Source organism: Streptomyces sp. CA-135486 (assembly GCF_050936555.1).
Taxonomy (GTDB): Bacteria; Actinomycetota; Actinomycetes; order Streptomycetales; family Streptomycetaceae; genus Streptomyces.
In genome coordinates, this window is the sequence record NZ_JBNJMM010000002.1 from 3,173,292 (window position 1) to 3,230,792 (window position 57,501).

Here is a 57,501-nt window from a genome sequence, read left to right on the forward strand (position 1 = left end):
GTCGGCGGTGTATCGCGGCCAGATGGGGGCGCCGGGCCCGTTGGGGTTGCCGGCGGCGACGAAGCGGGCCCAGTATCCGGTCATCGTGACGGACAGCCGGCGCTGTGCCGCAGTAGTGAGTGGCAGGGCGTCCATCGGGAACAGATAGGCCAGTTCCGAGGCGTGGAAGGCGCCCTGCGGGGTGTGCGGCGCCGGGATGAACGGTGGTGCCTGTGGATCGTTGAACTCATAGGCGTAGACGGGGACCCGGCCGCTGTACAGGCGGCCGTCGGCACGCGCCGGGCAGGCGAACCGCTGGTCGGTGCCGACGGCGGAATAGGCCAGGTTCGGGGACGGGTAGGCGGACGCCGGATACGTGTCGAGAATGGCGGCAGCCCGGTCAGGTTGCTGCAGCCTGATCAAGGCGGCATAGGTCTGGGGCGTGAGTGGCCCGCCGCCGAGCAGATCCACGTTGAGCGCCGTGAAGTACCGGTACTCGTCATGGGTGCTGCCGTTCAGCGTCGGGACCGCGTTCACCCGGTCTTCGGCCCACGCCTTGTGCGGCGGGATCGGAAGGATGGGCGGTGCGATGTTCGGTGTCCACAGGGACGTCGCCCCCGGGGCGCCGCGGATGAGCGCCCCGGTGGGTAGGGCGCGCAGGCAGGCCGGTACGCGGGACGGGTCGGTGCAGCCGACCGAGGCCGCGAAGCTCTTTCCCCTGCTCTCGGCGGCGGCCAGGGGGAGCGGGTTGAGAGCGTCGGCGGACGCGCAGTTGCCGCTCTGCTGGATGGCCTGGTGGAACAGGCCCCGCGCGGTCGGCGAGGCGATGTGGAGGCAGCTGTCCAAGGACCCGGCGGACTGGCCGCCGAGCGTGACCCTGGTCCGGTCACCGCCGAACGCACCGATGTTGCGCTGTACCCAGCGCAGCGCGGCCTGCTGGTCCATCAGCCCGTAGTCGCCGGACGCTTGGTGGGTGCTCTCGGCCGACAGGGCGGGGTGTGCGAGGAAACCCAGTGCTCCGAGACGGTAGTTGACGGTTACGACGACCAGACCCCGCGCGGCAAGCGCCGATCCGTTGTAGTCGCTCCCGGCGCCGTAGGAGTTGCCGCCGCCGTGCAGCCACACCAGCACCGGCAGTGTCCTGCCGCCGGTACGGGGCGGGGTCCATACATTCAAGTACAGGCAGTCCTCCGACGTACTGCCGGTGCGGTTGGAGTCACCCGGAAGGACCGGCCCCCCGTCCGGGAGCAGTGTCAGCGGCAACTGGGGGCAGGGACTGGCCGGTGCGGTGGCGTCCCGCACGCCGGACCATGGCTCGGGCGGCCGGGGCGAGCGCCAGCGTAAGTCCCCCGTGGGGGAGGCGGCGAAGGGGATGCCCTGGAAGACGCGGCCGCCGTCGGGCCGGACCGTGCCGCGGACCATGCCATGCGCGGTACGTACGACCAGCGGGTCGTGGCCGGAGTCGGAGGAGGCCGCCGGAGGCGCGCCGACCGACAGCAGCAGTGCGGCGACGGTCGTCGCGACGGCGGTCACGGCTCGGGTAACGGGACGACGTACGCTGCGGAATCTCATCGGTCTCCTCTGTTGGGTTCCGTCCGCCTCGGCGAAGGAAGCCACAGCGGTGGACGTCTGGCAGCCGGCGCCGTCGCGGACCTGCGGGGAGCCGGGGGAGAGGGAAGGGCGGACGAACGCGACCACCAGTCCGCTCGTGTCAGGCCGACGTGCCTGTCGACGCCGGCCGGCCGAGAACGACCGCGCTCTATCGGCGCCAACCACGTTGCTCTGTAGTGAGCGTTCCATTCAGGGACGATGCTGTCCATACAACTGACGAGGAAACGACGGGACGAAGCTTGAAAAGCCCCCACGCCGACCGCTGCACGGTGCGGCTGCCTCGAGGGGGTCCACGGCCTGATGCTGGTGAGCGCCCCCGGCCCGGCCCAGCACGCCGTGCGGCAGGTGTTGAGTCCGGCCCTCGAACTCCCGTCCCATGAACGGAGGGTGGCGACAATGACGGGGTGCCCGGGACACGCCCGGGCACCCCGTGGTCGCAGTGGAGCCCGCCCCTCCTGGGCTCAGGCGCCTCTCAGCCGGAGCCCCATCGGCGTGCCGGCTCCGGCCGGTCGGGCGGCGTTGCAGAAGTGGGCTGGTTCTCCGGGACGGCGCCGGCTCCCACGAGGATGCGGACCTCAGCCTCGGTGAAGTCCGCCCCGTCCGCCTCCCTAGGGTCGAGGAGCGATCCCAGCAAGCCCAGCAGGAAGCCGAGCGGGATCGAGACCACTGCGGGGTTGCTGAGTGGGAAGAACGCGAAGTCCGCCTCCGGCAACAGCGCGGTCGGACCTCCCGACACGGCGGGGGAGAGCAGCACCAGCCCCACTGAAGCGAAGAGCCCCCCGTAGATGCTCCAGAGCGCCCCTCTCGTCGTGAAGCCCTTCCAGTACATGCTGTAGAGAAGGGTGGGCAGGATCGCGGACCCCGCGACGGCGAAGGCGAGACCCACCATGAACGAGATGTTCAGGGCCTGGGCGTACATGGACAGCACTGTCCCAACGAGACCGATGAGCAGCACCGAGCCCTTGGCGACCAGGAGTTCACTCTTCTCCGACGCCTTGCCGTTCCTGAACCCGACTTGGTAGAGGTCGTGCGCCAGGGCGGTTGAGGCAGCCAGGACAAGCCCGGCCACCACGGCCAGGACCGTGGTGAAAGCGACACAGGAGATGAGTGTGACGAGGAACGCGCCCCCCAGGAACTCTGCCAGCAGCAGAGTGGCCGAATTGCCCGAGGCGCTGTCTGCCGTGATGGTGCCCCTGCCCAGCAGCGCCACGGCACCGAATCCCATCACCCCGGCAAGGAGACAGAACGCGAGCGTCAGGTAGGTCGCCCACTGGACCGATCCGCGTGCCGCGCGAGCGGTGGGCACCGCGCCGAGCCGCATGAGGAGATGCGGTAGTCCCGCTGCTCCCAGCAGAACCGCCAACTGCAGGCTCAGTGAGTCGAGTTTGCTTACGCTGTCGTCGCCGTAGCGCACACCGGGCTGGAGGAAGGCATCCCCCAGGCCGCTGTTGTCCGCCGCCCGGTTCAGCAGGCCCGCGGGATTCCAGCTGAACTCCGACATGACCTGGAGAGCCAGAAAGGCGCCCCCGCCCAGCAGGATGACGGCCTTCACCAACTGGACCACGGTGGCTGCCCGCATCCCGCCGATCACCACGTAGATGATCATCAGCAGGCCGAGCGATGCGACCAGCGCCTGTCGCGCTCCCTCTCCGTCCAGGCCCAGGATGGGCGCGGCCAACGCCCCGGCGCCGACCAGCTGAGCGATGAGGTACACCAGGCAGATGACGAGCGTGGCGACCCCCGCCGCCCGGTGGACGGGCCGAGAGCGCAGGCGTCGTGCGAGGCTGTCGCCGACGGTGAACCGCCCAGTGCTGTGATACGGCTCGGCGACCAGCAGGAGCATCACGATCCAGGCGACGATCGGTCCCAGCAGGTAGGGGATGCCGTCGTACCCCGTCAGTGCGATCACGCCCGGGGAGCCGAGCAGGGTCGCGGCGGACATGTAGTCACCGAACAGGGCGACTCCGTTCCGAGCCGGGGTCAGCCGACCGTCGCTTATGTAGAAGTCTCCCGGCGTGACCCGGTCCGTCGTGACCAAGATGGCCAGCAACAACGTGCCGGCGACAAAGACTGCGAAGACCACGAACACGGGGAACGCCTCGGGGTCGGCGAGCTTCAGAGCTGTGGTCACCGCGCGTTCTCTCTCTTCTCGAAGCGGGCCCTCAGACGCCTGCCGTCAGGATCGAGGACGGTCCTGGCGTGACGCGTGTACCACCGGACGGCCAGGACGGTGGTGAGGCACTGGATCAGGCTGAGGATGAGACCGATGTTCAGCGGTCCGGCTACTCGTACGGCCATGAAGCCCCGCGCTTCGCCGGCAAGCAGCGCGTTGAGCAGGTACAGCGCGACGACAGCGCCCGCGACGGCGAAGACCGGGCGCCGGCGTGCCGCCCGCAGTCGCTGCAGGCCCTCGTCGGTCTGGAGCTGCTCGAAGACGGACAGCGCCGGCTCCCGTGGCGTTCCCGGTTCCCACAGCGAAACAGGCTCCCGGGGCGTACCCGGATCCCACGGCGGGGGCGGGGGGACCGAAGGGCTCACGACGCCCCTCCCAGCGACGGGGCGCGGCGGTCGGCGGCAGCGGGCCGGCCCGTGGTCCGGTGTGCCTCGCCGGTCCGGTCGCGAGCCAGGTCTTCCGCCATGCGAAGGGCCCACCTCCGCCGCACCTCGTTCATGCCGCCACCTCGCGCTCCCGCCTGGCGCAGGGCTTCGGCGTACCGGCGACCGAGCGCGCCCGGTTCGTCGAGTTCCGAGACGGTCTGGGCGATGGCTTGGCGTAGCTCGGTGTTGGAGTAGAGGGACTCATGGTCGAGTCGGCTCAGATACAGCGCCGATACCGGAGATGGATCCTGTTCGGGATGCAGGGGAATGCGGCTCATTGCCTGTCCTGGATTGATCAGGGAACGGATGGTCCGTGACTGCGGGAGAAGGGGGCTATTCGATGACGTCCACCTGCAGCTCCCCATCCGCGTACTGCTTGCGCACCGTCTTCTTGTCGAACTTGCCGACAGATGTCTTGGGCACCTCCTCGACCAGCGCCCAGCGCTCCGGAAGCTGCCATGGGGCAACCTTCCCGGCGAGAAAGCCCCGCAACTCCCCGCAGGCGGCCGTGCTGCCGGGCCGGAGCACCACCGTGGCCAGGGGGCGCTCACCCCACTTGTCGTCCGGGACGCCGACGACGCACGCCTCGGCCACACCCGGGTGCGCCATGAGGTGGTTCTCCAGTTCGACGGACGAGATCCACTCTCCGCCGGACTTGATCACGTCCTTGACCCGGTCGGTGAGCGTGAGGAATCCGTCGGCGGTGATCGTGCCCACGTCACCGGTCCGCAGCCAGCCGTCGTGGAACTTCTCAGGGTCGTCGTCGAGGTGGTACGAGCCGGTGATCCACGGGCCTCGCACCTCCAGCTCGCCGACGCTACGGCCGTCCCAGGGCAGTACCGTCCCGTCCTGGCCGATGAGCCGGGCCTCCACCGGCGCCGGGAAGCGGCCCTGGCTGATCCGGTAGCGCCAGGCTTCCTCGCCCTCCGCGCCTTCGGGCACACGGGCCAGGGCGCCCAGCGGCGACACCTCGGTCATCCCCCAGGCGTGCAGCAGCTGGATGCCGAGATCGTCCTCGTATGTCCGCATCAGCGACGGCGGGCAGGAGGAGCCGCCCACGACGGCCTCCTGGAGGGAGGAGATGTCGGCTTCCGGGTGTTGCTCGACATGATTGGCCAGGCCCTGCCACACCGTGGGCACGCCGACTCCCTTGTTGGGGCGGGAGGCGGCGATGAACTCCGCGAGGCGCGCGGGGGCCAGGAACCTGTCCGGCATGGCGAGCGAGGCACCGGTCAGGAACGCCGCGTACGGCAGGCCCCAGGCCTGGGCGTGGAACTGCGGGACGATGGCGAGCAGGCGGTCGCGGGCGGAGATGGCCATGAGGTCCGGCAGGCTGATGCCCAGCGAGTGCAGGTACAGCGAACGGTGGCTGTACACCACGCCCTTGGGATTGCCCGTGGTGCCGGAGGTGTAGCACATGCCTGCCGCCTGGTTCTCGTCCAGGTGCGGCCAGTCGTACGCCTCGGGTTGCTTCACCAGCAGCCGGCGGTAGTCGTGGACGGCAGCCGGACCGTCGGGCAGAACCGAGGACTTCGCCTCGCCGTTGATGACGACGTGCCGCACGGTGCGCATGTCGGGCAGCAGCTTGGCGAAGACCGGCAGGAGAGAGTCATCGACGATGACCACCGTGTCCTCGGCGTGGTTGACGATGTAGGCGAGCTGTTCCGGGAAGAGGCGGATGTTCAGGGGGTGGATCACAGCGCCCATGGCGGGAACGGCGAGGTATGCCTCCAGGTGCTCCTGGTTGTTCCACATGAACGTGGCCACCCGGTCGCCCGGCTGTACGCCGAGGCCGGCCAGCGCGTGGGCCAGCCTGGCGGCGTTGCGGCCGACCTGGGCGTAGGTGGCAGTCCTGGTGCCGGTCTCGGTGGCCGTGATCACTTCGCTGCCTCCGTGCAGGTTCATGCCGTTCTCCAGCAGCCTGCGGATGAGCAACGGGACGTTCTGCATGGTGCTGGTGACGGGGGGACGGCGAGACATTTCCATGGTCATCTTCGGTTCCGGTGTCGGTTTCGAGGAGCAGTGGCTGGGTCGGCAAGCGGTGCCGAGCGGGACGGCCCCGCCGCAGCGCACTTTCACGTACCTGGAGCATCAAGCCTCCGTCGCTTCCATCGCCTGCCGTGGCGATGGGCGAGAGCTTGGGTTTCGCCGGGTGGTGCGGGTAGCTCCAGGGGGAGGTGTAACTTCAGAGGTCTCCATTCGGAGATGGACTCAGACGCAGCCGCAGGTCACCATGTGTGCAGCGGAGCACGAGCGCGTTCGACACGGTCCCGCAGGGCGTGAGGCGACTTACCATGACAGACGAGGCAGGCAAGGGGCGGCCACGGCCCTTGTCGAACGCGCTGTTCGAGCTCACCGAGGGATACGGCGAGATCCTCGGCCTGCTCGACCAGTCCATCGCCATGCACCGGGTCGTGGACGATGTGCCCGAGCTCAGCGGGGTCGATGTGGCCTGGGTCGGCGAACCGGACGGCGAGGACCGGATCGTGCTCGGACACACGGTGAACACACGGACTCCCGCCGTGAACGGCTTGGTCGTACCCTCCGGATGCGGGCTCGGCGGGCAGGTCATGCTCCGGCGCCGGCCCCTGTGGGTCAGTGACTACCGCAGCTCCGACACCATCACCCATCACTTCAAGGCCCAGGCCGAGACGGAGGGCCTGGGCGCGATGATCGCTGTGCCCGTGATGCACGAAGGCCGGCTGTTCGGTGTCCTCTACGGCGCCAACCGGGAGACCACCCCGTTCAGCGACCGGACGACCCAGGCCCTGGAGCGGGCGGCGAGCCAGGCCGCGGCCGCGGCCGTCGTCGCGGAGCGGGCCCGCCATGCGGCCGAGGTCGCCGTGCACGAGGAACGACGCCGGCTCGCGTTGGAACTCCACGACACCATGGGGGCCATGCTGTTCTCCCTGGGGGCGGGCATCCGCACCCTGGCCGACGAGCTGTCGGCCGAGCACACGGTGCAGGCACGGCTCAGTGACCTGGAGGAGCAGGCCGTTCAAGCCGCCGCCGCGCTGCGCGTATCCCTCTATGCGCTGAACGCGCCGCCGGAACAGGTCGCCCTGGGGGTCGCGCTGCGCGGCGACTGCCGGGCTTTCCAGGAGCGCACCGGGGTCATCGCCCGCCTCGTCATCGTCACCGAGGTGCCGGTTCTTGCGGCCGCTCCGATCAAGGCACTGACCAACGCGATACGGGAGGCGCTGCTGAATGTCGAGAAGCATGCGCGGGCCCGTTCCGTGGTGGTCAGCGTCTTCACTCTGTCCGGGGGAGTCTGCGTGACCATCGCGGATGACGGCGTCGGTCTGCCGCCGACGGGCAGGCACTCCCATGGCCTCGGCCTGTCCGCCATGTCCGATCGCCTGGGACGGGTGGGCGGCAAGGTCCACGTCTTCCGCAACGAGGACGGCGGCGTCACCGTCCAGGCATGGGTGCCGGCGTGAACGAAACGACCGTACATGTGCTTGTGGTGGATGATCACCCCATCGTCCGCGACGGCGTTGCGCTGGCGCTGGGCAATGCCTCCTGGATCACCGTGGCGGGATACGCGAGCTCCGGCCGGGCAGCGGTCACTGAGGCGGAACGCCTGAAGCCGGATGTCGTGCTGCTCGATCTGCGCCTGCCCGACATGCTCGCCCCCGAGGTGATCCGGGCGCTGCGGACCCATGTCCCCGGTGTCAAGGTGGTGATCTTCACGGCTTACCCGGAGCACGCGGCTCTGGAGGAGGCGCTCGGCGCCGGAGCGCACGCCGTGGTCGTCAAGGACGCCGAGCGATCGGATCTGGTGGACATCGTCCGCCGGGTCAACGCCGGGGAACGGGTTGTCCGAACCAGCCCGGACCATCTCCTCAATGTGCTGCTGGCCAGAAGGCTCAAGGAGAGCGGGCTGACCCGACGCGAGTACGAGATCCTGCGCAGGGTGGCGATGGGCGAGACGAACCCGGAGATCGCAGGCGTTCTGGGGCTGACGAGGAACACGGTCAAGACCTACCTCCAGCGAACGCTGGAGAAGCTGGGCGCGCGCAACCGCGTGGAGGCGCTGGCCCGCGCCAGCGAGCGAGGGATTCTCTAGGCCGCGCGAACTGCCCCATGGTTTCGACGTGGCTCTGTTGACTCCCGAGCTGCCCGATCGGGTTGCGCTCTGATGTGATGCGGCGTCAGCAACACTGAGATTCACGGCACTTGAGGATGAAGTGACTACTGCAGGGAGCAACAGCACCGTCATTCATCGGTGAGCCGGAGACGGTCCCGTAACGGTCGCATGGCGGCGATGCGAAGCCGTCGTTGCAGATGTGGGTCTGCCAACTACCACCTGTTGACTGGCGATCGGCTGCGTGGATAGCTTCGCCGGCATGTGGATCTCCCCGCGGTTCACTCGGCGGCGAGCCGTCGAGCTCGGCGCGGACCGCATCCGGCTGAGCCAGGACGTGCTCGACCGCATCGACAAGATCGTGCCTCCGGGTACGAACCTTTCCGCCCAGGACGCCGGATATGCGCCGCCCGCCCTCGCCGAGCCGGCGCTGAGGCGCCGAACCCGCCCCTGAACACCGGCTCCTCGGCATTCGGGGTGCCACGCCCTGCACGAACGGACCGCCGTCTCGCTCTGTGAGACGGCGGTCGCGGAGTTATGGGACGGTGTAGCCAGGCGACGGCGAGCAGGGCGCCGCGGCGCCGCTCGGGCCTCGCGAGGCAGCACCGCGCGGCGCTGCCGTTCGCCCATTATGTGAGACACCCGGTGAGATGTGGGTAGGCCCTCTTGACGGTGCCCGAAGGCCGCTCGACACTCCGTACCAGGATCCCTAGTGAATGGGTGGGAAATCATGGGGCGTCTGGAGTCGGCCACCGACCGTGCGCTTCGCATGCGTCGGCTGACTCCCCTTCTGACCTCCCGCCGCCACATCGATCTGCTGCGTGTCTGCAGCGCGGCGAGTCCTCTGCGCTGAGCCGTCGGCACCGCATACACGCCGCCGCGTACGAGTGCGCGCCCAATGTCGCGCGCCCATCACCCGACGCCAGACGCCCGACGCCCGCCGTGTGTCCGCGCATCAAGTCAGAACCAGAACCCGGGGAGACGCATGTCCGCCACACCCCTGACAGCCGTGCCGTCCGCGCTGCCCCTGCCGCCGTTCCGGGGCAGGATCGGCTGTGACGCGCGCAGCGGTCACTACGCCGCACCGCGCCGCTATCGCCTCCACCTCTCGCTGTCCTGCCCGTACTGTCTGCGGATCGCCGTGACACACAGCTTGCTCGGCCTCGACGACATCCTCCCCGTGACGCTGCTGTCGTCGGTGCCCGACGGGCCCGACGGTGGACACTCCACGCTGCGCCGGCTGTACGAGGCCAGTTCGCACCGGTACCCCGGACCGGCCGCGGCCCCGGTGCTCAGTGACGACTGGACGGGACGGATCGTCAGCACATACACCCCGGACATTCTGCGCGACCTGGCCCGGCGTTTCGGCGACGGCCCCGACTGCCCCGTGCTGTACCCGCACGGTGCGGAAGCGGAGCTCGCGGCCGTCGGACGTCTGTGTGAGCAGGGCATCAACGAAGCCGCACAGTACGCCGGGCAGGCCGGCACCGACCGAACGGCGCGCGACACCGCCCTCGCCACCCTGTTCCGCGCACTGGATTCACTGGAGCGGCGGCTCACCCGCCAGGACCACATCCTGGGCGACGAACTGACCGCCGCCGATGTGCAGTTGTGGGTGGCCCTGGTGCAGCTCGACACCGTGCACCGCTGGCACCTGGACGCCACCGCGGTGCGCCGCATCGCCGACCATCCGCACCTGTGGTCCTACGCACGGCGACTGGCCGCCCACCCCGCCTACGGCTCCCACCTCGACCTCGACGGCATCGCCCGCAGGCACCACGCACACTGCCAGGGGCTGGAGGCCGCCGGGGCGGCAGTACAGATCCTGGACTGGGCGGCACACGCACCGGACAGGGTGACGGCCCGCCTCGGCTGAGCATGTGGGAGCCGCTCGCCCGAACGACCCATCGGGCGAGCGGGCCCAACTCCACAGCACGGCCCGTTCGAAGACGATCAGCAGCCGTTCCTTCGACGGGGCCAGGAACTCGCCAGGTCTCGCGGTTGTCGGCCGAGTCGGGCCGGCGAGCAGCACCCGTCCAGCGCGCAGCTCCGTCCGGCCGCCCGGGTGAGCCGTGTCTCACCCGGGCACCGCCACTTGTCTATGCAACGAGTTGCATAGAAGGATCGGGGCATGGCGCTCGAACACGCGATCCTCGTCTCTCTGCTGGAGAAGCCGGGCTCCGGCTATGAGCTGTCCCGGCGGTTCGAGCGGTCCATCGGATACTTCTGGACCGCCACCCACCAGCAGATCTACCGCGTCCTCAAGCGCATGGAGAGCGACGGCTGGATCGACGTCCGCGAGGTGCCGCAGCAGGCCCGGCCGGACAAGAAGGAGTACTCCGTCGCCGCCCTCGGCCGGGCCGCGCTCTCCCAGTGGCTGCACGAGCCGATCGAACCCGAGAGCGTGCGGCACGACCTCGCCGTGAAGATCCGCGGTGCGGCCTTCGACGACCCGGCCGCGCTGATCCGCGAGGTCGAGCGGCACCACCAGGCGCACGCCGACCGGCTTGCGCGCTATCTCGCCGGGGAACGGCGTGACTTCACCGGACCCGAGGCCCCTGGATCGCCCGACGCCGGGCGGGAGCTCCAGCACGTCGTGCTGCGCGGCGGCATCGCATACGAGCGGATGACGATCGCCTGGCTCGACGACGTACTCGCCACCCTCCACCGGCTCGGTCCCGAGCGCTGAACCGGCGCCGACGCGCCACCCGCCCCGACGAACCCGTTCACCGTCACAGAGCTCAAGCTCTCCAGCCCACCGTCCCTCAACTCCCGAGCCGGAAAGGCGAACCCCCATGGCCGACCCGCTGCTGTTCAACCCGCGCACCTACGACCCGGCGCACTGCGACCCCGAGACCCGCAGGCTGCTGCGCGCCACCGTCGACTGGTTCGAGGGCCGCGGCAAGCGCAAGCTGATCGAGGACTATCGCTCCCGTGCCTGGCTGGCGGACTTCCTCGCGTTCTCCGCCAAGGAAGGGCTGTTCGCCACCTTCCTCACCCCTGCCTCCGCCGCCGACGGGCAGCAGGACAAGCGCTGGGACACCGCCCGGATCGCCGCCCTCAACGAGATCTTCGGCTTCTACGGGCTCGACTACTGGTACGCGTGGCAGGTCACCATCCTCGGACTCGGCCCGGTCTGGCAGAGCGACAACGCCGCTGCCCGCACCCGCGCAGCCGAACTCCTCGCCCAGGGCGAGGTGTTCGCCTTCGGTCTGTCCGAGAAGGCCCACGGCGCCGACATCTACTCCACCGACATGCTGCTGGAGCCCGACGGTGACGGCGGCTTCCGGGCCAGCGGCTCCAAGTACTACATCGGCAACGGCAACGCCGCCGGGCTCGTCTCCGTCTTCGGCCGTCGCACTGACGTCGAGGGCCCGGACGGCTACGTCTTCTTCGCTGCCGAAAGCCGTCACCCGGCGTACCACCTTGTGAAGAACGTCGTCGACTCATCGAAGTACGTCAGCGAGTTCCGCCTCGACAACTACCCGGTCGGCCCCGACGACGTACTGCACACCGGCCGTGCCGCCTTCGACGCCGCCCTCAACACCGTCAACGTCGGCAAGTTCAACCTCTGCACCGCCTCGATAGGCATCTGCGAGCATGCGATGTACGAGGCCGTCACCCACGCGCAGAACCGCATCCTCTACGGCCGTCCCGTCACCGCCTTCCCGCATGTGCGCCGGGAGCTGACCGACGCGTATGTCCGCCTCGTCGGGATGAAGCTGTTCAGCGACCGCGCCGTCGACTACTTCCGCTCCGCCGGCCCCGACGACCGCCGCTATCTCCTCTTCAACCCCATGACGAAGATGAAGGTGACCACCGAGGGCGAGAAGGTCATCGACCTGATGTGGGACGTCATCGCCGCCAAGGGCTTCGAGAAGGACACCTACTTCGCCCAGGCCGCCACCGAGATCCGGGGGCTGCCGAAGCTGGAGGGCACGGTCCATGTCAACCTTGCGCTGATCCTCAAGTTCATGCGCAACCACCTGCTGGCCCCGGCCGAGTACGCGCCCGTGCCGACCCGGCTCGACGCGGCCGACGACGCGTTCCTGTTCCGGCAGGGACCGGCCCGCGGCCTGGGCTCCATACGCTTCCACGACTGGCGCACCGCCTACGACGCGTATGCCGATGTGCCCAATGTCGGCCGCTTCCGGGAACAGGCGGACGCCCTGTGCGCGTTCGTCACCACCGCGGCCCCCGACGAGGAGCAGAGTCGCGATCTGGATCTTCTTCTCGCCGTCGGCCAGCTGTTCGCGCTGGTCGTGCACGGCCAGCTGATCCTGGAACAGGCGCGGCTGACCGGTTGCGGGGAGGACGTCCTCGACGAACTGTTCTCCGTCCTCGTACGCGACTTCTCCGCGCACGCCGTCGAGCTGCACGGAAAGGACTCCGCCACCGTGGAACAGCAGCGCTGGGCGCTGGCCGCCGTCCGTCGTCCCGTCGTCGACGACGCCCGCTCGGCACGTGTCTGGGAGCGTGTCGAGGCGCTGTCCGGGGCGTACGAGATGGCGCCGTAGCAACGGAGCAGACCAGGCTGTCCGCCCGCCGGCGCCCGTGCGGAAATCCGTGGGTGTGTTCGACAAACCCCCTCTACGATCGGCGAGAGTCCATCGGCCGGCTGCCATTGATGAGCAGTCCGGCCGTTGGCCAGGAGGAGCCGGGGGGCAGCCGTTGAATTGGCGATGGGGCAAGAAGAAAAGCCACGCGGAAACCGACACACCGCAGGTAACAACCGATCCACCGCAGGTTGAAGCGACCGATGCACCGCAGGTCGAAGCGACCGCGGAGGAGGTGGTCCCGCACAGGTGGGAGCGCGACGTGTGGCAGGAATGGCTGCGGCGTTCGCAGGTGGGGGTCGACCTGCTCGTCTGGTGGACGGTCGTGAGGGGCGATCTCCGCGATCTGATCGGGGACAGCAGATACCGGGAACACCTCGTGGACCTGCTGTCCCGGGCGTCGCCGCGGGACTGCGCGGTGCTGGGGCTCGGCTGCACTCGTCGCATCGACCGGCCGTGCCGGGATCCGCTGATCTGCAGACTCGACCCTGCCGACCCGTCGGCCACCGGGGGCCTTCGGCACCGCACGGGACCGGTACCGGGCGCCTGCCACTCGTTCGTTGACTGCTGGACCGAGTTCGGGCTGAACGTCGATTTCACTTCCGATGACCGGCATCGGGCCGTGCACGTGCGCGACAGGGCGCAATCGGACAAGACGAGCCTGTGGGTGGACGGCGTTCCGGTGGCCGAGGACACCTGGCTGGATCAGTCCGGCTACTGGGTGGACGACCGGTTCTACGTGGTGGAGGCCGAGGGCCCGGAGGACCATCCGGAGCAGTATCCCGCCATGGGGCACCTGGGCTGCACCATCTTCTCGCTGGTCATCCACGACGTCGAACGTGCCACCACGCAGATACTCGTTCCCGATGCCGCGGAGAAGTGGACCTATCCGCACATACGACGGGACGGCGACATGTGGCGCGTGTTCGCGGACAAGGCCGCCGTCGAGGCCGGCCAGCCCGACCGGGTGTTTCCCGCCGTGCCGCCTTCGCCCTGACCACCGCGGTGCTGCGCCCGTCCGCCTCTCACCGCGGCAGGTTGAACGCACGATGAGCAACTGCGCCTGAACCGGCGTACTGAAGGTGGAGGGTGACCAACCCACGCAGCCCTGCCATGCCGGAGGTACCTCACCCGTGACCACCACCAAGGCGGCCCCGACCCGCGTCGGCCGCCGCGACGCGGACGAACCGCAGGGCTGGCAGTTCAACTCACCCCTCGTGCTGACCATGGTGCTGCTCCTGGTGGTTGCGCTGCAGGGGCCGATTCGCCGGGCGTTGTCCGCGCCGGTGATACAGAGCTGGATGACCGTGTTCGTCGCGGTGGTCGTTCAGGCCCTGCCGTTCCTCGTTCTCGGTGTGCTGCTGTCGGCGATCATCGCGGTGTTCGTCCCACCGTCGTTCTTCGCCCGCGCGCTGCCGAGACGGCCCGCCCTCGCGGTGCCGGTCGCCGGGATGGCCGGGGCGGTCCTACCCGGCTGCGAGTGCGCCTCCGTGCCGGTGGCCGGGGCGCTTGTGCGCCGGGGTGTCACCCCCGCGGCGGCGTTGGCGTTCCTGCTGTCCGCCCCGGCGATCAACCCGATCGTGCTGACCGCCACCGCTGTCGCGTTTCCCCGTAACCCGGAGATGGTCCTCGCCCGGTTCGTGGCGAGTCTGCTCGTGGCATGCGCGATGGGCTGGTTGTGGCAGCGGCTGGGCCGCACCGACTGGCTGCGCCCACCGGACCATCCGTCGTTCGACGGCCTCAGCAAGGGGGCGGCTTTCTGGGGATCCGTACGGCACGACATCATGCACGCCGGCGGTTTCCTCGTCGTCGGGGCGATGGCCGCGGCCACCCTCAAAGCGGTGGTACCGGCAAGCTGGGTGCACACCGCGGCGGGCAACCCCCTGGTGTCGGTCCTCACCCTTGCGATCCTCGCGGTGCTGCTGTCGATCTGCTCCGAGGCCGACGCGTTCGTGGCCGCGTCCCTGTCCCAGTTCTCGCTCACCGCCCGGCTGGCATTCCTCGTCGTCGGACCGATGATCGACCTGAAACTGTTCGCCATGCAGGCCGCCACGTTCGGCCGCGGGTTCGCGCTGCGGTTCGCCCCCGCCACGTTCATCCTCGCCGTCCTCATGTCGGCCGTGGTCGGGGCGGTCCTGCTGTGAACAGGCAGGCGCAAGCAGCCGTGTTGTTCCTCGTGGGTGGGGCAGTGCTGCGCGCCAGCTTCACCGACCTCTATCTGCGCTACGTCAGGGCCGGGTTGCGCCCGTTGCTGATCGTGGCCGGCATCGTCCTGATCGTCGCCGCCCTCGCCACCGTCTGGTACGAACTGCGACGGCCGCCCGCGACCCAGGGGAACCAGCCCGAGCGTGAGCACCACGCCGAACACGGCCACGCCCACCGCGAACCACGAATATCCTGGCTCCTCGTCCTGCCCCTGTTCGCTCTTATCCTGGTCGCCCCGCCCGCACTGGGCTCCTACAGCGCCATGCGTGCCGGCACGGCCCTCCAGCAACCCTGGGGCTTCCCCAACCTCCCTGCCGGCGACCCCCTCCAGCTCGGCGTCGTCGATTACGCAGGCCGCGCGGTCTACGACCACGGACGCTCCCTCGGCGGCAGGCAGATCAGAGTTACCGGCTTCATCACCCTCGACCGTGGCGGCGCGCCCTACCTCACGCGTATGGTCCTCAACTGCTGCGCTGCCGACGCCCAACCCGTGAAGATCGGCCTGTCCGGACGGATTCCGCCCGTCCTGCAACCCGACACCTGGCTCGAAGTCACCGGCACCTACACCAACAAGCGGACCAGAGACCCCGTCAACGACGGGGTCATCCCGTTCATCAGCATCAGTGAGGCCAAACCGATCCCGGCCCCGCACAACCAGTACGAAGACTGAAGGCAGTTGACTGCCGCGTAGGGCTCCCTGATGCCGATGACGTCGAGCCGGGAGGCGTCGTCGGCGCGTTCGTGTTCGCGTTTGCGTGCTCGGGGCTCGGGCTCGCATCGGCGTCCCTGTAGGGCCTCACTCCCCGGAGCTCGGCACATCACTGCGGGCTTCTGCCCCGACTCGCCCCCATTTCCTGATGCGCTTCTGCAGCGGCGTGATCAGCTCGGCGCTGTTCGTTTTTTCTTCTGGTCGGGCGGTTGACATCCCCTGACCCTTGACTCATGCTCTCTCTCAACTGGTCATGACCAGACACTACCAGCCGTGCAAATGTCGGCCGGGCCATACCGCTCGGGACGGCGCGGCGGGGCCCTGTCGCAACGGGCTCGCCGCTCAATGCCGCTGGGCAGTCATCGAGGATCTGAGAAAGGCACGAGTGTTGGAAATGCGAATAGGTCTCATCGGCGCGGGCGCTCTGGGCGCCCTCCACGCCGTGAACCTCGCGGCGGTGCCGGACTGCCGGTTGCTGGTTGTCGCTTCGGAGCAGGTGGCGCCCGCCGCTCTGGAAGCCATCCGCTCCACAGGTGCCGACACGGTGGGCGTTGAGGAAGTCCTCGACCCCGAGCGTGTCGACGCGGTCATCATCGCGACCCCGACGGACACGCACGCCTACTACGCGCTCCGTGCGATCGAAGCCGGGCTTTCGGTGTTCGTGGAGAAGCCGCTCGCGAGGACACCTGCCGAGGCGCGCCTGGTCCGCGACCGTGCCGCCGCCCAGGGGGTGAAGCTGGCTGTGGGCCACGTCGTGCGGTACTTCCCCGAGTACGCCGCGGTTCGCGACCTGGTCCGGGACGGCGGGCTGGGCACCCCGTCCGTGGCCCGCCTGGCCCGGTTGAACACAGCTCCGGCAGGTGTCGGCAACTGGTACGGCGACGTGGCCAGGAGCGGCGGTGTCCTGCTCGACATGGCGGTCCACGACGTCGACTGGTGTCTGTGGACCTTCGGTCCGGCCGCCCGTGTGTACGCGGTGTCGGCAGGCGGCCCGGACGGCCCCGTCGTGGCTCTGACCATCCGCCATGCCGCCGGCACCATCTCGTACATCGATGTGAGCTGGCGGGAGGAATCCTTCACCACCCGCCTCGAGGTGGCCGGCACACAAGGCCTCTACCGCACGGACGGTTCCTCAAGCGCGGGATTCGCGTCCGCACGCGGCGACGCCCGGACGTATCTCCCCCCGGCGTCGGCGAGCGACGACCCCTATGTGAGGGAGCTGCGGGCGGCCATCGACTGGTTCCGCGGTGGGCCGCCGCCGCGCGCCACCGTCGCAGACGCCTGCGACGCCGTCGAGGTCATCGAGGCTGCCCAGCGCAGCATCGACACCGGTCGCCCCATCGCCCTGGAAGGAGCCCTGGCGTGATCAAGATCGGATTCCTCGGCTGTGCGCATGTGCATGCTGCGACCTACCGCGAAGAGCTCAGCCGCTCTCAACAGGGACGCTCCGTCGCTGTCTTCGACCATGACCGTGCCCGCGCGGATGCCTTCGCCGCCGACCACGATCTGACCGTCGCCCCGACCCCCGAGAGCCTGTGCGCCATGGTCGACGCGGTCATCATCACCGGCGAGCACGTGACCTACCCCGAATACGTGGCCGTGGCCGCCACCGCCGGTGTCCCCGTGCTCTGTGAGAAGCCCCTCGGCGCTTCGGCCGAGGCCGCCAAGGCCATCCTGAATTCGGGCGCCTGGCTCTCGGTGGCCTTCCCGGTGCGCTACGCCCAGCCCGTACGGCAGGCGAAGGCGGCGATCGAGAACGGATCGCTCGGTGCCCTCGTCGCCATGAGCGGCACCAATCACGCCGCCTTCCCCGGTGGATTCTTCGGCACCCGCAGCGCGTCGGGCGGCGGCGCCCTCATCGACCACGTGGTGCATCTGGCCGACACTCTGCGCTGGCTGACCGGGTGTGAGTACCGGACCGTCTATGCGGAGGCCGGCAGATTCAGCCGGGTCGGTGACGTGGAGGACGCCGGGCAGGTGGTCGTCACGACCACCGACGGCGCCTGGGCGAGCATCGACCCGAGCTGGTCACGTCCGGTCGGCATGCCCGGGGCCAACGACCTGGTGATGACCCTGTGGTTCGAGAACGGCCGGCTCTCGATCGACGCCTTCGCGCGCCATGGCTCGCTCGTCGATGCGGACGGCGCCGTCACCCACCTGCCGTACGGCCGAAGCATGGACGCAGAGCTTCTTGACGACTGGCTCACCGCGATCCGGCTCGGCTCGGCACCACCCGTCCCGATGGACGACGGCTGGAAGGCCACCCAGGTCGCGCTCGCCGCCCTGACATCGGCCCAGTACGGAACAGTCGTCGACATTACGGACCAGGAGGACGGGTCGGCATGAAGAGCAGCGCAAACAGAAGCGGTCTCCTGAGGCGCTTCGGTCTCTGGTTGGTGTTCGCCCTCGTCACCAGCGTCCTGATGGTCGTATCACCGACGTTCCGCTCCTCGGTCAACCTGGAGAACATCCTGGAGCAGAACGCCATCATCGGCATCGTCGCCTGCGGCATGGCTGTCATGATGATCTCCGGCGGCTTTGACCTGTCCGTCGGAGCCGTCGGAGCCACCACATCGGTCGTAGGGGCAGTCGTCGCGGGCCGCGGCCACGGCGCCATCGTGACCATCGGCGCCGGCCTCGCCGCGGGCCTCGCGGTCGGTGTCGCCAACGGCATCCTGATCGCGAAGGTCCGTATCAACGCCTTCGTCGCCACCTTCGCCATGGCGAGTATCGTCTCCGGCCTGCTGTTCGTGGCCACCGGCGCCGAGTCCAAGCAGGGTGTGACGCCTCTGCTGGAGAGCGCTGCCAACGCGCGGGTCGCCGGCATCCCGGTGATCTTCGCCGTCTTCATATGTTGCCTGCTTGCGGTGTGGTTCCTGCTGACCCGCGCCAAGTACGGGCACTACATCTACAGCGTCGGCGGCAACGCCGAGGCCAGCCACCTGTCGGGCGTCCCCGTACAGCGCGTGCAGATCTTCGCCTTCGCCATGGGCGGCCTGCTGGCCGCGGGCGCGGGCCTGCTGCTCCTCGGCCAGACGCTCGTCGGGCAGCCGTCGGCCGCGGCCGACTGGCCCCTGGAGGCCATCGCCATCTGCGTGGTCGGCGGCATCGCCCTGACCGGCGGCGTCGGGCGCATCGAGGACGTCCTCGCCGCAACGCTCCTCCTCGGCGTCATCTCCAACGGCCTCAACCAGCTCAACGTCTCGCCCTACTGGAAGCCCGCCGTCACCGGACTGGTGATCCTCATGGCGGTCGTCATCGACCGCTACAGCCGGCTCCACAACGGCGCCGGGCGCGGCAGCAGGAACTCCTCCGCCGCTGCCGCGCCCAACGCGCCCACCACCCCACTGGCCCCGTCGGCCTCGACCTGACCGCCGACTGGTACGTCCCGTGCGCGGCGCACGCGCCCAGGACACGCACACATCCGCACCCGGCCAAGTCCTCCGCGGACTTCCGCACGACACGCACCAAGGGAGCACCATGTCCGCATCCATCCCCGCCCGCCGCACATTGAGACGTGGCCTGGCCGCCGCGACCGCCATCGTGTCGCTGACCGTGCTCACGGCCGCCTGTGGCAACAGCAGCACCGCCGCCGGCGACAAGGACAAGACCTTCACCATCGGTCTCGCCAACGCCGACACCACGATCCCCTTCCTCGCCTCCATGAACTCCGCCTTCGAGGCGGAGGCGAAGCGGCTCGGCATGAAGACCGTCACCCTCAACGGCGGCCTCGACAACGCCAAGCAGGCTGCCAACGTGCAGACCCTGGTGGCCCGCCGTGTGGACCTGATCCTGGTGTGTTCCTCCAGCCCGACCGCCGTCCTGCCCGCGATCAAGCAGGCCAACCGTGCCGGCATCCCGGTGATGGCACTCAACGCCCAGCTCAGCCCCGGCGCCGACCTGGTGACGTACATCGGTGCCTCGGACTTCCAGTACGGACAGGGCGAGGGCAAGCTCATCGTCCAGGCCCTCCCGCACGGCGGGAAGATCGCGATCCAGCTCGGACCGCTCGGCTCCACCCCGCAGGTCGAGCGGCTCAAGGGCATCAAGGACGTCCTGAAGAGCCACCCCGACATCAAGATCGTCGCTACGCCGGTCGACAACTTCAAGAACAGCGAAAACCTGTCCGTGACGCAGGACCTGCTCTCGAAGTACCCCAAGGGGAAGCTGGACGCGATCGTCGCCGAGGGCCCCGAGATGTACGTCGGCGCTCAGTACGCACGGAAGATCGGGCGCGACGAGATCCGCTTCATCGCCGGCGACTACTCCAAGCAGGTCGAGGCCGCCATCAAGTCCGGCGCCCTCTACGGCACCGTCAACCAGAGCCCCGTCCTGGAGGGCAAGCTCGGCGCCCAGTACGCCAATTACTGGCTGACCGGCCAGAAGGACAAGGTCAAGCAGCCCAACTACTACATCCCGCTGCCGCTGATCACCAAAGAAAACGTCGACGCCAACCCCGCCGAGTGGAGCGGCTGACCTGATTGCCCTGCGCGCCTGCCACCTCGCACCGCAGGCGCGCAGGGCGGGCCTCCCTGCCCACCGGCCGACCGGGCCGATCTCCCACCGCGGAATCTCCGCCCACTTCAGACACGCCAACGCATACAGAGGAATGAGTGTCCATGCCCAGCGACATCAGGCTCCAGCTCTCGGGCGTAACCAAACGGTTCGGTCCTGTCATGGTGCTCGATCACGTCGACTTCCAGGTGCGCGCCGGACAGGTCCACGGACTCATCGGACAGAACGGTGCCGGAAAGTCGACCCTGGTGAAGACGCTGGCCGGTCTGTACCCCGACCACGGTGGCGTGATCACCGTTGACGGCAGGCGCGCGACGCTCGGCAGCCCACGCCGGTCCAGGGCGGAGGGAATCGCTGTCATCCACCAGGAGTTCAGCCTGGTGTCCGAGATGACCATCGCCGACAACCTCCTCCTCGGGCAGGAGCCGGGACGGTGGCGCTACAGCCGGCGGGCGGTCCACAACCGGGCCGAGGCCCTGGTCGAGCGGGTCGGCATCGAGATCGGCGAAAGCCTCGACGCGAGCGTGGGCACGCTCAGCCCGGCCATCCGGCAGCGCATCGAGATCGTGAAAGCCCTCGCGGACGATGTGAAGGTGCTCGTCATGGACGAGCCGACGGCCCGCCTGTCCGAGGCCGAACGGCAGTCCCTGTTCCGCGTCGTACGCGAACTGGCCGACCGCGGCGTGGGGCTGGTGTTCATCTCCCACTTCCTCGAGGAGGTCCGGGAGGCGACCGACTGGCTCACGGTGATGCGCAACGGCAAGGCCATCGCGTCGGAGCCGACAAAGTCGCTGTCGGTCGTCCAGATGGCCGAGCTGATGCTGGGGGAGAAGTTCAAACAGACCTTGGAAGAGGAGGTCGCCTCCCACCACGCCGACGACCGGCAGCCCGTCGTGCTGGAAGCGGACTCGGTCAGCTGCGGACCCCGCCTGCGCGACGTCACCATCAGCCTGCGCGCGGGCGAGATCATGGGCGTGGCCGGTCTCGTCGGCTCCGGCCGGACCAGGCTCTGCAGAGTGCTCAGCGGTGCCGAGAAGCCCACGAGCGGACGCCTTCGCCTCCGTGGCAGCCAGGTGACGTTCAGCACCCCGCGCCAGGCCATCGCCCATGGCGTGGCACTGATACCGGAGGACCGCAAACACCAGGGACTGAGCCTGTCCGCACCACTGACGTGGAACCTGTGCCTCATGGCCATGCACCGCCGACTGGGCCGCTGGGGCGTCGTACCACGGGGCACGGTCCGGCGCCTGAGCACCCGCCTCGTCGAGGACCTGGAAATCTCCCCGGGCGACATCGACGCCGGCGCCGCGACACTCAGCGGCGGCAACCAGCAGAAGGTGGTACTCGGCAAGACGTTCGCCGCCGATCCCGACGTGCTCGTCATCGACCAGCCCACCGCAGGCGTCGACATCGGCACAAAGGCACAGATCCACCGTCTGCTGCGCGAGCGTGCCGACGGCGGCGCCGCCGTTCTCGTCGTCTCGGACGACCTGGAAGAGCTGTACGCGCTCGGTGACCGCTTTCACGTCCTACGGCAGGGACGAACCGTCTGGCAGGGCACTTCGGCCGATGTCACCCTCGAGCAACTTGTCCAGCTCATCTCCTCCGGAGCGATCGAGCCCAAGGCCACAAACGCGGCGAACGTCCATGTCACCCCGGACATGTAGGCGAGGTCCCGTGCCGGGGCCAGGCGGCAGCGGACGTGACCACGGGCTGTCGGGTGCGTAGGGATTCGTAGGCGGCCAGGACGGTTTGGAGGGTACGCAGCCCGGTGTGGCCGTCGGGGTGGGCTCGCTGGCCGGTGCGGGCGGCGGCGAGGAAGCAGTCGAGCATGGCGGCGTCGAGGTTGATGGTGCCGTGTTCCCAACGGGGGGCGGCCCGGGCGGTGTCGTAACCGTCGAGGAGCGGCGGGAAGGCGTCGAACTCGACGAGGGCGCGGTCCCCTACGCAGGTGAGCGTCAGGCCGCCCCAGGTCGGGTGGGAGGAGGGGTGGCTCCAGCTGCAGTCGATGGTGGCGACGAGCCCGCGGGCGTAGGTGAGGGTGAGGAGTCCGGCGGACTCCACCTTCGGTTCGTCCGCGCCACCTCGTGTCAGGAGTGTGTTGGCGACGGCGTAGACCTGTGTGGGCTGCTCACCGTCGAGAAGGACGTCCAGTAGGTCCGCGATATGCACGGTGTGGTCCATGATGGCGCCGCCTCCTGCACGGGCGGGATCGGCGAACCAGGGACGATCCGGGCCAGGAGCCGAGGAGTTGTTGACGCCGTGCACGCTGAGCAGGGATCCGAGCGAGCCATCGGCGAGAGTGTGGCGCAGTGCCGCGAATGCCGGGTGGAAGCGAACGGGGTAGGCGGTCATGAGGCTGACCCCGGCCCGCTCACAGGCTTCGATCATGGCGCGCGCGTCATCCTCCGTGGTGGCCAGCGGCTTCTCGCACAGGACGTGTGCGCCTGCGGCGGCGGCTTGTTCGACGAGCTGCCGGTGCCGGGTGTTCTCGCTGGTGACGACGACCGCACGGGGGCGCTCTGCGAGGACCTCCTCGTAGCCGGCCCGGTAGGTGACGCCGAGTTCATCGGCCAGGGTCTTGCCGCGCGTCGGGTCGCCGGGCGGGGCGTCGGGGTCGGTGGTGATGAGCTCGACGTCGCCACGATCGCGCAGCAGCTCCATGTACGTTGCGGCGTGAACATGGGCGAAGGACAGTACGGCGACCTTCATCGGTGGCTTCCTTCCATGAGCTGCTGCTCAGACGTGTCTTCGACCGCGACGGCCCGGCCGGTCGCTGCGGACTGGCGCGCAGCAGCGGCGATACGAACGGCTGCCACACCGTCCAATGCGCTGACGCGGGGGGCGGGGCCGCCCTGGAACGCGGCCGCGAACTCGCGGAGCTGAGTGGCGAACGGGTCCTCACCGAAGTCGCCGCCGGGCACGCCGTCGGCTTCCCCGCCGGTCTTGCCGATCAGGCGCAGCGACGGGTGGGCGAGGGAGTCGTGGGTGAGGGTGCCGTTGGAACCGGCGACATGGAAGGTGTACCGGAACGGCGTGGCCGGTGGTGCCCAGACGCCCAGGACCTGGGAGATGACGCCGGAAGCGTGGGTGAGGGTTGCGCTGCCGGTGGCCACGGCCCCCTCGGGTGCGGGGGCGGTGAGATGGCCGCGCTGGGTGGCGTGGATGGTGACGACTTCCCCGAAGAGCCACCGGGCGATGTCCATGTCGTGGAGCATCTGGTCGGTCACGATGCCTCCGGAGAGCGCGGGGTCCGCGAACCAAGAACTCCATGTCGGATAGCGGCCGGTGCGGGTGAAGCGAGCCACGGCAACGCGGCCGAGCGCACCGGAGTCGACGGCCTCGCGGAGCCGGACGTAGGCGGGGAAGAACCGGACGACATGTCCGGGGTACAGCTGACGACCCGCCTTCTCTGCGGCGTACGTCATCTCCAGGGCGTCCGCCGGGGTGAGCGCGAGCGGTTTCTCGCACAGTACGTCCGCCCCTACCGCGAAGGCGGCCAGAGCGATGTCGCGATGGGTGGCCGTGGGCGTGCAGATGTCAACGACCGTGGCCCAATCCAGCGCCTCTTCGAGGGTGGCGGCCTCGGTGATTCCGAACTCTTCGGCAAGACGGGCGGCCTGGCCGTCGATCGAAAAGACGCGCACTCGAGCCCCGAGGGCGATCCAGGCCGGCAAGTGGGTCCGCGCGATGAAACCGGCACCGATCATCGCCACGTCCAGTCCTTTCATCCGTCGCCCTCCTGGTCGTTGCTTCCCCGAGCCGCTGTCTTCGCGCTGAGAGAGCTGCGTATGTGCTGTAGGCGTCCGGGGGTGAGGTCGGGAACTGTCCAGCGTGCTCCGGCACGGGTGAGATCGGCTGCGGTGGCGGTCGTTGTGACACCGACGATGTCCCGCACACCAGCGGCGACAAGCGCGTGGATCCCCGAGGGCGAATCCTCGAAGGCGAGGCACTGCTCAGGCCGTGCCCGCAGGGCTGCGCAAGCCCTCAGGTAGCCCTCGGGCGACGGCTTGCCGCACGTGATTTCCTCGGCGGTGATGATCACGTCGACCAGGTCGCGCACATCGAGGACGTTTGCGAGGAGGTGCTGGGCCCACTGGGCTCCGGCGCTGGTGACGACGGATATGCGGTACTTCACTCGTAGCTGCCGGATGAGAGCGGCGGCGCCCGGTACGACCTTCACGCTGCCGACATGCTCCAGTGTGAACGCCGTCATGGTGGCGAGAGCGGTGTCCGCGTCTGTTCCTGTCCAGGGTCCCGGCACGCCCGCGATGACGTCGCCGGGGCGTCGTCCCATGTAGTGCTGCTCGTAGTCGGCGTCGGTGACGGCCACGCCCCACCTATCGAAGAACGCCTGCCAGGCACGCCGGTGCACGTCCTCGCTGAAGACCAGGGTGCCGTCCAGGTCCATGAGGACCGCCTCGTAGGCCGAGTTGGTGCCGAATGTCCTGGGGAGGCCAACGTCGGTGGGCGTCATGACGCGGCCCGCCTGATCATGAGTGCCACCGCGACCTGCTCTCCTTCCGCTACATGTGTACGGAAGACTTCTCCGTTCAGTCGCACGGTGTCGATGCCCACGTGCACCGGAACGCCGGACAACGGGGCGTGTACGGCGAGGCTCACAGCATCTCCTTGATGTCCTCGGCCAGGGAGTCCGCCTCGGGGCCTACGACCACTTGCACCACGCCGGCCGCGACGAGAACCCCGTGAGCTCCTGCCTTCTTGAGGGCGCTGACGTCGACGGCGTCCGTGTCGTGCACCTCGGTGCGGAGCCTGGTGATGCAGGCCTCGATGTCAGCGATGTTGTCGGCCCCGCCGAGACCCTCGACGATCAGGCGCGCTTTGGACATGAGCCCCTCCATATGGATCACCGTGCGGTGTGGATGCAGCGCTGCACAGCGCTCAGCAGACTGGTAATAACCAGTCAGTGCCAGACGGTACCTCTCTGCTCGCCCCCGCGCAATGCCGGAGGGGGAGCGGCAACTGTCATGCTCATGTCAAAACGCGCGAGCCGCTGAAGACGGGATGTGCTCGCCTCGGGAAGCTCCCGAGGCCCCCTGAATCACCGGTCGGTGAGCGTCATGTGCAGCCGGTACCGGTCGGCGCGGAACCACGAGTACGCGTGCTCGATGGGCTGGTCGTCGCTGTACGCGATGCGATCGAAGGTCATGACGGAAGTGCCTGCGTGAATGCCCAGCAGTGCGGCTGTCTCCGATGAGGCGGGCCCGGCCCCGACCGTCTGCTCCGCGCGGCTGATGGGATATCCGAAGCGCGTGGCCAGGGTGTCGTAGATCGAGACGGTGAAGTCCACGCTGTCCAGCTCCGGCAGGAGATCGGCGTTGTACCACGCGTCCTCGACGGAGATGGGCGTCCCGTCGGCGAGCCGGAGGCGGCGCACGTGCCATGCCTGCTGCTTCTCGTTCAGCTGCAGCGCCGTGGCGGTGGCGGGGGAGGGGCCGTCCTGGTCGATGGACAGGACGACGGTGCCCGGCTCCAGGCCGAGGCGGCGCATGTCTTCGTGGAACGAGGCCAGGCGGAGCTCGGAGCGGTGCGCCCGCTCGGCCACGAAGGTCCCGCGTCCGTGGACGCGCACAGCCAGGCCGTCGGCCACGAGCTGGCCGAGCGCTTCGCGCACCGTTACGCGGCTGACGCCGTGGTCGAGGCACAGCTGGCGCTCACTGGGCAGCGCGTCGCCCGGCGACAGCTGGTTGGTGCACATGTCGACAAGGATCGCGCGGAGCTGCGCGTGCTTGGGCACCATGCCCTTGCCGACGATCTGCTGTGTAGCCACTGCGGCCTGCTTTCGGTCCAGGGGAGGCGCCAAGACCTCCCCTACTGGTTATTACCAGTATGCATCACACATCTACCCTACCGCCCAGTCGTCGGCGGCGGGCCGTCCTGCTCTTGGGCCGGTGCCGCCTCCTCGCCCGGTGGCGCCTTTGTTCTCTCCGATGTTGGGCCGCCGTAAGCATTGACACCCGCGCGACCGCAGGGTCATGCTACCTGCCACTGGTAATGACCAGGTGATACCGGTCATGTCCACTGGCGTTTCAGCCGCCCGGGCTGGGCCCCCGCCCGGCTCCTCTTGCGCTCCCGCCCCTCCTGCACACCTTTGAGGTCGTCATGAGCACCAGTACATCCCCATCCGCCGGCCGTCGCCCGGGCCTTGCAGGCCTGCAGAAACTCGGCCGCAGCCTCATGCTGCCGATCGCCACGCTCCCCGCCGCGGGTCTTCTGCTGCGGCTGGGGCAGGACGACGTCCTGGGCCGGTTCTCCGGGCTCGAGGACACCGCACACGTCATTTCGGCCGCCGGCGGAGCGCTGTTCACACATCTGCCGCTGATCTTCGCCGTCGGCATCGCCATCGGTTTCGCGAAGAAGGCGGACGGTTCCACCGCCCTGGCCGCCGTGGTGGGCTATCTCGTCCTGGAGGGCGTCTTCACGGCCATGTCGCCCATCGTCCTCGAGGGCCAGAAGGACCTGGCCGGCGCGCAGGCCGTGGTCAACTTCGGTGTCCTGGGCGGCATCGTCATCGGACTGCTGGCCGCGACGCTGTGGCAGCGGTTCTACCGCACCACGCTCCCGCCCTATCTGGGATTCTTCAGCGGACGCCGACTGGTCCCCATCCTCACGGCGGTGGCCGCGCTCGTCCTCGGGGTCCTGATGAGCCTGGTCTACCCCCTGTTCAACAACGGCCTCACCTCGATCGGCGAGGCCGTCGACGAGAACAGCGTCATCGGCGGCGGAATCTACGGAACCGCGAACAAGCTGCTGATCCCGCTCGGCCTGCACCACATTCTCAACTCCGTGGTGTGGTTCATCCTCGGTGACTACCACGGCGCCCACGGCGACCTGAACCGGTTCTTCGCAGGTGACCCCAGCGCCGGCATCTTCATGACCGGCTTCTTCCCGATCATGATGTTCGCTCTTCCCGCAGCAGCTGTGGCCATCTGGCGCGAAGCTCGCCCCGAGCACCGCAAGGCAGTCGGCGGCATCATGCTCTCGGCCGGACTCACCAGCTTCCTCACCGGAATCACCGAGCCGATCGAATTCTCCTTCCTCTTCGTCGCCTGGCCCCTCTACCTCGTACACGCCGTGCTGACCGGCACCTCCCTCGCCCTGGTCAACGCCCTCGGCATCCACGACGGATTCACCTTCTCCTCCGGCCTCATCGACTACGTCCTCAACTGGGGCAAGGCCACCCATCCCCTGCTGCTGATCCCCATCGGCCTGGGCTACGCCGCCCTCTACTACGTGGTGTTCCGGTTCGTCATCCGCCGCTGGAACCTGCGCACTCCGGGCCGTGAGGAGGAGAACCCGGACACCGCCCAGGAGCGCCGGCCCCAACCCGCGGTCTGACAGCCACGTCCCCGAAGAACCCGTCGAAAGGAACCGTTCATGGCGCAGCGCGTCGTCTCCATCGGCTCACGCAGCGGCCTGCACGCCAGACCTGCCGCCACCTTCGTCCAGGCCGCCGCCCAGGCACCGGTGCCGGTGACCATCGCGGTCGCCGGCAAGCCCCCGGTCCCCGCCCCCAGCCTGCTGGGCGTCATGACGCTCGGCGCCGGCTACGGCGACCAGGTCACGCTGACCGCCGAGGGAGACCAGGCGGAGGCCGTCCTGGAAGAGCTGGCGCAGCTGCTGAACAAGGAGCTCGACGCGTGAGCGCTCCCTCCGTCGCGATGACCGGCCACGGCGTCAGCCCGGTCCGGCCACGGCGTCAGCCCGGTCCGGCCGCGGCGAGCGAACGGCAGGAGGCGTGACGTGGAGGTCGTGATCCGCGCCATTGCCGACGACGCCGGCCGCACCGTCGCCGGCATCATCCACCACGCGATCGTCGAAGGTACGAAGACTCTGGGGCTGGCCACGGGCTCCTCGCCCCTGGGTGTCTACCGGGACCTGGCCCGCCGCCACCGGCAGGAGGGCCTCAGTTTCGCCGGCGTCGACGCCTTCCTTCTCGACGAGTACATCGGGCTCCCGCCCTCCCATCCCCAGTCCTACGCCCAGGTGATACGCCGCGAGCTCGTCGACCACATCGACCTCGACCCCGCCCGGGTGCACGCACCCCAGGGCACGGCGTCGGACCCGCAGCGAGAGGCCCGCCGTTTCGAGTGCGCACTCACGGCCGCGGGACCTGTCGGCGTACAGATCCTCGGGATCGGCGTCAACGGCCACATCGGCTTCAACGAGCCGGGTTCGTCCCTCGCCTCGTGCACCCGGCTCAAAACCCTCACCCACGACACCCGCCGCGACAACGCGCGCTTCTTCGGCGGGATCGACGAGGTGCCCCGGCATGTCATCACCCAGGGTCTGGCCACCATCGGCCGCGCATCCCACCTCGTACTGATCGCCACCGGCCCGCAGAAGGCTCACGCGGTGGCCGCCGCCGTCGAAGGACCCGTCAGCGCGATGTGCCCCGCTTCCATTCTTCAGTTGCATCCGCATGCCACGGTTGTGGTGGACGAGCTCGCCGCGGCCCGACTGGAACAACGGCCCTACTACCGGCACATCGCCCGCCACAAGCCCGCCGGTCAGGGGTACTGATGAGCAGCCCCGCCAATGTTGTCGCCATCGACCTCGGCGGCACGACCATCAAGGCCGCGCGGTTCAACGCGCAGGGAGTGACCGAGGAGAGGCTGCGGCTGACCACCCCGTCCTCCGAACGGCCCGAATCGGTTGTCGCTGCCGTCGTGCAGGCCGCAACCACTCTCGTCCGGCCGGGCATCTCAGCAGTCGGCCTGTGCGCCCCGGGACTGATCGACGCCGCCGGCGGTGTCGTCCGGTTCGCCTCGAATCTCGGACTGCGCGAGACGCCTCTCGCCGCGGCCGTGGCAGACAGGGTCCACCTCCCCGTCACGCTCGAGCACGACGTCCGGGCAGCGTGCCTGGCGGAGCAGCGGCTCGGACTCGGCGCCGGCGTACCGGACCTGCTCGTCGTCGTGCTCGGCACCGGCGTCGCCGCAGGCATCGTCAGCAATGGGCGGCTCGTGCGAGGTGACAAGGGCTTCGCCGGCGAGTTCGGCCATATCCCCGTCCATGCCGACGGTGAGCTCTGCGCCTGCGGCCAGCACGGGTGCCTGGAGGCCTACGTGTCAGCCAGTGCCCTGGTCCGCCGCTACCGTCGCACCGGAGGCGTCGCCGACAGCGCGGCCGACATCACCGCCCGCCTGAAAACCGACCCGGATGCCGCACGCCTGTGGGCCGAGGGGACCGACGCTCTCGGAAGGGCGCTCGTCACCTCGACAGTGCTGCTGGACCATCAGCGCATCGTCCTGGCCGGCGGAATGACCGCGGCCAAAGCAGCACTCACCGACCCTGTCCGGCGCAGCCTGCAGCGCGGACTCGCCTGGCGTGCCGCGCCGTCCGTCGGCATCTCGCCGTTGGGCGCGGACGCGGGACTCCTTGGCGCGGCCCTGCGGGCGACCGACGCCTCAGGGCTCCCGCCCTCCCGCGACGGACGCGTTGAAGCCGCCGTGCCGGGACAGCGTACGCCGAGGTAATCGTCCTCATCTCCGGCAGCGACGGCGTCGCGCCACCGGCACGTGGACCGCGGATGAAAGGAGCAGGTCACCGTGTGGCCTCGAAGACAAAGTCAGCGACCTCCCCGGCGGCTGCGGCCCGAGCTCGACGACTGGCCGCTGATCCGCGCCCTGACACATCTGGAAGCCCAGATAGCGGCCCAGGGCAACAATCTGGCCGAGTGCAACGACCGTGGCGCTCTCACCTATCCGATAGAGCAGGCACTCCGCGATCCGGGAGAGGACTGGGACCGGCGGATGCACCGGCTGCTCGTGTTCAGCGCTCTTCCCGATGCGCACGTCCTGGCCGGCCAGTGGCGTGCCTGGAGTCCCGCCAGTGCCGACGCGATGCTCCTTCAGGCCTTTGCCGACATCGCCCGGGCCCGGGCGGGCGGCGCCGGCAGTGATCTGGGCGCAACGGTCTCCCTGTGCCGGGATGCCGCTGAGCTGGCGCCGGCGGACCCTGCCCCGTGGGTCGCGCTGCTGGGCTACTACCGACTGCTGCGGGCACCCTGGCCTCAAGTGCAGCCCATATGGACCGCCGTGAAGGCGCGTGATCCGTGGAATCGGGAGGCGCACTGGCAGCTGCTGCACTACGTCTCCCCGGAGGAGTGCGGTTCCAACGTCCTGACCGTCCAGTTCACCGACTCGGTCGTTGCCTCCGCGCCTTCGGGTTCTCCCGTAGCGGCCCTGAGCCTCGCTGCCAGCCTCAGCCGGTACCGAAGGGCTCTCGCAACCGGAGGAATCGCGGCGCTGACCGCACGCCGGCACTGGGACCAGCCCCACGAACGCGCCCTCGTCGACCACGCCCTGGCGAACTGGACCCAGCCTGGCTTCCTCAGGCACGCGGCAGCGCTCGCCGATCTGAACCTCCTCGCCTACGTACTGACGAAGGCCGCCCTGCTGCAGGACGCGTGGCCGGTCTTCGAGGCAACCGCGGCCGTCGCCACCTCCTGGCCCTGGGAACTGGACGGCGACCCACTGAATGAGGTCCGGGAGTGGCACGCCCGGGCATTCCGAGCCAGGAGCCAGCGGCCGGCGCGGTGACCCTACGTAGTCGTGAAGCACCGTGTGTTCCCGTCCAGGCGGGACGGCCATGACGCCGCGCCCTCTCGTAGGAAGTGCGGCTCAAGCCGCCTCGGCGGGGCAGGGGCCTCGGGCGACGGGATCGGTGTCGATGCTCCGTTCTACGACGGAAATCGCAACGATTTCGGCACATCTTGTGCCATTTCGAAATTGACAACCTCATCGCCCGGTGCGCAAACTGGTCGTATCTGGTAATGACCAGTTTATGGGCCATTGCTCGGCGGCCGCGACGACCACTCGTCGCATCCGCGGAAACCCGAGGTTGTGATGACTGCTCAAGCACCCCCCGAATCGGCTGGGTCGGTCGAACTGCTCGCACCGAACCCCAACCGCAGGACCGCGAGGGCCGACCACCTCCCGTGCGAAAGCCGGGGGCCCGCGGCGGACGACGCGCGTGACCGGCACCTCGCCCTGGTGAGCGCCGATGCCGGAGACGTCAGCCGGATACGGCGCCTTGCGAAGGACTTCCTTACGGGCCTGAAAGTGGCGCCCACGGCGCGCGACGACGCTCTGGTCATCATCTCCGAACTCGTCACCAACGCAGTACTCCACGCCCTGCCGCCGGCCGCTCTGCAAGTGCGCTGCATCCAGCGGAGTGTCCTGCGGATCGAAGTCACCGACGGCGGTCCGCGCCCCGATCCACCGCCGAGAGCTGACCAGCATGAGGAACACGGCCGTGGCATGCTCATCGTTGCCGCCATGGCGGTTCGGTTCGGCACGATCACACACGCGGGCGGATCCACCTGCTGGGCGGAGCTGAACCCCTGACGGGCGTGCCGCAGGCCCCAGCGACTTCAGCGGGACAGTCGTGTTGCCGCGCGAACCGGGAAGTGCCTGCTGCGGCAGCAGATCGAAGATGGCGGTCGCGCGGCCTCCCAGTGCCTGGTCAGGGGGTGCCTGTCATGGACCGATCCGCCTGAGGATCCGCTCGTGCTCCTCGTCGGGTACCCGGGCCCCGGACGAGGGAAGCAGCTGTGGGATCCCGTCGATGATCGGATAGCGTCGGCGCAGCCGCGGGTTGTAGAGGATCTCCTCGGGCAGGAGCAGCGTCAGCTGCCCCTTGTCGATCGGGCAGGCGATGATCCGGAGCAGCGGATCGTCAGGCTTCATGGGCCAACTCCTTTGCCGGGGTGGGGGGTTCGTCATGCCGCGGAAGCATCAGCAGTACGGAGACGGCCAGTGCGGTGCCGCCGAGTCGCAGCGCGAGCCGCAGCGGGTCTTCCGGCAGGGACTCGCCGAAGACGAACGTGCCGAGCGCGGCCGTGAACAGACAGGTGACGGTGGTGCACACGGGCACGATCAGAGATGCCCGGCAGCGTTGCAGCGCGGTCTGGGACAGGATCAGTCCGGTGACCGAGGTGACGAGCAGGATGTACGGATAGGGGGACCCCAGCAGGGCCAGGACCGAGTGGCCGATTCCGTGGGTCGTCAGATGACCGGAGACGCCCTTGATGGCGAGCGAGCTGACGCCGTACAACAGGCCGACGGCGACGCCGTATTCGACGCCCGCGGTCGGCAGCCGGTGGCGGCGGCGGGTCCGGCGTTCCACTGAGCGGTAGAGCCACAGCCCCGCTGCGAGCGCGGGCAGGCAGATCAGCAGCACACGGCCGGCCGAGGCATGGCCGCCCACGGCGTCGGAGCGCTGGAGGGAGGCCACGACCATCAGCAGGGCCAGAGTGATCACGACCACGCCACGTCGCTCGCCGCCGCTGGGGCGCTCGCCCAGGACGACCGCGGAGAGCAGCAGGAGCAGCACGAGTCCGGAGACGAAAATGCCCTGCGCGGCCGCGATGGGAAGAGTGCGGTAGACGGCGAGCTGTGCCGCGAAGCCGGCGGCGAGCGCGAGCGAACCGACAAGCCACAACGGGCTGCCGATGAGCAGCCGTACGACTCGGGCCGGTTGTCCCGTACTCAGCCGCGGCAGGCGGGACAGCGCCCGCTTCTCGAGTACGAAGCCGGTGCTGTAGAAGACGTTGGCCAGCAGAGCCGATGCCACCCCCCACCACATGGCGCTACACCCGCCTGGCGTGCACCAGGAGGATGGAGGCCAGGGATGGTGCGGCACAGGCGGCGCGGTCCAGCGGGCGCAGGGGACGCGGCACACCGTGGAAGGGCGCGCCGGCCACGGTGACCACCTCGAAGCCCGCGGCGGTGAGGAATCCCCGCAGCGCCCGGGCGGTGAACAGGCGTAGATGGCCCACCACTTGAGTTCCCGGGCGGCCGTGAATGCCGCGCAGGCTGACCTCCGAGAACACGGGCTGCACCCCGAAGGCGAGCAGCACCCGGTTGTACCAGGCGGCCAGGTTCGGGGTGGAGAGCATCAGATGGCCACCCGGTTTGAGGATGCGGCGCAGCTCGTCCAGGGCGCTGTCGGGATCCACCAGATGCTCGATCACCTCGCTGAAGAGCACGGCGTCGGCACTCGCGTCGGTCAACGGCAGTCCGCCCGACGTCAGTTCACCCCGCACGACATGGTTCATCCGGGTGGCGGCCCGGCGCAGCGCGTCCTGGGACCAGTCGATACCGACGATCCGGTGCGCGCCAAGGAGTGGACCCGCGGTGGCCGCCGCGGAGCCGTCGCCGCAGCCGACGTCGACAACGAGCGAGGGCTCGGCGGGCAGCACCCTGGCCAGCATCACTGCCTGGCGGCGGCTGCGCTCGTCTCCGGAGGCGACGGGGACTGCCGGGTTCTCGTAGAACTCGCGCAGACCCGCGGGGAGAGTTCCCGTCATGCCCCCTCACCTCCCGAAACGGCCGGCAGAGCCGTCATGGCGGCCAGATACTCCGTGAAGAAGTCGCACAGCCGTTGCCCTGCCGCGTCGTCGAGGAGAGCGCGCGACCAGCGCAGCGCCAGATGCAGCCGTCCTCCCGTGCTGGCGGTGGTCACGGTCAGCCCGCGCGGCATCGCGGCGGGAGCCGAGAACCAGACGGCCTCCGCCCGGCCCGCCTCCGCGAAGTCCAGCGGGTAGGGAATGCGCCCGATGTTGCTGAGCAGCGTCGTCGAGGTCCAGGGAGCGGCGGCCCACCGAATGCCACGGGTCAGGGCGGCCCGCATCCCCACGGGCAGTGCGGGTGCGGTGAGGAGGGTGGCGGCATGGCCCAACTGAGGGCGGGGCGCCGACTTCAGGGCACGCGTACGCTCCGCGGTGCGGTGCAGCAGGGCGGCGAGAGCCTCGGGGCCGGGCTCCGGCGCGCACTCCTGTGCCTCGAATCCGACCTCCACGAGGCGGGTGCCGTTTCCGATGGGCATCTCGGCGCCGCGGGGCCGGTCGTCGACGGGCATGGTGATGCGCATCGGCCGGGGCGGGGCATCGTGCAGCCGGTTCCAGCGGGCGATCATCAGGCAGGTGGCGACGAGGAGTTGGTCGTTGACGGTGTAGCCGGCCCCGGCCGGCCGGCGCGGCACCGGCAGATCGGCCAGCAGCAGGCCGTTGCCGCCGGCTCCCCGGGCATCGGTCGCCGGTGCCACCCGGGCGGGCCGGGCCGGGCCGCCCGCGCGGCCGGGCGGCGGTGGCCCCGGCCGCCCGGCCGAGCCGACCGGACTGCGTACGGAGGAGGTGGGGGCGACGGCGCCGCCGTACAACTCGGCGGCCGTGGCCAGTACGCGCAGACAGGCGGGCCCGTCCAGGGCGGTGTGGTTGAGCGTCAACAGCAGCACACAGGAACTGCCCGTCGACGACGGCCTGACCACCTCCAGCCGGACGGGTGGGGAAACGGACAGCGGGGGAGTCACGGCCAGCGCTCTGACCCTGGCCCGCTCCAACGCACCGGGCCCCGGCTCCGGGAAGCCGACCGGATCCACGTCCGGAGTGCCCGTCAGCTCCCATTCGTAGCGCCGTCGGTACCAGGAGCCGGGTGCCTCACGCACCAGAATGCGCGGGTGCCTGAGCAAGGCCTCGCCGAACGCGGACCGAAGCCGCTCCGGATCCGGCTGCCGGGGCAGGTGCACCTCTATGTGTACGGTCTCGGGCTCCTCCTCACGCAGACAGTGCCGGGAGATCTCGTCGACGACCGGGAACGGAATCCGGCCCGGAGCGGGCTCGGGCGGCCGCCCGGGCCGGGCGGGTTGCAGGGCGGTCATCTCGGCGGAGCCTCCCTTGGGTTGAGCGGTGGGTTGCGGGGCGGTTCGGCGTGGGGCGGTGGGCTCCCCGGCGGATCGGCGTGGGGCGGTGCGTTGCCCGGCGGGCCGGCGTGGGGCGCAGGGCCCGGAACGGGGCGCCAAGCAGGGCCGTTTGCCGACCGCACCCGCTGGGGCAGGGGCTGCGGCTCCGGTGCCGCGGAGCCAGCTGTCGCCCGTACCCGCCGGTCCACGGTGACCACTGCCGCACACAGCGCGATGAGCGCCAGCAGTTGGGCCGTCGGGCCGAACGCCCCCCGGCCGGCGGAGACCGGATCGCCCGCCCCGGTCGCGGCCGCGATCCCGGCGCCGGCCATCGCCACCAGTGCGATCGGCACCAGCAGAGAGGGCCGCAGCCGGGCAACCACCGCAAGCGCGGGGACGATCAGCGCGAAGGGACCCGCCACGACCGCGACCACCAGAGTCAGCGCGACGCAGCCCAGAACCCATCCGGGCGCCGGTGGGGCCATCGCCTGGGAAGCCGGGGTGGAGTCCCGGCGGCGTATGAGTGCGAGACCCGCCAGCAGCGCCACCGCCACCGCGCCGCCGATCATCCCGATGTCGTAGAGCAGCACGGGTTCGTACTCGAGCTCGACCGTGCCGCCCGCGCCCGCGGGGATCAGCCAGGCCTGCTGCCAGCCGTCGATCCGCAACGGGATCAGCTTCTTGCCGTTCAGGGTGGCTTTCCAGCCGGCGTTCGCGTTCTCGTACATCTGGAGGTAGCCGGCCTCGCCCGCGCCGACGGTCACGGACCGCCGGTCGCCGCGCCAGTCGGTCGCGGTCGCCTCCCGCTGTTCGCTGGCGGCGGGCGGCCGGACCTCGCCGCGGGTCAGGGTGATGTCGGTGAGCGCGAGGGGACCTGCGTCGCCCGCCTCCACCTGGTGCAGCCCGGGGCCCAGCGGCAGGGTGCCGTCCGGTGTCCGGCAGAGCGTGACCTCGACGGGCCGGCGCTCGGTCAGATCGCGCACCGTTCCCGACGCGCTCGTCGCGTGCAGCGTGCCGTCGACGGCGACGGGCGGACCCTCGCCGCACGGCACGGAGAACCTCGAGCGCGAGTCCGGGGGCGGAGTGCGCAGGTCGGCGAGTGCCGGAACGTAGACCTCGCTGAGTCCGACCGGCAGTTGCATCGGGTTGTCGGCAACGGGGTTGTGGACGGTCAGCGGCGCGGCCCGGCTGATGGTGATGTCGAGCCGGTCCGTGGTGATCGGCTCGAAGCGGGCCAGGCCGTTCTCGTCGACGGCGGCCGTCACGGCGCCGTTCGGGGTGCTGATCAGTATCTGCTCGGGCCGGGTGGAGAGGCCGCCCGCGGCCGCCAGGACGATCTCGTCGATGGTCTTCCGGCCGGCCCAGCGCAGATGGATGACCGGCCGGTCGCCGGCGATCCATGCGGTGGTCAGGTCCTCGTCGACGAGATTGCGCGGGCTGAGGCCGTTTCCGAGCCTGCTGGTCGAGTCGGCGGTCGCCGTGATCCGCCGCCCCTGCCGCGGGTCGGCGCCCGTGACGAGCCGGTCCAGCGCCTCACCCGGCACCGGCAGCGCCTGAGCCGTGATGGCGAAATCTCCGCCCCGGCCGGCGCCGAACCGGCGATGCAGGCCCTCCTCGGCCGAGACCGGCGAGAGGCCGCCGGGGTCGCTGCCGCGATGGAGCGAGAAGACCTCGGCACGGGCCTCGTTGTCGTGCGCGTCGGTGGGAAGCCGGAGCAGCCGGGTGACCTGGACGCCGGGGACCGAGACCTCGCTGAAGCCCGCGCCGCCCAGTCCGGCCTTGGGGGACTGGGCGGCCAGCACGGTGATCTTCAGCCACTTGGCCTGCCCCGCGGGCGCCTTGACCGGCTGCGGGTTTCCGTTCGGTGCCAGCGGGCTGTCCTCGAAGCCCTGGTCGGTTTCGACCCGTACGAGGGTGGGGGCGGCCCGCATTCCGTCGCCGGGCAGCGGGGTGAGCTGCAGCGAGCCGGGGATGCCGGTGGGCGAGGTGAAGCCGATACGGAGCCACTGGCCTGCGGCGTTTCCTGCACTTCCCTCGGCCCACGCGGTCCCCGGGTTGCCGTCGAAGGCGTTCACCGGGTCGTACTGCGGCAGGTGGAACAGCCAGTTGCCGCTGCTGGAGGCGGTCACCGAGGCGGCGCCCCGCAGGACGGCCGTCGTCTGGTGCCCGGCGCCGTTCGTCGGCAGGATCTGCCGCGGTCGCTCGCCCGGGTCCTGCAGGCTCCCGGTGGGGTTCCGTTCGTCCGCGGTGTACGTGTACGAGGTGTTGCTGTTGACCAGTCCGAAGCGGGTGTCGGCGCGGCGCAGCCCGTCCGCGACGTACTGCGCGGCGGGTGTGCCGAGCCCGGGGTGGTTGTCCCCGGTGAGCACGGTGGGCCTGTTCCGCAGGCGCGCATCGGCGGACAGCTGCAGCAGCGCCTCGGGGCCGCCGCTGACCACGGCGGTGTCGGCGACCGCCTGCAGGCCGACCTGTCCTGGCCGCCGGGTGCCGGTGGGCTCGTAGATCTCGACGGCCTGCATCCGCGGGAAGATGCCCTGGACCTGCAACGGTGTGCCGCTGGGGATCCGGCCGCCGGTGAGCACCGGGTTGAATCCGGTGACCCTCCGGTAGCCGGAGGCCTCCAGGGTGCGCTTCACGGTGATCGGCGGGACGTATCCGATCTGGTCCGGGTCGAGGTCGTTGCGTACGACGACGAAGTAGAGGCCGGCGCGTGACAAGTAGTCGCGCAGGCCCGGCACTTCACTGCCGCTCATGAGCGCCTGCTCCACCGCGTCCATGGCACGCCGTGAGCCGGGCGTCCCGAAGGGCACGAAGTCGCGCTGCGCCCAGCGGGAGTCGCCGAGTACGTCGAAGGGCTGGTCGATGGGCGAGCCCCAGGTGTAGAGGCCGTGGGCGGTGGCGGGGACGACGAGCGCGCGGCTGTCGGGGGAGTTCTTCTCCAGCCAGTCGGCGGCCCGCGTCCACTGGCCGGGCAGCTTCTTGAAGGCGCCGGGCTGCAGGATCGTCCCGTTCACATACGGCCAGGCCAGGCCCGGCAGGACCAGGAGCGCGGCGATGAGGGGGGCGTGGCGCCGGGCGGGGAACGGCCGGGCCCCGTGGCTCCGGCTCGCCGTCGCCACCAGGTGCATCAGCCCGAAGGCGAGCGCGAGCGCGAGCCCGGGCTGGAACTTGTAGACGCTCCTGAAGGGCCGCAGCGCTCCGTTCAGCCAGTCCCGGACCGTGTCGTGGAAGGGAGCGCCCAAGGAACCGCCGTATCCGGCCAGCGCGATCAGGACGACGGCCAGCACGGTGAGCAGCAGCCAGCGGCGCTCGGGCAGATCGCGCCGGGCCAGGCCCGCGAGCCCCAGGGCGGCGGCGAACGCCGTGCCGAGGATGGTGATTGCCGCGGTCGCCACGGTCCAGCCGGCGGGCAGCCAGGCCTCGCCGAAGTGGAGGTAGGCGACCCAGTTGCCGGCGCCGCGCAGCAGTTCGGTCGCCGACATCGTGCCGGTGGTGGTGTCGGCCTGTTCGACGTACGGCATGAAGTCGTTGCCGTAGACGCCGAGCAGCAGCAGCGGGACCACCCACCAGGCGGTGGCGAGCACGACCCCGGGAACCCACCAGGCGATCAGGGCGCGCTTGCGGGGACCTGCCGGGCGGCTGAGCAGATAGAGCCCCACCGGCAGCAGCGAGGCGAGCGTCGATGCCGCGTTGACCCCGCCCATGAAGGGGATCAGCAGCGCGGACGTGGCCGCGGCCACCCGTGGGGTGCGGGTGCCGGTGAGCGGCAGCAGCACCCACGGAAGCAGTGCGCCGGGGAGCGCGGCCGCGGATGTGGAGCCGACGACGACGGTGAAGGTGGGCCACAGCGCGTAGCCGACGGCGCCCAGCAGCCGGGTCCGTGCACTGCCGATGTCCAGGCACTCGGCGAGCCGCAGGACGCCCCAGAACGCGGTGGCCACGATCAGCGAGAGCCACAGCCGTTCGGCCAGCCACACCGGGATGTGCGCGAGGTCGGTGAGCGCGTAGTACGGGAGGGTCGGGAAGGCGTATCCGGCGTACTGGTTGGAGAGCCCGCCGAATCCGGCGCGGCTCTGCCACAGCTCCCCGAGGTCGCCGATGAACTTCCATGGGTCGGCGACCACTCCGAGCTTGGTCTCGAAGGTCATCCTGCCCGGTGACACGGAGAGGAACGCGACGAAGACCGCCGCCCAGAAGGCCAGCAGCCACGATCTGCGGCGCGGGCCGCCGGCCGGCGGCGGAGGCGGCGGCGCGGTGGGCCGGGGCCGGCCGGGCCTGCTCGGGGGGAGGGTCAACGTCGTCTCAGCCACGGGGGGCTCGCAGTTGGCTGTTCATCGCTGATGCCGTTTCTGTTCGGCGCCGGAGGATGAGGAGGAGGTTCCAGGTGGCGATCTCGCGCAGACCCGGGACGCGGGTGACGGCCTGCGCAAGGAACGGCCAGTACCGCGAGCGCGCCGTTACGAGGGACACGTCCTCGCGGGCACGTACCTGACGCAGGGTCGGACCGATGTGGATCGCGAAGAGGTTCTCGCCGAGGGCGTGCTTGGCGGGGCGCCCGGTCCGTCTCAGGTACCGGCGGCGGGCGCGGTCCGCGCCCAGGTAGTGCCAGGGCGCCCACTCGTGGCCGCCCCAGGGGGAGAGCCAGTTGGTGAACGAGACGTAGATCAGTCCGCCGGGCCGGGTGACGCGGATGAGTTCGCTGAGGAAGGTCTGCGGGTCGGCGACGTGTTCCAGCACGTTGGAGGAGAAGCAGATGTCGGCGACGCCGTCGGCCAGGGGCAGCAGATAGCCGTCGGCGACCACCGAGCCCGCGGGGACGGTGCCCCGCGCGCCCAGTTCCCGCAGATCGGGCTCGAAGAGGTAGCTCTGCGCTCCACGCCGCCGGAACTCCTCGGTGAAGTGGCCGCGTCCGCCGCCCACGTCCACCACCAGCCGGTCGTGCAGGGGCATCTGTCGTTCGAGCTGCTCGGCCGCGTCGTGGGCGAGCAGGGTGTAACACCGGTCCGGGTCGCTCTGCTCGCCCATGAATGCCCGGAAGAGAGCGAGGGACCTGCGGATGGAGGGGTCTTTCACAGCCCGAATCACCTCCACGGCAGCGCGGCTTCCCGGGCCGCCGCACGGACGGCCTCGGTGGCCGCTGCCCGGACGGCCTCCGTGGCTGCCGCCCGGAACTGCCGGACCGTGGCGCCCCAGCGGAAGTCCGCGGCTCGCTGCCCGGCCGCCCGGCCGAGCGCCTCGCGCCGCTCGGGGCTGAGCGCCAGCGCGCACCAGGCCGCGGCGAACGAGCTCTCGCCGCGGGCCAGTACGCCGGTGACGCCGTTGTCGACCGAGTCTCTGAGCCCGGGCACGTCGAAGCCGATGGCGGGCGTGTACCGGGCCGCCGCCTCGGTCACCACCAGCCCCCAGCCCTCGACGAGCGAGGGGTGCAGCAACACCCAGGCCGCGCACAGCAGCCGGTGCTTCTCCGCCTCCGAGACCCGTCCGGTGAAGGTCACGCCGGGCCCGGCGAGGGCTTCCAGCCTGGCCCGTTCCGGCCCGTCACCGACGATGACCAGCCGGCCCCCGGTGACCGGTCTGACCCTCTCCCACAGACGCAGCAGCAGCTCGATCCTCTTGTACTCGACGAGGCGTCCCACCGCGAGGAACAGCGGCTCGGCCGAGGTGGGGGCGAGCGGGCCCGGCTCCTCGACACCGTTGTGGACGAGCCGGATCCGCTCGCGCGGGACGCCGATGCCCTGCAGCGCGTCGGCCGTGGAAGGCGAGACGGCGACCAGCAGATTGCCGCTGTGGGCACGGGTCAGTGCCCAGCGCTCGAGCCTTCTGCCCAGCCGGGCGGCTGGGCCGGGGAAACGCTCGGTCCAGATGTCGGTGTGCACATGGTTGACCAGGCAGAGCGTCGGTCCCCGGTGCCACAGCGGGGCGAGGTACGGCATGCCGTTGCACACCTCGACGAACAGGTCGCAGTCACCGACCTGCCGTTCGAAGGCGCGGTGGGCGCGCAGGAAGTGTCCGGCGTCCCCGCCGGCCGAGACCACGCGGTAGTCGCGCAGCGCGGCGGGACCGCCGCACAGGAGCGTGACCTGGTGCCCGTGCGCGGTGAGGCCGTCGGCGATGCGGTCGATGAGCAGTTCGGAGCCGCCGGCGGCCGGGTTGCCGAGGTCGCGGCGGGCGAGGAAGACAATCCGGCGGGGATGCGGGGGAGGGCCGGAAGGGGGGTCGTGCTGCGGGGACTTCGGCGGGTGGTGGGGGAGCGGCGCGCGCATGGTGGGGGGTACGTGCTGGGGCATTCGAGCTCCAACTCGCCTCGGGGTACGGGACGTCGGGGTGCGGGGTGGGCGCGAGCGGTGTGCGGCGGGGTGGGGTTGGTAGTGTCCGTCCCGCTGTTCGATGCCGCTACTCACGCCGGTGACAAATTTGGCCTGCTTTGTAGCTGACGCTCCATCACCTTGTGCGTATTACGAGGGATTTGGGCGTTCCCTGCCGCGCACGACAAGTCCGAGACCCACGGCCGCCAGTACGAGTCCGCCCGCGCCCGCGCCGATCGGCGCGGTGTCACCCAGCGCCTGCAGTCTGCCGCTGTCCGACTTCGCCAGCGCCACCATCCTGCGCTGAGTGTCCGCGGTGAACTCCAGCCCCGCGCTGTCCAACAGGACCACCTTCGCCTCATCGGCACCGGGGGCGCGCAGCGTCTTGCGGGGAGCGATCCTCGCGTTCATGATGCGGCCGGTACGCCGGTCGACGACGAGCTCGATGCCCTTGTTGGCGTACCACTCCTCGGCATGCACCTGGCTCTGCTTCGGCAGGCCGACCAGCCGCCCGGGTACCTGGCGGGTGCCCGCGCGGGTGTCCTTCACCGAGCCCGTGAACCGGTAGCCCTCGTAGCCCGCGACCTTCTTGGTGCCCTTGAACTCCAGCCGGACCGCGGCTCCCAGCGTGTTGTCCCACCAGAGGTAACCGCGCTTTTGCACGTTGAAGGGGAACTTGAGGTAGGCCTCGCCCTGAAACTGCGGCGTCTCCCCGCAGCAGTGCACCGGAGCGTTGGTCCGGCGGTCGGTCACCCAGCGCTCCAGCGTCCACTGGTAGGACCTGCGGGGGTCGCGGAGTGCCAGCGTGTCCGGCGTGTCGATGGCCGTGGACACATCCCACACGGCCCGCCCGCTGCGTTCGCTCGCGGCGACATCGCCCAGCACCCGCCGGGTGATGGTGATCGGTTTGTCCCGGACGGGCCTGAGGCTCTTCGTATCGAAATATTCGCCGGTTCCGGTTAACACCGTGGTGACATCGACATCGGTCGGCGTGCGTTCGGCGCGCGGCTCCACGTACCACGCGAGCAGCGGAGCGAGTACCAGCAGAAACACACCGACACCCAACAGGACCAGCGACAACGGTGAAGCGGTACGACGCATGCGGGCACTCCCTGGGAGCGAGGACGGTTTCGGGACGGTGCGCGTCTGTACGGCCCGGGACCGTATGCGTCCTCTTGACGGAGTGTCAATGACAATCGCAGACTGAGCAATCGCCGAGCCGGAGTCGTGGGGCGGGGTGCCTTCCGACCGAAAGGCTCGCTGGACCATGCACAGACTTATCGCCGCCGTGCTGACCACCATGGCCGCCGCCGTCCTCGCCATGGGGGCAGCTTTCGGCATCGTTGCCGCCCTGAACGCCACACCTGAGCAGCCCAATGTGCCTCTCGTCTCCTTCGAGACGGGGCGGCCGACATCATCCCCGCAGCCGTAGCCGGCCAGCAGCGAGGGAGGAACCCATGCCCGTGCGCACGGCCTGGCGGGCGGTACCCCGCCTGCGGGCACGCAGATTCGCAGCGCTGGCGATGGCCGAGGTGCCCGCACTCGCCCAGGTCATCCTGGTCGAGATCCGCAAGGAGTTCCCCGGCCTGCCGCTCGTCGTCGACGACTCCGGCGAGCCCATGGCGCTGATCGGCATCCGCAGGGCGCTGGTGGACTTCGTGGACCACCTCGTGGTGGAGGACGACCGACCGCACGGGCCTCAGCTGGAGGTCTTCCAGGAGTTCGGCCGCGGCGAAGTGATGCAGGGCCGCAGCCTGGACTCGCTCCAGGCCATCTACCGGCTCGGCGTGCGGCTTGCGTGGCGTCGCCTCGCCGAGATCGGCCAGCAGGTCGAGATCCCGCCGCCCGCCATGTACGAGCTGGTGGAGTCGGGATTCGAGTATCTCGACGGACTCGTCGCACAGTCCGTACGCGGCTACGTCGAAGCCGCCGCCCGCCAGGCCGGCGAACGGCTGAGGCTGCAGCGGCGGTTGATCAGCCTGATGCTCAGCGAGCACCGCACGGATCCCACCGATGCCCTCGCCGAGCATGCCGGGCGCATCGGCTGGCCGCTGCCCGAACAGGTCGCGGTCGCGGTACTGCTGCGGCCGGCCCCGGAGTCCGTCGCCCCGGCCGTGGGCCAGGACGTGCTGCTGGACATGGAGTACGAGCAGCCGCGCATGGTCGTCCCCGAGCCGCACGCGGCCGGCCGGCCGGAACTCCTGGGGCGCGCGATGACGGGCTGGTCCGGCGCCATGGGACCGCCGGTTCCGCTGGCCGAGGCCGCCAAGTCGCTGCACTGGGCCGGTGCCGCCGTACGCCTGATGGAACGCGGGCTGCTCCCGACCGGTCAGGTCCTGCAGTGCACGGAGCACACCGAGGCACTGGTCCTGCTGCCGCCCGAGGAGCTGATCGAGGATCTGGCCCGCCGCTGCCTGGCGCCCCTCGACCAGTGCGCCCCCGCGCACAGCCGCCGACTCGTCGAGACACTGCTCGCCTGGCTGGAGACGCGTGGCGGCGCCCCGGAGGTCGCGGCACGACTCGGCGTCCATCCGCAGACCGTGCGCTACCGATTACGTCAGATCCGCGAACTGCTGGGCGACGAGGTGGACGATCCGGACCGGCGCTTCAAGCTGGAGCTGGTGTTACGGGCCCGCCGGCTGCGCGATGCGGGGTGGCCCGTCAGGGGTGAACCCCTGCCGGGCGGTGGAGGCTGACGTGGAGCGTGAGTACTGCGCCGGTCCCGCGGGACCGCCCTCAGTGCCGCGGAAAGGACGGAGCCGCCGGGGCCGGTCCCAGGGTCGTCGTGCCGGGGGCTGCCCGGTGGCCCAGTCCCGTGCGGTACGCGTCGAGGGCGGCCTCGGTCCGGCCGCTGCGGCGCAGTAGATCACCCAGCAGACGGCACAGGTCGGCCAGGTCACCGCTGGCCCCGCTGCGCTCCAGCAGGGCCAGCGCCAGGACGTAGTGCTCCTCGGCGGCCTCCGCCTCTCCCCGCTCCTCGGCGATCAGCCCGAGCAGCCGGTGCGCGCCGCCCGCGTGCACCGCGCCGTGCCGGTCGCCGAGTTCCAGCAGCGCCGAGAGCAGTCCGGCCGCCTCGTCGTGCCGCCCGAGCCGCCGCAGTACATCGGCCAGCTCCACCTCCACCTGGGCGGTGTAGAGCACGGCGCGCTTGGCGGCCAGCATGTCGCGGGCGGTGCGCAGCTCCTTCTCGGCAAGGGTGAGGTCACCGTTCTGTGCCTGGACGTAGCCGCGCATCCAGTGGCAGTGCGCGAGATCGGTCCGCAGCCTCAGCTGCCGGTAGATCGCCTGGGCCTTGGCGAGTGAGGCGTCGGCGTCGGCCGTGCGTCCTTCGGCCAGGAACGTGCGCGCGACCTGCCGGTGCATGCTGGCCACCAGCGCCGGGTCGTTGACCTGCGGTGCCAGGGCCAGGGCGAGTTCGGCGGCGTGCGCTGCGCGGGCGTGGGTGCCCATGTCGATGTACGGGCCGATGACGGCGGCGTACAGCAGTACCAGCGCCTCGGGGTCGGCCAGGCCGCTCGCGCCGAGTTCGTCGATGGTGGACTCGAGGAGGTAGCAGGCGTAGCGCAGCTCTCCGGCCAGGAGGTGTGCGATGGCGCGGCCCCGGATCGCGCGGGCGCGGCGCGGCAGCGGTTCACCGGACAGCAGCTGCTCCGCCGCCTCGAAGTGCCGTCCGGCATTGGCCAGTTCACCGGTTTCCAGAGCGCAGTCGCCGAGCCCGAGCAGCGCCTCGGCCTGCTCGGGAGCGAGGTCGAGGTGTTCCGCGTCGGTGAGGAGCCTGCGGTAGCTGACGGCAGCCTCGTCGGCGGCGCCGGTGGCGAGCTGCTGCTGGGCGTCGGTGAGGGCAAGTCGCAGCTCGGTGGCCAGATGGGCGGGGCGACCGGTGGCCAGCTCTTCGAACGACGTACCGAGCCGCTCCGCGAGGAAGCGCAGCGCCGTCTCGGAGGGCCGGACCTTGCCGGACTCCAGTGTCGAGACGTACGCGGGCGTGTACGAAGGCTCGGCCAACTGCCGCTGTGTCAGCCCGCGCTGATTGCGCAGTTGCTGCACCCGACGACCGATTTCGGCCGGTTCATCCATGGGACCCCCCAGGTTCTTGAACTCCCCAGTATTCAGGGGCATCAGGGATTGCACACGTCCTGTTCCGCCCCCTAGTTTAAGCCTCCAGTTCATCGGACTTACTCAGTCACTTAACTTTCGTATCTGGGGGAGGACTTCATGCGTTCAGCACGGCGCAGAGTTATCGCGGCGGTCGGCGTGGCCGCCGCCCTCGCGGCCGCAATGGCCACCGCACCCGGCAGCGCCGCCGCGGATCCGGCACCACCCGGCGGGGCCGGGGCCGGGGTCGAGGTCGAGATACCCGGCCCGGAACACGGCACAGCCGCCGGATCCGGCCACACGCACGTACCGCAGGAGGGCCGGGACCGGCCGCCCTCCCGGCTCTCGGCGGCCGAGGAGGCCGCCGACGGCGAGGTCACCAAGCTGATTGACAACGGCTCCACCGCCGACCGGCTGGACATCGTCGTCGTCGGGGACGGCTATACCGCCGCCGAGCTGGACCGGTTCCACATCGACGCCAAGGAGAAATGGGCCGAGGTGGCGGCCGTCGAGCCGTACACGACCTACCAGAACCTCTTCAACGTCTGGACGGTCGACGCCGTGTCGAACCAGACCGGTGTCTCCGGCGACCCCGGGAAGGACGTCGTCCGGGACACCGCCCTGGGCTCGTACTTCTGGTGCGACGACATCGAGCGGCTGCTGTGCATCGACCAGGACAAGGTCGACGGGTATGTGGCGAAGGCGCCGGAGGCCGACTTGGTGATCGTCCTCGCCAACAGCGCCAAGTACGGCGGCGCGGGCTACAACGAGCCGAGCGCGACCCTCGGCTACGAAGGCATCTCGACCGCCTCGGCGGGCAACGACAAGTCCGGCCAGGTCGCCATCCACGAGACGGGCCACTCGCTGGGCAAGCTCGCCGATGAGTACTTCTATCCCGGCTACCCGGGCTACGAGCAGTACACGGGCCCCGAGCCCGCCGACTCCAATATCTCCACGCTGGCCGCCGGGGACATGTCCGGGCAGCGCGCCAAGTGGCACCGTTGGCTCGGCGAGGAGTCGCCCGACGGCGGCACGGTCGGCACGTACGAAGGCGGCGGCTACTACGTCACGGGGCTGAACCGGCCCACCGACAGTTCCCTGATGCGTGTCCTCGGCAAGCCCTTCAACCTGCCCGGTGTCGAGGCGATGATCGCCGGCTTCTACCGCCACGCGAAGATCGTCACCCCCGTGACCTCCACGGAGCGCACCCTCCGGCTGCGAGACACCGCGAAGGCCGCCGTGCCCCGGCTGACCGGCGCGGACGGGCATCAGCTCGGGATCCGCTGGTATCTGGACGGCAGGGAGCTGAAGCGCTTCGCGGGCCGTACTCAGGTGCGGGTGTCGGACCTGGCCCTGCGGCTGCTCGATCAGCGCACGCACACCTTGTCGGTCACCGCGCAGGACCGTACGCCCTCGGTGCGGGACCCGAAGATCGCCGGGACGCTGAAGTCCTCCACAAGCTGGAGGATCCGGCTCTGACACCACCCGCACGATCCGGAGACCGCACCGCCCAAAGGTGCGGTTTCCGCTGTTGCGCGGGCCCGGTAGCAGGCGGATTCTGGACGTGATGAAAGCGGGCCGGTGGGGCGCCATGAGCGCAGGGAAGGCGGCTGGGAACGGCGATTTCCGTGGCCCCCTGGACGTCACCAGGGCGGCCACGATTGTGCTGGACAGCCGCGGCACCGTCATTGGCTGGAGCCCCGCGGCACAGCGCCTGCTCGGGTACCGGCCGCACGAGACCATCGGGCAGCCGCTCAGCACATTTCTGAAGCCCGCGACCGAGTCCTCCACCGCACCCGCACCCGTCGATCGTTCGGCCCTGCCGATCGTCTCGCCGCTGGAGGAGGGTGACGAATGCGTCGCCGTCCACCGGGACGGCCACCGCGTGCTGCTCGTCACCGCGGTCTGTCCGCTGTCCGACGCGGGAGTGGCCGAACGTGTCCTCGTGGCCGCAGAGCGCGAGGGGCTCATCGAGTGGGAGTCCCAGCTGGCCATGCTGAACGGTCTGGCCACCCAGTCGCCCGTCGGCCTCGCCATCCATGACACCGACCTCCATCTGACCTGGTGCAACGCCGCGTACGAAGAGGAGATCGGGCTTCCGTTCGCCGCGTTCCGCGGCAAGCGGGGCGATGAGCTGTACCCCGAGGGCAGGTTCGTGACGCCGGGGTATCCGGAGACACTCGATGCGGTCATCCGGCACGTACTGGAGACCGGCGAACCGTTCCTCGACCTGCACTTCCGCGGGCAGCAGCCCAGTGACCCGGGGCAGGACCACCTGTGGTCCTGCTCCTACTACCGGCTGCAGGATTCCGACGGCTATGTGTTCGGCGTGTGCGAGGACGCCTTCGACATCTCCGAGCGCTACAAGGCCCAGCAGCAGCTGAACCTGCTCGTGGAGGCGGGCCGTCAGGTCGGCACGACGCTGGACGTCGTCATCACGACGGAGGAGCTGGCCGGGGTGGCGGTCCCCGAGTTCGCCGACGCTGTCGAGATCGACATCGCCGCCGCGGTACTGGAAGGGGAGCTGCCGGACGCCGCCGGCGTGGCGGGGACGCAACTGATCCGCACCGCCTCCCGCTCGGCCCCTGGAGGCGGCACGCCGGAGGCCGAGGGGCAGCTGGTTCGCCCGCCGGGCCCGGTGACGTACCCGACCGGCTCGCCCCAGCTCCGCAGCCTCGCCTCGGGCGGGCTCGTCCTGGACGAAAACACCCTGGTCGTGCCGTTGCGAGGCGGCGGCAACGCTCTGGGGCTCGTCACTTTCGTCCGCGCCAGCGGGCCCGGCATCTTCGACAGCGGTGCCGTGGCCCTGGCGGACGAGCTGGTCACCCGGGCTGCGGTGTGCATCGACAACGCCCGCCGCTTCACCCGCGAACGCGCCGCGGCCCTGACCCTCCAGCGCCAGCTGCTCCCCCAGCACCTGCCGCCGAACTCGGCGGTGGATCTGGCCCATCGCTACCTGCCCACGGACGACCTGACCGGTGCGGGCGGAGACTGGTTCGACGCCATCCCGCTGTCCGGAACGCGCGTCGCACTCGTGGTCGGGGACGTGGTCGGCCACGGGCTGCACGCCGCGGCCACCATGGGCCGGTTGCGTACGACCGTACGGGCGCTCGCCCCCTTGGACATACCTCCCGACGATCTCCTCAAGCGGCTCGACGACCTGGTGGGGCAGTCGGCCAAGGACTCGGCGGACGTCCGCGACACGTCCGCCGACAGCGACGACGTGGCCACCGGAGCGACCTGTCTGTACGTGGTCTACGACCCCGTGTCGCGGCGCTGCACCATGGCCCGCGCGGGCCATCTGCCGCCCGCGGTCGTCTATCCCGACGGCCGTGTCACCTTCCCGGATCTGCCGGCCGGCCCGCCCCTTGGGCTGGGTGGGTTGCCGTTCGAGTCCATTGAGATGGAACTGCCGGTGGGCAGCCTGGTGGTGCTCTTCACGGACGGTCTGGTGGAGTCGCGCGACCGGGACATCGACGAGGGGATGGAAATCCTGGGGAGGGTCCTCGGCGACGACCACGGGTCCCTGGAGGACCTGTGCGATCGTGTCGTCTCGGAACTGCTGCCGGCCGGCACGACCACCGATGACACGGCGCTGCTGCTGGTCCGCACCCGTGAGCTCGATGCCCACAGGGTCGCCGCCTGGGATCTGCCGGCCGAACCGGTCTCAGTCGGCCTTGCCCGGGAGCTGGTCGCCGACAGGCTGCAAGACTGGGGGCTCGAGGAACTGGTGTTCTCCACCGAGCTGATCGTCAGCGAGTTGGTCACCAACGCCGTCAGATATGCCGAGGGCCCGCTGTACCTGCGGCTCATTCACGACCGCACGCTGGTGTGCGAGGTCGCGGACACCGGCCACACATCCCCGCACCTGCGCCACAGCGCGGACGACGACGAAGGCGGGCGAGGCCTGTTCATCGTGGCCCAGCTCGTCCAGCGATGGGGGACGCGCTACAGCCGCTCGGGCAAGACCATCTGGACGGAACAGGCGCTGCCCGGGCCGGACGACCGAACGGCCATGCTCGCGTGAGTGGCCCCGCCCCGTCCCCCTGACTCTCCGCCGCACCTCCCAGGCGTGCCTGCCCGCCGGTATCGGAGCACCCTGGAGTTATGGTCCGAGCCAATGAGGAGGTCGAAGCGCTGCTCCAGGAGTACGCCGACCTCATCGCGATCAGCGGCGGGGACGCCTTCAAGGCACGAGCCTACGAGAAGGCCGCCCGTGCCATCGGCGGCTACCACGCGGACGTCTCGAAGCTCGACGCCAAGGGCCTGCGGGAGATCCCCAACGTTGGCAAGTCGATCGCCGACAAGATCGTCGAATATCTGCGCTCCGGCCAGATCTCCACCATCGAGCAGACGAGGACGTCGATCCCCGCCGGCGTCCGCGAGCTGATCGCGATCCCCATGCTCGGGCCCAAGAAGGCGATGGTCCTCTACGAAGAGCTGAACATCTCCTCCGTGGACCAGCTGCTGGACGCCATCCACGAGGAGCGGTTGCGCGACCTGAAGGGCTTCGGCGAGAAGACCGAGGAGAACATACTCCACGGCATCTCCCTGATGCAGAAGGCCGGCGACGGTCGGATCCTCATCGGCGCCGCCATGGAAGTCGCCGAGCAGATCGTCTCCGAGCTGTCCGGAATCCCCGGATGTCAACGGTGCACCTACGCGGGCTCGCTGCGCCGCATGAGGGAGACGATCGGGGACATCGACATCCTGGTGGCGGCGGAACAGTCGGCGCCGTTCATGGCGGCCCTCGGCAGCCTTCCGCACACGGCCGAGGTCGTCGCGTACGGGGAGAAGAAGACATCCATACGCACCACCAAGGGCCTCCAGGTGGATCTACGGGTGCTGCCACCCCTCTCCTGGGGAGCGGGACTGCAGTACTTCACCGGTTCCAAGGCGCACAACATCCGCACCCGCGAGATGGCGGTGCGCGGCAAGCTCAAGCTGTCCGAGTACGGGCTCTTCGACGCCGAGAGCGGAAGGATGATCGCCTCGGAGCAGGAAGAGGAGATCTACGCCCGGCTCGGCCTGCCGTGGATCCCGCCGCCCCTGCGTGAGGACCGGGGCGAGATCGCGGCCGCACTGCGCGGCGAACTCCCCGCCATTCTGGCCGACAGTGACATCAAGGGTGACCTGCACACCCACACCGACCTCACCGACGGTCTCGCCTCGCTGGAGGACATGGTCGCCGCCGCTGCCGCCCGCGGCTATGCGTACTACGCCATCACCGACCACGCCCCGAACCTGTATATGCAGCGCATGACGGACGAGAAGATCCTCGCGCAACGTGAGCGGGTACGGGAACTCGACCGAAGCCACCGCGGGATGCGGCTGCTGCACGGCACGGAACTCAACATCGGCCCTGAGGGCGACGTCGACTGGCCCGACGACTTCCTGGAGGGCTTCGACCTGTGCGTGGCCTCCGTGCACTCACACTTCAACCAGAGCCGGCAGGCCCTCACCCGCCGCATCGTGCGCGCCTGCGAGAACCCGTACGTTGCTCTCATCGCCCACCCGACCACCCGGCTGATCGGCAAGCGCCCCGGCATCGACGCCGACTTCGATGCGGTCTTCGAAGCCTGCGCACGAACGGGCACCGCCCTGGAGATCAACGCGCATCCGGAGCGCCTCGACCTCCGCGACGAAGACATCCTGCGGGCGAAGCGGTACGGCGTGAAGTTCGCGGTGAACTCCGACGCGCACTCCATCACGCATCTGCCCTATATGCGTTACGGGGTTGGCACGGCACAGCGCGGATGGCTGACGAAGGACGAGGTCATCAACACCTGGCCGCTGACGAAGCTGCGCCGTTTCCTGCGCCAGGGATGCGCTCGGGCGTAGGAATCACGAGGGCCGTGGGTGAACTGGCCGGGGTCACCGAGTGCAGAGCGGTCCGCCGCGAAGCGCCGGTGCCACGCCTCGTAAGCTGACCCGCTATGAACACCAGGGGGGCCGACAGACGGCTCATCGACGGCCGTTTCGAGCTGCTGGGCAGGCTCGGCAGTGGGGGCATGGGCACCGTGTGGCGGGCCCGCGACATCGTGCTGCACCGCGAAGTGGCGCTGAAGGAGGTGCGGCCCGCGGATCCGGCGATGCATGATGCGGACCCCGCCCGCGCGCGCATGCTCAGCGAACGCGTACTCCGCGAGGCCCGGGCGCTCGCCCGCCTCGCCCACCCTCATGTGGTCGCCATCCACCACATCGTGGAAGGCGCCGACGGCCCCTATCCGTGGATCGTCATGGAGCTGGTCCGCGGGCAGTCCCTGCACGACCGACTCGTCCAGGGCCCGTTGACCGTCCCCGAGGCGCTGACGGTCGCCCGCGGTGTGCTGGCCGCCCTCCGGGCCGCCCACGCCGAGGGCATCCAACACCGGGATGTGAAGCCCGCCAACGTCCTGCTCCGACCGGACGGCAGCGCCGTCCTGACGGACTTCGGCATCGCCGCGTTGCGCGAGTCCGCCGGTCTGACGGCTACGGGTGACCTCATCGGCTCGCCCGAGTACATCGCCCCCGAACGCATCCGCGGCGAGGAGGGCAACCCGGCCTCCGACCTGTGGTCCCTCGGCATGCTGCTCTACGTCGCGCTGGAGGGCGGGCACCCACTGCGGCGCGCCACGAGCATGTCGACACTGGTCGCGGTCCTCGACGACCCGATACCGGCGCCGGTGCGCTCCGGAGCGCTCACCCCCGTACTGAACGCCCTGCTCGTACGAGAGGTGGCAGCGCGCCCCGACGCGGCGCAGGTGGAGCGGATGCTCGCCGACGCCGGAAGCGATGCCCTGCGCTGGACGCCCGCGCCACCGGCCGCGGCGCCGTCCGTACCGCAGGCCGCAGCGCCGGTGCAGCCGGCGCAGCCCGGGCCGTACGGACCGCCGCCCTCGGACATCCGCCCGCCCGGCTTCGGCCCTCCGCTGCCCGTCGGCGCCGTTCCCGACGCGCTTGGCCGGCCACCGCGGAAACCGTGGAAGACGACGGCGGTCGCGGTGAGCGCCGCCGCCGCGATCACCGCGGTGTCGGTGATCGCGCTGAACATCATTCCTGACGAGCGTGATTCGGCGAAGCCGAAGGCCACGTCCACAGCCACCAGCGGTGCCACCGACGGCGCGACCGGCACCCCGCAGCCGGACAAGGTCTCGCTGCCGCCGTCCAAGGAGACCAAGAACCTGCTGACACCTGCCGGGGTGCGGGACGCGATCAAGGCGTTGAAAGCCAAGACGCGGACCACGAAGTTCTTCGAGTTCACCGTGTACAAGGACTACGCGATCGCCGAAGTCCCGGTCCAGGGCAGCCGGAAGAAGTACGACCGCTACGTGTTCCGCAACGGCTACGCCACGAGCGACGGACCGGGCGGCACGGCCTTCGACTCCGATTCGGGTCCGATCGACGTCAGCAAGGTCAATTGGGACACCCTCCCCGCGCTCATCAAGAAGGCCGACCAGGAACTCGGTATCTCCCGTCCGACGATGCGTTACGTCATCGTTCGCGGCCCCGTTTTCGAGGCGGTGCCGACAGTGAACGTGTATCTCATTGATGAGTACAGCTCGACGGGGTATCTCGCCGCGGACTTCAGCGGTTCGGTGCTGAACAAGGTGGCGGCCGAGAACTGACCGCCCGCCTCAGCCGCGCGAAATCCTGGTGCGGGCATTGCCGTTGCCTGCCATTCTCGCCCCATGGCCGCGTTCGAAGATCTTGTCGCCGAAGGTGAAGCCGTCCCGACCGAGGGCTGGGACTTCTCCTGGTTCGCCGGACGCGCGACCGAGCAGCGTCCGTCCTGGGGTTATGCGAAGCTCCTCGCCGACCGGATGGCGAAGTCCGAGGCGGCGCTCGACGTCCAAGCGCTTTCTCGTCGAGGCCCGAAAAAGACACCTCCTGGCAACGCCGGATCCGTCCGTCTGGCTCAGCACGCCCGGTGCTCAGGCACCTGATTGCCGCAGCCCGTATACGCCCCGGCGCGTCGGCGCGATTGATTCCGTGCGCCGGGGGTTACCCATGTACCGCGAACAGGCGCAAGCGGGGCGCATGGGAACAGGATCGTCGGGAGAGTGGTGCATGCCCTTTCGAAGGCGCAAGGCGCGGTTGAAGGCAAGGGCCGAGGATGCGGCCGTCCGCGGGTTCACGGCGGTGGACGGCCGACTGCCCGTCTCCGAGCTGGCCAGGCAGTTGCTGCGCAAGGCCTTTCCCGACCACTGGTCCTTCCTGCTCGGTGAAGTGGCCCTGTACTCCTTCGTGGTGCTCATCCTGACCGGTATCTATCTCACGCTCTTCTTCGACCCGAGCATGGTGGAGACCGTCTACAACGGCCCCTATGCACCTCTGGTGGGCGAGAGGATGACGCAGGCCTACACCACCACCCTCACCATCAGCTTCGCCGTGCGCGGGGGCCTGCTGATCCGTCAGATCCACCACTGGGCGGCGCTGGTGTTCCTCGCCGCCATCGCCGTCCATATGCTGCGGATCCTGTTCACCGGTGCCTTTCGCAAGCCGCGGGAGGGCAACTGGATGGTGGGCGTATCGCTGTTTCTCCTCGCGCTCCTCGAAGGGTTCGCGGGCTATTCCCTGCCCGACGACCTGTTGTCCGGAACCGGTCTCAGGACAGCGGCCACGATCGTGGGATCCATCCCGATCGTCGGGACGAACCTGGAGATGGCGGTCTTCGGCGGACAGTTCCCGGGCATGGTCATCATTCCTCGCCTGTACATCGTCCACGTCCTGCTCGTGCCCGGCCTCCTCGTGGCCCTGATCGCCGCTCACCTCTTCCTGATCGTGTATCTCAAACACACGCACTGGCCCGCTCAGGGCAAGACCAACAAGAACGCCGTCGGCCAGCCGATGTTCCCTCAGTTCACGGCGAAGACCACCGGCTTCTTCCTCATGGTCTTCAGCGTCCTGACACTTATGGGAGGGCTCGCGCAGATCAACCCCGTGTGGAACTACGGCCCCTACCGCGGCGACCAGGTCTCCGGTGACGCACAGCCGGACTGGTACGTCGGCTTCCTGGAGGGCGCGATGCGGCTGATGCCGCCCTGGGAGACCAATATCGCGGGGCACACGATCATGTGGAATGTCTTCATTCCGGCGGTGGCGCTGCCCGGCGTCGTGTTCACGATCCTGTTTCTCTACCCCTTCTTCGAGAAGTGGGTGACGGGCGACCGCGGCGAACACCATCTGTGTGACCGGCCACGCAACCGCCCGGCCCGCACGGGACTCGGCGTGGCGGCCGTCGTTTTCTACGCCGTGCTGCTGCTGGCGGGCGGCAACGACGTCGTGGCCTTCTCCTTCCGCGTGTCCGTCAACACCATGACCTGGATCCTCCGGATCGCAGTCGTGGTCGCTCCGCTGCTGGCCTTCGCCGTGACCAAGCGCCTCTGTCTCGCTCTTCAGTCGCGTGACCGACGACTGCTGACCGAGGGCGAGGAGACCGGTCAGGTGACGCAGTCGCCCTACGGCGGACTCGGGGAGAGCCATCGCGCGCTCGCTCCGGCCGCCCGCTACCGGATCTTGATGCGAGAGGTCCCGAAGCCCCTGGAGCTGCCCGAGGAGGGCCCACTCCCGCGTCGGCGGCGTCTGAGGGCCGCTCTGAGCAGCTGGTATTACGGCGACCGCGTCGATCTGCCTGCCACCGACGAGCAGCGTTCCGTCATCGCGGAGCGAGCGGCTCCACCGGAGCCGGTCGGCGATCGTCAGGAGTGAGACCCCGGCTGTCCGGTGTCGGGCGGAACTCTCCATTCCGGTCGGGCGAACTGGAACACCATTCCGCACACTCCCGCCAGCGCCACCCCCAACCCGATCAGAAAGAGCCACAGTCCGAAGACCGTTCCGAGTGCGAGCACGGCCGCACCGGCCGCGATCTGTACCGGCCATGCGCTGTGCGGGGGGAAGAAGTCCACCAGCCCCGCCCGTTCGCGTACGTCCCCTTCCTTGCGGTCCTCGGGGCGGAGGCCTTTCCTGCGGTAGTTCATGGCGAAGACGAAGGAAACGAGCGACGCCATGAGGAAGGCGACGGTGAGCGCCGCCGTGCCGGCCGGATCCTTGGACCATACGGCGTACAGAACATCGGTCACGAGAAAGAACGCCGCGACCCCGGCGAAGAGAATGGCCTCGGTCTTCATGCGCGCGCGTCCCCCAGGGTGTCCGGATTCGGTGGGGTTCCACCCAGGTCGATGCGTGGTTTCTCCGTCACGGCGGGGTGGTTCAGGTCGAAAACCGGGGAGTCGGAGCGTACGCGCGGCAGAGCCCTGAAATTGTGACGCGGTGGCGGGCAGGAAGTCGCCCACTCCAGTGACCGGCCGAATCCCCAGGGGTCGTCCACCTCGACCCTGGGCGCATACCGATGGGTGCGCCACACGTTGTAGAGGAACGGCAGGGTGGACAGGCCGAGCAGAAACGAGCCGATGGAGGAGATGGTGTTGAGGAGGGTGAAGCCGTCGGCCGCCAGGTAGTCGGCGTAACGTCGCGGCATTCCGCTCTCTCCCAGCCAGTGCTGGACCAGGAAGGTGGTCTGGAAGCCGGTGAACAGGGTCCAGAAGTGGATCTTCCCGAGGCGCTCGTCGAGCATGCGCCCCGTCCATTTGGGCCACCAGAAGTAGAACCCGGCGAACATCGCGAAGACCACCGTTCCGAAGAGCACGTAGTGGAGGTGGGCGACGATGAAGTACGAGTCGGTGAGATGGAAGTCCAACGGGGGTGAGGCGATCAGCACTCCGCTGAGGCCGCCGAGCAGGAAGGTGACCAGGAATCCGATCGACCAGAGCATCGGCGTCTCGAACGAGAGGCTGCCGTTCCACATGGTGCCGATCCAGTTGAAGAACTTGACTCCCGTTGGCACGGCGATGATGAACGACATGACGGCGAAGAACGGCAGCAGTACCGCTCCCGTGGCGAACATGTGATGGGCCCACACGACCGCCGAGAGCATGGTGATGGCGATCGTGGCACCGACCATGCCGACGTATCCGAACATGGGTTTTCGGCTGAACACGGGGATGATCTCGCTCACCACACCGAAGAACGGCAACGCGACGATATAGACCTCAGGGTGGCCGAAGAACCAGAACATGTGTTGCCACAGCAATGCGCCGCCATTGGCCGAGTCGAAGACCTGGGCCCCGAATTTCCGGTCGGCCTCGAGGACGAGCAGTGCGGCGGTGAGCACCGGGAAGGCCAGCAACGCCAGGATGGACGTGAAGAGCACGTTCCAGGTGAAGATCGGCATGCGGAACATCGTCATCCCGGGAGCGCGCAGACAGACGATGGTCGCGACGAAATTGACGGCTCCCAGTGTCGTACTGAGCCCGGAGAGCACCAGCCCCATGGTCCACAGGTCACCGCCGGGGCCCGGCGAGAACACGGCACTGTTCAGCGGGGCATAGGCGAACCAGCCGAAGGCCGCCGCGCCTCCCGGGACGACGAATCCGGACACGACGATCAGCCCGCCGAAGAGAAAGAGCCAGTAGGTCAGCGCGTTGAGGCGGGGGAAAGCGACGTCGGGTGAGCCGATCTGCAGCGGCATGACGGCGTTCGCGAAGCCGGCGAACATCGGCGTGGCGAACAACAGCATCATGACGGTGCCGTGCACGGTGAACAGCTGGTTGTACTGCGCGGCGCTGACGATCTGCAGGCCGGGGCGGGCGAGCTCCGCCCGCATCAGCATCGCCAGCAGCCCGGCCAGCAGAAAGAATCCGAACGCGGTGACCATGTAGAGATTGCCGATGACCTTGTGGTCCGTGGTCGTCAGCCAGCCCATGAGCCGGACGCCCGCACTGACCCTTCGGTTGGTGACTGCCTCGGCCGACGTGGCTTCCTTCTGGTCCTGCGACATCGATTCCCCGTCCGCGCTGGTACGGCAACTTCCGGCTTCGGCATCGATGGTGGAGCCTCGGATCGCGGATGGCGTGTACGACTGGCTGAGGAAGCGCCGAATTTCGTCAGTTCACCGGCTCGGAGGTTATTTCTCATGAAATACCGGCACTCGTTCGGATCCGTCCCGGAGATATCCGATTCGTGGCCGGACCGTGATGCTCAAGTTTTCCTCAGATGTGATGACGGCGAGTGGATCGTCTCCTTACTGTCCCCATTCGAGGAGGCGCCGTGGAGTTCTCCGGCAGCCCGCGCAGCGAGCGCGCCAGGGCCGCCGCC

At 69.6% G+C, this 57,501-nt stretch carries 49 protein-coding genes and 1 pseudogene (1 of these 50 cut by a window edge); 28 read left to right on the forward strand and 22 right to left on the reverse strand.

What is annotated here, in order from left to right:
* From ACQEVG_RS34160 to ACQEVG_RS34180, 5 genes are all read right to left on the reverse strand, one after another.
* A protein-coding gene (locus ACQEVG_RS34160) for a carboxylesterase/lipase family protein (RefSeq protein ID WP_432991108.1) crosses the window boundary here: on the reverse strand, nt 1-1,551 show its 5' portion. Its footprint begins 102 nt before the window's first position; 1,551 of the gene's 1,653 nt are visible here — the first part of the coding sequence; its start codon is at nt 1,549-1,551; its stop codon lies off the left edge, out of view.
* Between the two features lie 511 nt (nt 1,552-2,062).
* The gene (locus tag ACQEVG_RS34165) at nt 2,063-3,721 is read right to left on the reverse strand and encodes a solute symporter family protein (protein ID WP_432991111.1); all 1,659 of its coding nucleotides are present in this window, start codon (nt 3,719-3,721) and stop codon (nt 2,063-2,065) included.
* Nucleotides 3,718-4,128 carry a DUF485 domain-containing protein gene (locus ACQEVG_RS34170; protein ID WP_432991113.1) on the reverse strand — a complete coding sequence of 137 codons (411 nt, stop codon included), beginning with the start codon at nt 4,126-4,128 and terminating at the stop codon, nt 3,718-3,720. Before ACQEVG_RS34170 ends, ACQEVG_RS34165 begins: the two co-directional genes overlap by 4 nt.
* The gene (locus ACQEVG_RS34175) at nt 4,125-4,466 is read right to left on the reverse strand and encodes a hypothetical protein (protein WP_432991116.1); all 342 of its coding nucleotides are present in this window, start codon (nt 4,464-4,466) and stop codon (nt 4,125-4,127) included. Before ACQEVG_RS34175 ends, ACQEVG_RS34170 begins: the two co-directional genes overlap by 4 nt.
* A 55-nt stretch (nt 4,467-4,521) precedes the next feature.
* Nucleotides 4,522-6,168 (reverse strand): long-chain fatty acid--CoA ligase, encoded by a 1,647-nt coding sequence (locus tag ACQEVG_RS34180; RefSeq protein ID WP_432991119.1) that lies wholly within the window; start codon nt 6,166-6,168, stop codon nt 4,522-4,524.
* Nucleotides 6,169-6,482: 314 nt separating this feature from the next.
* Between ACQEVG_RS34180 and ACQEVG_RS34185 the strand changes: the two genes are divergently transcribed.
* The 14 genes from ACQEVG_RS34185 to ACQEVG_RS34250 all read left to right on the forward strand — a co-directional run bounded on the left by ACQEVG_RS34185 (nt 6,483) and on the right by ACQEVG_RS34250 (nt 21,927).
* Nucleotides 6,483-7,628: a GAF domain-containing protein gene (locus ACQEVG_RS34185; RefSeq protein ID WP_432991122.1), complete on the forward strand. Its 1,146-nt coding sequence runs from the start codon at nt 6,483-6,485 to the stop codon at nt 7,626-7,628.
* Complete coding sequence (locus ACQEVG_RS34190; protein WP_432991125.1) at nt 7,625-8,257, forward strand: response regulator; 633 nt, start codon at nt 7,625-7,627, stop codon at nt 8,255-8,257. The genes ACQEVG_RS34185 and ACQEVG_RS34190 overlap by 4 nt, the downstream gene beginning before the upstream one ends.
* Nucleotides 8,258-8,537: 280 nt before the next feature.
* Nucleotides 8,538-8,729 (forward strand): hypothetical protein, encoded by a 192-nt coding sequence (locus ACQEVG_RS34195; RefSeq protein WP_432991128.1) that lies wholly within the window; start codon nt 8,538-8,540, stop codon nt 8,727-8,729.
* Between the two features lie 531 nt (nt 8,730-9,260).
* Nucleotides 9,261-10,151, forward strand: a complete 891-nt coding sequence (locus ACQEVG_RS34200; RefSeq protein ID WP_432991130.1) for a glutathione S-transferase C-terminal domain-containing protein — start codon at nt 9,261-9,263, stop codon at nt 10,149-10,151.
* Between the two features lie 255 nt (nt 10,152-10,406).
* The gene (locus ACQEVG_RS34205) at nt 10,407-10,964 is read left to right on the forward strand and encodes a PadR family transcriptional regulator (RefSeq protein WP_432991133.1); all 558 of its coding nucleotides are present in this window, start codon (nt 10,407-10,409) and stop codon (nt 10,962-10,964) included.
* A 106-nt stretch (nt 10,965-11,070) separates the two neighbouring features.
* Nucleotides 11,071-12,792 carry an acyl-CoA dehydrogenase family protein gene (locus ACQEVG_RS34210; protein WP_432991135.1) on the forward strand — a complete coding sequence of 574 codons (1,722 nt, stop codon included), beginning with the start codon at nt 11,071-11,073 and terminating at the stop codon, nt 12,790-12,792.
* A 49-nt stretch (nt 12,793-12,841) separates the two neighbouring features.
* Nucleotides 12,842-13,828, forward strand: coding sequence for a hypothetical protein (locus ACQEVG_RS34215; RefSeq protein ID WP_432991138.1), 987 nt, complete (start codon nt 12,842-12,844; stop codon nt 13,826-13,828).
* Between the two features lie 136 nt (nt 13,829-13,964).
* Nucleotides 13,965-14,975 (forward strand): permease, encoded by a 1,011-nt coding sequence (locus tag ACQEVG_RS34220; RefSeq protein WP_432991140.1) that lies wholly within the window; start codon nt 13,965-13,967, stop codon nt 14,973-14,975.
* Nucleotides 14,972-15,706 carry a TIGR03943 family putative permease subunit gene (locus tag ACQEVG_RS34225; protein ID WP_432991143.1) on the forward strand — a complete coding sequence of 245 codons (735 nt, stop codon included), beginning with the start codon at nt 14,972-14,974 and terminating at the stop codon, nt 15,704-15,706. The genes ACQEVG_RS34220 and ACQEVG_RS34225 overlap by 4 nt, the downstream gene beginning before the upstream one ends.
* Before the next feature lie 433 nt (nt 15,707-16,139).
* A complete protein-coding gene (locus tag ACQEVG_RS34230) occupies nt 16,140-17,111 on the forward strand; it encodes a Gfo/Idh/MocA family protein (RefSeq protein ID WP_432991146.1) in 972 nt (323 codons plus the stop codon).
* On the forward strand, nt 17,108-18,091 hold the full coding sequence (locus ACQEVG_RS34235) for a Gfo/Idh/MocA family protein (protein WP_432991148.1): 984 nt from the start codon (nt 17,108-17,110) through the stop codon (nt 18,089-18,091). Before ACQEVG_RS34230 ends, ACQEVG_RS34235 begins: the two co-directional genes overlap by 4 nt.
* Entirely contained in the window at nt 18,088-19,116 is a 1,029-nt protein-coding gene (locus ACQEVG_RS34240; RefSeq protein WP_432991150.1) for an ABC transporter permease, read from the forward strand. The genes ACQEVG_RS34235 and ACQEVG_RS34240 overlap by 4 nt, the downstream gene beginning before the upstream one ends.
* Before the next feature lie 109 nt (nt 19,117-19,225).
* Complete coding sequence (locus ACQEVG_RS34245) at nt 19,226-20,221, forward strand: sugar ABC transporter substrate-binding protein (RefSeq protein ID WP_432991153.1); 996 nt, start codon at nt 19,226-19,228, stop codon at nt 20,219-20,221.
* Nucleotides 20,222-20,364: 143 nt separating this feature from the next.
* Nucleotides 20,365-21,927 (forward strand): sugar ABC transporter ATP-binding protein, encoded by a 1,563-nt coding sequence (locus ACQEVG_RS34250; protein WP_432991156.1) that lies wholly within the window; start codon nt 20,365-20,367, stop codon nt 21,925-21,927.
* On the opposite strand, the gene ACQEVG_RS34255 is transcribed toward ACQEVG_RS34250, so the two are convergent.
* From ACQEVG_RS34255 to ACQEVG_RS34280, 6 genes are all read right to left on the reverse strand, one after another.
* The gene (locus ACQEVG_RS34255) at nt 21,911-22,972 is read right to left on the reverse strand and encodes a Gfo/Idh/MocA family protein (RefSeq protein WP_432991158.1); all 1,062 of its coding nucleotides are present in this window, start codon (nt 22,970-22,972) and stop codon (nt 21,911-21,913) included. The genes ACQEVG_RS34250 and ACQEVG_RS34255 overlap by 17 nt on opposite strands.
* A complete protein-coding gene (locus ACQEVG_RS34260; protein WP_432991160.1) occupies nt 22,969-23,991 on the reverse strand; it encodes a Gfo/Idh/MocA family protein in 1,023 nt (340 codons plus the stop codon). Before ACQEVG_RS34260 ends, ACQEVG_RS34255 begins: the two co-directional genes overlap by 4 nt.
* The gene (locus ACQEVG_RS34265) at nt 23,988-24,737 is read right to left on the reverse strand and encodes an HAD family hydrolase (RefSeq protein ID WP_432991162.1); all 750 of its coding nucleotides are present in this window, start codon (nt 24,735-24,737) and stop codon (nt 23,988-23,990) included. Before ACQEVG_RS34265 ends, ACQEVG_RS34260 begins: the two co-directional genes overlap by 4 nt.
* Entirely contained in the window at nt 24,734-24,883 is a 150-nt protein-coding gene (locus tag ACQEVG_RS34270) for a PTS glucose transporter subunit IIA (RefSeq protein ID WP_432991164.1), read from the reverse strand. The genes ACQEVG_RS34265 and ACQEVG_RS34270 overlap by 4 nt, the downstream gene beginning before the upstream one ends.
* Nucleotides 24,880-25,122: a glucose PTS transporter subunit EIIB gene (locus tag ACQEVG_RS34275; RefSeq protein WP_432991167.1), complete on the reverse strand. Its 243-nt coding sequence runs from the start codon at nt 25,120-25,122 to the stop codon at nt 24,880-24,882. The genes ACQEVG_RS34270 and ACQEVG_RS34275 overlap by 4 nt, the downstream gene beginning before the upstream one ends.
* Nucleotides 25,123-25,322: 200 nt before the next feature.
* Nucleotides 25,323-26,051: a GntR family transcriptional regulator gene (locus tag ACQEVG_RS34280; RefSeq protein WP_432991169.1), complete on the reverse strand. Its 729-nt coding sequence runs from the start codon at nt 26,049-26,051 to the stop codon at nt 25,323-25,325.
* A gap of 332 nt (nt 26,052-26,383) precedes the next feature.
* On the opposite strand from ACQEVG_RS34280, the gene ACQEVG_RS34285 reads away from it, so the two are divergent.
* The 6 genes from ACQEVG_RS34285 (at nt 26,384) to ACQEVG_RS34310 (ending at nt 31,632) form a co-directional block, all read left to right on the forward strand.
* Nucleotides 26,384-27,619: a PTS transporter subunit EIIC gene (locus ACQEVG_RS34285; protein ID WP_432991171.1), complete on the forward strand. Its 1,236-nt coding sequence runs from the start codon at nt 26,384-26,386 to the stop codon at nt 27,617-27,619.
* A 39-nt stretch (nt 27,620-27,658) separates the two neighbouring features.
* Entirely contained in the window at nt 27,659-27,925 is a 267-nt protein-coding gene (locus ACQEVG_RS34290) for an HPr family phosphocarrier protein (RefSeq protein ID WP_432991173.1), read from the forward strand.
* Nucleotides 27,926-28,024: 99 nt separating this feature from the next.
* On the forward strand, nt 28,025-28,804 hold the full coding sequence (nagB, locus tag ACQEVG_RS34295) for a glucosamine-6-phosphate deaminase (protein WP_432991175.1): 780 nt from the start codon (nt 28,025-28,027) through the stop codon (nt 28,802-28,804).
* Nucleotides 28,804-29,760, forward strand: coding sequence for an ROK family protein (locus ACQEVG_RS34300; protein WP_432991177.1), 957 nt, complete (start codon nt 28,804-28,806; stop codon nt 29,758-29,760). The genes nagB and ACQEVG_RS34300 overlap by 1 nt, the downstream gene beginning before the upstream one ends.
* Before the next feature lie 72 nt (nt 29,761-29,832).
* Nucleotides 29,833-30,825, forward strand: coding sequence for a hypothetical protein (locus tag ACQEVG_RS34305; protein WP_432991179.1), 993 nt, complete (start codon nt 29,833-29,835; stop codon nt 30,823-30,825).
* A gap of 306 nt (nt 30,826-31,131) precedes the next feature.
* Nucleotides 31,132-31,632, forward strand: coding sequence for an ATP-binding protein (locus ACQEVG_RS34310; RefSeq protein ID WP_432991181.1), 501 nt, complete (start codon nt 31,132-31,134; stop codon nt 31,630-31,632).
* A gap of 132 nt (nt 31,633-31,764) precedes the next feature.
* On the opposite strand, the gene ACQEVG_RS34315 is transcribed toward ACQEVG_RS34310, so the two are convergent.
* The 8 genes from ACQEVG_RS34315 to ACQEVG_RS34350 form a co-directional block, all read right to left on the reverse strand.
* On the reverse strand, nt 31,765-31,974 hold the full coding sequence (locus ACQEVG_RS34315) for a Trm112 family protein (protein WP_432991183.1): 210 nt from the start codon (nt 31,972-31,974) through the stop codon (nt 31,765-31,767).
* Entirely contained in the window at nt 31,964-32,872 is a 909-nt protein-coding gene (locus ACQEVG_RS34320; protein WP_432991186.1) for a DMT family transporter, read from the reverse strand. The genes ACQEVG_RS34315 and ACQEVG_RS34320 overlap by 11 nt, the downstream gene beginning before the upstream one ends.
* A 4-nt stretch (nt 32,873-32,876) precedes the next feature.
* Nucleotides 32,877-33,596: a class I SAM-dependent methyltransferase gene (locus tag ACQEVG_RS34325; protein ID WP_432991188.1), complete on the reverse strand. Its 720-nt coding sequence runs from the start codon at nt 33,594-33,596 to the stop codon at nt 32,877-32,879.
* Nucleotides 33,593-34,945 carry a condensation protein gene (locus ACQEVG_RS34330; protein WP_432991190.1) on the reverse strand — a complete coding sequence of 451 codons (1,353 nt, stop codon included), beginning with the start codon at nt 34,943-34,945 and terminating at the stop codon, nt 33,593-33,595. The genes ACQEVG_RS34325 and ACQEVG_RS34330 overlap by 4 nt, the downstream gene beginning before the upstream one ends.
* Nucleotides 34,942-39,276 (reverse strand): alpha-(1->3)-arabinofuranosyltransferase domain-containing protein, encoded by a 4,335-nt coding sequence (locus ACQEVG_RS34335; protein ID WP_432991193.1) that lies wholly within the window; start codon nt 39,274-39,276, stop codon nt 34,942-34,944. Before ACQEVG_RS34335 ends, ACQEVG_RS34330 begins: the two co-directional genes overlap by 4 nt.
* The gene (locus ACQEVG_RS34340) at nt 39,269-40,039 is read right to left on the reverse strand and encodes a class I SAM-dependent methyltransferase (RefSeq protein WP_432991196.1); all 771 of its coding nucleotides are present in this window, start codon (nt 40,037-40,039) and stop codon (nt 39,269-39,271) included. Before ACQEVG_RS34340 ends, ACQEVG_RS34335 begins: the two co-directional genes overlap by 8 nt.
* Nucleotides 40,040-40,047: 8 nt before the next feature.
* On the reverse strand, nt 40,048-41,253 hold the full coding sequence (locus ACQEVG_RS34345; protein ID WP_432991198.1) for a glycosyltransferase family 4 protein: 1,206 nt from the start codon (nt 41,251-41,253) through the stop codon (nt 40,048-40,050).
* 168 nt (nt 41,254-41,421) lie between these two features.
* Nucleotides 41,422-42,372, reverse strand: a complete 951-nt coding sequence (locus tag ACQEVG_RS34350; RefSeq protein ID WP_432991200.1) for a DUF3068 domain-containing protein — start codon at nt 42,370-42,372, stop codon at nt 41,422-41,424.
* Nucleotides 42,373-42,538: 166 nt separating this feature from the next.
* Between ACQEVG_RS34350 and ACQEVG_RS34355 the strand changes: the two genes are divergently transcribed.
* Both ACQEVG_RS34355 and ACQEVG_RS34360 read left to right on the forward strand, forming a co-directional pair.
* Nucleotides 42,539-42,703 (forward strand): hypothetical protein, encoded by a 165-nt coding sequence (locus ACQEVG_RS34355; protein ID WP_432991202.1) that lies wholly within the window; start codon nt 42,539-42,541, stop codon nt 42,701-42,703.
* A gap of 25 nt (nt 42,704-42,728) precedes the next feature.
* On the forward strand, nt 42,729-43,967 hold the full coding sequence (locus ACQEVG_RS34360; protein ID WP_432991204.1) for a PucR family transcriptional regulator: 1,239 nt from the start codon (nt 42,729-42,731) through the stop codon (nt 43,965-43,967).
* Nucleotides 43,968-44,007: 40 nt separating this feature from the next.
* On the opposite strand, the gene ACQEVG_RS34365 is transcribed toward ACQEVG_RS34360, so the two are convergent.
* Nucleotides 44,008-45,348 (reverse strand): helix-turn-helix domain-containing protein, encoded by a 1,341-nt coding sequence (locus tag ACQEVG_RS34365; RefSeq protein WP_432991206.1) that lies wholly within the window; start codon nt 45,346-45,348, stop codon nt 44,008-44,010.
* A gap of 138 nt (nt 45,349-45,486) precedes the next feature.
* Between ACQEVG_RS34365 and ACQEVG_RS34370 the strand changes: the two genes are divergently transcribed.
* The 6 genes and pseudogenes from ACQEVG_RS34370 (at nt 45,487) to qcrB (ending at nt 55,056) form a co-directional block, all read left to right on the forward strand.
* Entirely contained in the window at nt 45,487-46,845 is a 1,359-nt protein-coding gene (locus tag ACQEVG_RS34370; protein ID WP_432991208.1) for a M64 family metallopeptidase, read from the forward strand.
* 112 nt (nt 46,846-46,957) lie between these two features.
* A complete protein-coding gene (locus ACQEVG_RS34375) occupies nt 46,958-49,393 on the forward strand; it encodes a SpoIIE family protein phosphatase (protein WP_432991210.1) in 2,436 nt (811 codons plus the stop codon).
* Between the two features lie 80 nt (nt 49,394-49,473).
* Nucleotides 49,474-51,207 carry a DNA polymerase/3'-5' exonuclease PolX gene (gene polX / locus ACQEVG_RS34380; protein WP_432991212.1) on the forward strand — a complete coding sequence of 578 codons (1,734 nt, stop codon included), beginning with the start codon at nt 49,474-49,476 and terminating at the stop codon, nt 51,205-51,207.
* Between the two features lie 95 nt (nt 51,208-51,302).
* Entirely contained in the window at nt 51,303-52,973 is a 1,671-nt protein-coding gene (locus tag ACQEVG_RS34385) for a serine/threonine-protein kinase (RefSeq protein WP_432991214.1), read from the forward strand.
* A gap of 63 nt (nt 52,974-53,036) precedes the next feature.
* Nucleotides 53,037-53,201: pseudogene (locus ACQEVG_RS34390) on the forward strand (class I SAM-dependent methyltransferase); the annotation flags it as partial.
* A gap of 214 nt (nt 53,202-53,415) precedes the next feature.
* Nucleotides 53,416-55,056 (forward strand): cytochrome bc1 complex cytochrome b subunit, encoded by a 1,641-nt coding sequence (qcrB, locus tag ACQEVG_RS34395; protein ID WP_432991216.1) that lies wholly within the window; start codon nt 53,416-53,418, stop codon nt 55,054-55,056.
* Here qcrB and ctaF read toward each other — a convergent pair.
* Both ctaF and ctaD read right to left on the reverse strand, forming a co-directional pair.
* Complete coding sequence (gene ctaF / locus ACQEVG_RS34400) at nt 55,047-55,475, reverse strand: aa3-type cytochrome oxidase subunit IV (RefSeq protein WP_432991218.1); 429 nt, start codon at nt 55,473-55,475, stop codon at nt 55,047-55,049. The two genes, qcrB and ctaF, sit on opposite strands and share 10 nt — an antisense overlap.
* Nucleotides 55,472-57,184 carry an aa3-type cytochrome oxidase subunit I gene (gene ctaD / locus ACQEVG_RS34405; RefSeq protein ID WP_432991220.1) on the reverse strand — a complete coding sequence of 571 codons (1,713 nt, stop codon included), beginning with the start codon at nt 57,182-57,184 and terminating at the stop codon, nt 55,472-55,474. Before ctaD ends, ctaF begins: the two co-directional genes overlap by 4 nt.
* Nucleotides 57,185-57,501: the final 317 nt, after the last annotated feature.

Excerpts from the sequence above, each read along its gene's own strand:
- ACQEVG_RS34175 (WP_432991116.1), bottom strand. The coding sequence starts at position 4,466 with ATGAGCCGCATTCCCCTGCATCCCGAACAGGATCCATCTCCGGTATCG.
- ACQEVG_RS34180 (WP_432991119.1), bottom strand. The coding sequence starts at position 6,168 with ATGTCTCGCCGTCCCCCCGTCACCAGCACCATGCAGAACGTCCCGTTG.
- ACQEVG_RS34185 (WP_432991122.1), top strand. The coding sequence starts at position 6,483 with ATGACAGACGAGGCAGGCAAGGGGCGGCCACGGCCCTTGTCGAACGCG.
- ACQEVG_RS34195 (WP_432991128.1), top strand. The coding sequence starts at position 8,538 with ATGTGGATCTCCCCGCGGTTCACTCGGCGGCGAGCCGTCGAGCTCGGC.
- ACQEVG_RS34200 (WP_432991130.1), top strand. The coding sequence starts at position 9,261 with ATGTCCGCCACACCCCTGACAGCCGTGCCGTCCGCGCTGCCCCTGCCG.
- ACQEVG_RS34205 (WP_432991133.1), top strand. The coding sequence starts at position 10,407 with ATGGCGCTCGAACACGCGATCCTCGTCTCTCTGCTGGAGAAGCCGGGC.
- ACQEVG_RS34210 (WP_432991135.1), top strand. The coding sequence starts at position 11,071 with ATGGCCGACCCGCTGCTGTTCAACCCGCGCACCTACGACCCGGCGCAC.
- ACQEVG_RS34230 (WP_432991146.1), top strand. The coding sequence starts at position 16,140 with ATGCGAATAGGTCTCATCGGCGCGGGCGCTCTGGGCGCCCTCCACGCC.
- ACQEVG_RS34240 (WP_432991150.1), top strand. The coding sequence starts at position 18,088 with ATGAAGAGCAGCGCAAACAGAAGCGGTCTCCTGAGGCGCTTCGGTCTC.
- ACQEVG_RS34245 (WP_432991153.1), top strand. The coding sequence starts at position 19,226 with ATGTCCGCATCCATCCCCGCCCGCCGCACATTGAGACGTGGCCTGGCC.
- ACQEVG_RS34250 (WP_432991156.1), top strand. The coding sequence starts at position 20,365 with ATGCCCAGCGACATCAGGCTCCAGCTCTCGGGCGTAACCAAACGGTTC.
- ACQEVG_RS34255 (WP_432991158.1), bottom strand. The coding sequence starts at position 22,972 with ATGAAGGTCGCCGTACTGTCCTTCGCCCATGTTCACGCCGCAACGTAC.
- ACQEVG_RS34260 (WP_432991160.1), bottom strand. The coding sequence starts at position 23,991 with ATGAAAGGACTGGACGTGGCGATGATCGGTGCCGGTTTCATCGCGCGG.
- ACQEVG_RS34265 (WP_432991162.1), bottom strand. The coding sequence starts at position 24,737 with ATGACGCCCACCGACGTTGGCCTCCCCAGGACATTCGGCACCAACTCG.
- ACQEVG_RS34275 (WP_432991167.1), bottom strand. The coding sequence starts at position 25,122 with ATGGAGGGGCTCATGTCCAAAGCGCGCCTGATCGTCGAGGGTCTCGGC.
- ACQEVG_RS34285 (WP_432991171.1), top strand. The coding sequence starts at position 26,384 with ATGAGCACCAGTACATCCCCATCCGCCGGCCGTCGCCCGGGCCTTGCA.
- ACQEVG_RS34290 (WP_432991173.1), top strand. The coding sequence starts at position 27,659 with ATGGCGCAGCGCGTCGTCTCCATCGGCTCACGCAGCGGCCTGCACGCC.
- ACQEVG_RS34300 (WP_432991177.1), top strand. The coding sequence starts at position 28,804 with ATGAGCAGCCCCGCCAATGTTGTCGCCATCGACCTCGGCGGCACGACC.
- ACQEVG_RS34310 (WP_432991181.1), top strand. The coding sequence starts at position 31,132 with ATGACTGCTCAAGCACCCCCCGAATCGGCTGGGTCGGTCGAACTGCTC.
- ACQEVG_RS34315 (WP_432991183.1), bottom strand. The coding sequence starts at position 31,974 with ATGAAGCCTGACGATCCGCTGCTCCGGATCATCGCCTGCCCGATCGAC.
- ACQEVG_RS34320 (WP_432991186.1), bottom strand. The coding sequence starts at position 32,872 with ATGTGGTGGGGGGTGGCATCGGCTCTGCTGGCCAACGTCTTCTACAGC.
- ACQEVG_RS34325 (WP_432991188.1), bottom strand. The coding sequence starts at position 33,596 with ATGACGGGAACTCTCCCCGCGGGTCTGCGCGAGTTCTACGAGAACCCG.
- ACQEVG_RS34330 (WP_432991190.1), bottom strand. The coding sequence starts at position 34,945 with ATGACCGCCCTGCAACCCGCCCGGCCCGGGCGGCCGCCCGAGCCCGCT.
- ACQEVG_RS34345 (WP_432991198.1), bottom strand. The coding sequence starts at position 41,253 with ATGCCCCAGCACGTACCCCCCACCATGCGCGCGCCGCTCCCCCACCAC.
- ACQEVG_RS34350 (WP_432991200.1), bottom strand. The coding sequence starts at position 42,372 with ATGCGTCGTACCGCTTCACCGTTGTCGCTGGTCCTGTTGGGTGTCGGT.
- ACQEVG_RS34355 (WP_432991202.1), top strand. The coding sequence starts at position 42,539 with ATGCACAGACTTATCGCCGCCGTGCTGACCACCATGGCCGCCGCCGTC.
- ACQEVG_RS34360 (WP_432991204.1), top strand. The coding sequence starts at position 42,729 with ATGCCCGTGCGCACGGCCTGGCGGGCGGTACCCCGCCTGCGGGCACGC.
- ACQEVG_RS34365 (WP_432991206.1), bottom strand. The coding sequence starts at position 45,348 with ATGGATGAACCGGCCGAAATCGGTCGTCGGGTGCAGCAACTGCGCAAT.
- ACQEVG_RS34370 (WP_432991208.1), top strand. The coding sequence starts at position 45,487 with ATGCGTTCAGCACGGCGCAGAGTTATCGCGGCGGTCGGCGTGGCCGCC.
- ACQEVG_RS34375 (WP_432991210.1), top strand. The coding sequence starts at position 46,958 with ATGAGCGCAGGGAAGGCGGCTGGGAACGGCGATTTCCGTGGCCCCCTG.
- polX (WP_432991212.1), top strand. The coding sequence starts at position 49,474 with ATGGTCCGAGCCAATGAGGAGGTCGAAGCGCTGCTCCAGGAGTACGCC.
- ACQEVG_RS34385 (WP_432991214.1), top strand. The coding sequence starts at position 51,303 with ATGAACACCAGGGGGGCCGACAGACGGCTCATCGACGGCCGTTTCGAG.
- qcrB (WP_432991216.1), top strand. The coding sequence starts at position 53,416 with ATGCCCTTTCGAAGGCGCAAGGCGCGGTTGAAGGCAAGGGCCGAGGAT.
- ctaF (WP_432991218.1), bottom strand. The coding sequence starts at position 55,475 with ATGAAGACCGAGGCCATTCTCTTCGCCGGGGTCGCGGCGTTCTTTCTC.
- ctaD (WP_432991220.1), bottom strand. The coding sequence starts at position 57,184 with ATGTCGCAGGACCAGAAGGAAGCCACGTCGGCCGAGGCAGTCACCAAC.